The following is a 55,665-nucleotide window of genomic DNA, read 5'->3' as shown; positions in this document are numbered from 1 at the left end:
TCGTGGAGCTTGCCGTTGCGGCGGATGCGCAGCTTCAACCAGACGGACAGCGCGTTGACGACCGAGACGCCGACGCCGTGCAGACCGCCCGAGACCTTGTAGGAATTCTGGTCGAACTTGCCGCCAGCATGGAGTTGGGTCATGATCACTTCGGCAGCCGATACGCCCTCGCCGGTGTGAATATCGGTCGGGATACCGCGGCCGTTATCCGTCACGGTGACGGAGCCGTCCGCGTTGAGCGTGACGGTCACCAGGTCGGCATGGCCGGCCAGCGCCTCGTCGATCGCGTTGTCCACGACTTCGTAGACCATGTGATGCAGGCCGGAGCCGTCGTCCGTATCGCCGATATACATGCCGGGCCGCTTGCGCACTGCATCGAGGCCCTTCAGAACCTTGATCGAGTCGGCACCATATTCGGCACTCGCGCCATTGTCGCTGACGGGTGTATCGGTCATCAAGTATCTTCCAATTCGTTTGAGATGCCGGTTAAGCGAATCACCGGCCATTCCACCCTCAGAATATAGGGAAATCGGGGCGGTTTCTAAAGGTTGAGCCTCGCCAATACGGCATGAAAGCCGTGGATGCGTAGCGAATTCAGCCTCGCATCTCGGCTTTTTTGAGGAGCGTGTCCATTTCCTCTATCACGTCGGGCGGTAAAGAGCGAATCCGCTGCGCCAGCCGGTTGGCAAAGCCGGTGTATGATGGCGGCAGACCCGCGGTATCAAGCACGACTTTCGGATGCGACGCTTCGGCAAGGCGGAAAAGTTCTTCCGCCTCGTCCCAGATGACGTTGAAATAACCGGCGATCCGCTGCAGCAGTTCGAAGGTCGGTCGGCCTCGCTTTCCATGCTCAAGGGCCGAAAGATAGGCAGGCGTGACGCCGATCGCCTCGGCAAGCTCGCGCTGGGTGATGCCCTTGCGGCGGCGCAGCTCCCTCAGTGCATGGCCGAAGGGAGTCATTCCCGATCTCCGCGATTGTCCCCTCTGCCGCGGGAAAGCCGCACATACATGGCGCCCTCCCCGCCATGATGACGCGCCGCCCATTCGTAAGACGAGATCAGGAACCGGAACTCCGCTTTCGAAAACCACAGAGGCACCGCGCGTCGGAGCGCGCCTTCGCTGCCCATCGAGCTGCCCTTGCCGGTGATCACCAGCACATGGCGAAGACCGCGTTCATGTGCCCGCAGCAAAAAGTCGAGCAGCAGGTCGTGGGCCTCGCCCTGGAATAGCCCGTGCAGGTCGAGACGGGCGTCGATCGGCAGCCGGCCCTTGGCGAGCTTTTTCTTGACGGGCTTTTCGAGCGGCTGGTGAGAACCTGCGGGACGCCTGGCCGGGACGGGTGCCGGAAGCTCGACCGCATAACTCTGCTGCCGCGGCGCGGGTTTTGGCTTTTTCGCTTCGACGGCCGCTTCCTCCGCGGCGATCTTTGCGGCCTCCGCTTCCTCGAACTGCAGTATCTCCTTCATGCGGCCGGGCAAGGCGCGGGCCGACTTCGCGACCCTTCCCCACAATATCCGCTCTTCCGGATCGAGTTTGCGACCGCCCTTCATCCGCCGTACCTGACGGACGCTGCCTTGGGCAGGAGAATGTAGAAGTCCGCGTCGTTGCGCACCGTTCCAGCAAGCTCGCCCGCCTCGAAGCCGGAGCCAGTAAAAATGTCGCCGCGCGCCGGGCCGACGATCGCGGATCCGGTATCGAGCGCCAGCATCAGCCGCGCGAAGGGCTTGCCACCATCCATATGGGTCAGCGTCTCGGACCGGATAAAGAAGGGGAAACCGAAGGTGTGGATCTGGCGATCGACCGCCAGCGAGCGTCCCGGGATCAGAGGCACCTTGGCAGCCGCCACCGGCCCGAGCGACGGATCGGAGACATCCGCTTCCCGGAAGAAGATGTAGGAACGATTGTGCCAAAGCACCTCGTCAACCTTAGCCGGATTCTCAGCCAGCCAGGTTCGGATGCTCTGCATGGAAATCTTCGCCGGGTCGATCTCGCCGCGGTCGATCAGCAGCTTGCCGATCGGCGAGAACGGATGACCGGCCTTTGCGGCATAGGTGATCCGCCGGATGTTTCCATCCGGGTATCGCAATCTTGCAGCGCCTTGAACATGGATGAAGAAAACATCGACCTTGGATTTCGCATAGGCGATCTCCAGGCCGCGGCCTTCGAGAAAACCTCGGTCGATCTCGCCGCGGTCCGGATAGGGCTCGATGCCACCGGGCGTTTGCCTTCCGAACATGTAGCCGGAGTCCAATCCCGCCGGACGGTTGCTGTCGTCGAGATCGATCAGATCGTCGGGGCGATAGTAGAAGGGGTGGATCCAGACGTCGTCCCGCGTTTCCGAGACCTCTATCTCAGGCTCGTAGAAAGCGGTGACGAAACCGCGCCGGCCGTCGTTGCGGGAGATCAGGAAGGGCGTGCAATGGGTCTCGAAGAAGGCCCGGGCAGAAACGGGATCGCCCGGGATGTCCCGGGCGGCTTCGATGAAGGTGGCGAGTTCCTCGGCCGTCAGGCCAAGGGAACCGGTGCGGTATGGCTTGACCTTGCGGATATGCTCCAGCGACGCACGCATGCCGGCAAAAAGCGCGGTCGGATCGTCATCGCCCCACCCCGCAAGATCGGGGAAGGATACCGGCCGTAGAGTATAATCCGCAGAGCTCAATGTCATTGTTCGGATTCGGTGGCGACCAATCTCCAGTTCGGATCGCGAGAGTGGATGTCACGGGCAAAGGTCCAGATGTCGGTGACTTCGGCCACGGTTTCCTGATCGCCGTCGATCAGCGCGCCGGCCTTGTCATAGGTGGCGGAAATCAGCTGGCTGACGATGCGAACCGTGATCTGTTCCTCGGCGTCCTTGACGGCGGCATGGGTGATATCCGCCTTGTCGATACCGACGAATGTGGACTTCACCACCTCGCCGCGGGATTCCCGGTCGGTGATCGCCGTGTCGAAACCGTCAAAAACCTCTTTGGAGAGGAGGCCCTTCAGCGTCTTCCGGTCGCCGTCGGCAAAAGCCATGACGATCATCTCGTAAGCCATGCGGGCACCGTTCAGGAACTCGCGGGGGCGGAAGGAAGGATCTGACTTCACCAGTTCGCGCAGCGCGGTGTTGAGCGGCGTGTCGGGCTTGGCGACAGCGTCGACATCCGCATAACGCTGCTCGTCATCCGTGGCGTCGCGACGTGGCAGAGTCACGACCTTGCCGTCATCGCCACCCGGGTTTTTCACGACGTCGCGGGGGCTGTAAGGATCGAACGGCGGCTTCTCGCTTCCCGTCCGGCGTCCGAGCACACTGCGCAGTTGCAGGAAGATCAGAACCGCTGCGACAAGGAAAAAGAGTGTTATAAAGTCGTTGGAGCCCATCTTAACCCGCATTTGGCGTTTAAATATTCGGTGCAGTCTCTCATATAGTCTGCATACGCCTATCATTCAAATGATGAAGACGTTAGCGCTTTGCGCGCAACCGGATATCACGACACAGGGAATATCATGCGCTTCTTTCTCGTGCCGCTTCTTCTGATCGGCTGGCCGCTCGCCGAAATCGCCGGCTTCGTGCTGGTCGGTAGAGCACTCGGCCTCTGGGCGACACTCGGTCTGGTCATCGGTACCGCAGTGCTCGGAGCCATTCTGCTTCGCAGCCAGGGGACCCAGATCCTGAGGAAGATTTCGACCGAGAGCCGCGACGGCCGCGCGCCCGGCCGCGCCCTGATCGACGGCGCGATGATCGTGGTCGCCGGAATCCTCCTGTTGCTGCCCGGCTTCCTCACCGACATCATCGGGTTGGCGCTGTTCATTCCCTTCGTGCGCAGCCTGATCTGGTCTGTGGTCGGCCGCCGCATCGTCGTCGTCCGGTCGCCGCGCAGCGAAAGCTATCGCTACGAAAGCCCGAAGCCTTCGCCGGAGGCCAAGAAAACCGGGCCGGTGGTCGATCTCGACGAGCAGGATTACCATCGCGATCCCGACCCCTCTTCGCCCTGGGCCGGCCCCAAAAGCAAGGAACCTTGAGAGGTCCTGCGGGTTGGCCAGGGTTGTAAGCCCCCAGACGAAATGTTAGAGGGCCTCAACGCTCCAAAGCCTCGAGGAAATCCCAATGGCAGACGATAACAACCAGGCCGCAACGCCGTCCCTCAACATCCTGGCGCAGTACACCAAGGATCTCTCCTTCGAGAACCCGGGCGCTCCGCGTTCGCTGCAGGCGCGCGACAAGGCGCCGGCGATCAACATCAATGTCAACGTCAACGCCAATCCGCTTTCGGACGCCGATTTCGACGTTATCCTGACGCTGAACGCCGAAGCCAAGGAAGGCGACAAGATCGTCTTCGCGGCCGAACTGGTGTATGGCGGCGTCTTCCGCATCACCGGTTTTCCGCAGGAACACATGCTGCCGCTGCTCTTCATCGAGTGCCCGCGTCTCCTGTTCCCGTTCGCCCGCCAGATCATTGCGGACGTGACGCGCAATGGTGGCTTCCCGCCGCTGATGATCGACCCGATCGATTTCGCGCAGATGTTTACGCAGCGCATGGCCGAGGAACAGGCCCGTTCCAAGGTCCAGGCGCTCGACAGCTGAGATCGAGTTTTGGATTTGACGAAAAGAGCCCGGGCTTCGACCCGGGCTTTTTTATTCGGCCGGCTTGTAGTTCAGCCAGACCGCCTTGTCCTTCAGGGACGTGACCATGGCCGCATGCGCTTCGATCTCGGCTTCCGTCAGGCGGCTACCAAGAGGCCGCGGACGGCCAGTTACCGCCGCCACGACTTCATCGACCTCGATCACCGTCGCAGACCGTTCGTTACCCATCAGGCCGAGCGCGGTCTGGCGGCCGCCGGTCATCTCGATGTAGACTTCGGCGAGCAGTTCGGAGTCGAGCAGCGCGCCGTGCTTGGTGCGGTGGGCGTTGTCGATGCCGTAACGGCGGCAGAGCGCATCGAGCGAATTCGGACCCATCGGATGTTTGCGGCGGGCCATGGCCAGGGTGTCGATGACCTGGTCGGACATCACCGGCGGCAGGCCGAGGCGGCCGAATTCCGCATTCATGAAGCCCATGTCGAAGGTGGCGTTATGGGCGATCCACTTGGCACCGTCGAAAAATTCGATGATCTGCTGGACGACATCGCCGAAGCTCGGCTTGTCCTTCAGGAACTCGTCGGTAATGCCGTGAACCGCCAGTGCGTCCGGATGAACCTTGCGGTCGCCCGGATTGATGTAGAGATGAAGCGTCCTGCCGGTCGGGAAATTGTTGATCAGCTCGATGCCGCCGATTTCGATCACCCGATCGACCTTCGATTCGAGGCCCGTTGTTTCCGTATCGAAGATGATCTCACGCATGTGGCTTTTTCTCGCTCGTCTTTCCGGCCTTCAGAGATGCGATGATCTCGCGAACCCGTTCTCTCGCCGCGTCCAGTCCAAGGCCCGTATCGACAAGGAAATCGGCTCTTTTGCGTTTTTCCGCATCGGGCAGCTGGCGCGAGAGAATCATCGCCAATTTTTCCTCCGTCATGCCGGGACGCGCAAGCACCCTGTCGCGCTGTATCTGTGGATCGCAGGTGACAACGACAATAACATCGACGCGATCTTCGCCCTTCACTTCGAAGAGAAGCGGGATATCGAGGAGCACGAGGTCAGTGCCGGCCTCTCTGTGGCGGGTCAGGAAATCGACTTCACGCTTGCGGACCAGCGGATGGACGATCGCTTCAAGGACCGGGAATTTTTCAGGCGACGCCGAAAGCTGGCGGGACAGTTCCTGACGGTCGATGACGCCATCCTTGACCGTACCGGGAAATGCCTCGCCGACGGGTGCCACCGCATCGGTGCGGTAGAGATCATGGACGACGGCATCGGAGTCATTCACCGCGACGCCCTCCTCCGCGAACATTTTCGCGGTTGTGGATTTTCCCATTCCGATGGAGCCGGTGAGGCCGATGACGATCATCCGTGGCTTTCCATATCGGCGATGACGAGGTCCCGAAGAGTTTTATCGACAACCGGGCGGCGGCCGAACCATTTTTCGAAACCGGGCACAGCCTGGTGCAACAGCATGCCGAGCCCATCGACGGTCGCGAAACCTTGTTCTTCGGCCTGGACGAGCAGTGGCGTTTTCAAAGGGACGTAGACGATATCGGTGACGACCGCCCCGAACGCCAACGGCGAGAAGTCAATCTCCAGCGCTTCGCCGCCGTCCATGCCGAGCGATGTCGTGTTTACAAAAAGGCCTGCGCCGGACATGACCTCGTGCAGCGCTTCGACAGGATGGGCATGGACTTTCGGGCCGAACCGATCAGCCAGTTCCTGGGCTCGTGAAACCGTCCGATTGACCGCATGGATCTCACCGACGCCGCGATCCCGTATCGCCTGGATGACAGCGCGGCTTGCGCCACCGGCGCCCAAAATCACGGCGCGGCCGATCTTGTCCCAGCCCGAATGGCGGTCGTCGAGATTGGCAGTGAACCCGTGGCCGTCGGTATTGGTGGCGTGCAACAGGCCGTCTTCCATCCAGAGCGTGTTCGACGCGCCGAGCTCTTCCGCCAGATCATCCGGCCGGTCGGCCAGCTTGAAGGCAAGCTCCTTATGGGGAATGGTGACATTGCCGCCGCGAAAGCCGGAGCTTCCGTCTTTCAGCGATTGGATGAAGGCGGGGAAGTCCGCTTCGGTCACGGCCTCGGGCCTGTAGGTCCCGGCAATTTCGAACTTCTTCAGCCAATAACCGTGGATCAACGGGGAGCGGGAATGTTTCACCGGCCAGCCGGTTACGAAAGCATTAACCAAAAATGTTTCACGTGAATCAGCCATCGATCGCTCCCAGTTCGCGGAGCTTTTCGAGAAGCGGCAGCATGGGCAAGCCGAGTATGGTGAAATAGTCGCCTTCGATCCTTGAAAACAACTGGATACCCTCCCCTTCGAGCTGATAGGCCCCGACGCTGCCGTAGACCTTTTCCCCGACCCGCGACAGGTAGCGGTCAACGAAGGTTTCGTTCAGTTTCCGGACGCTCAGGTCCGCGTGGGCGACATGTTCCCAAACGATCTCGTTACCACGCACAAAAGCGATCGCGCTGTTCAGACGATGGGTTCTGTCGGAAAGGGAAAGCAGGTTATCTTTCGCTTCGGCAAGGGTTTTCGGCTTGTGATAAACTCGGCTTCCGAGCGACATGGTCTGGTCCGAGCCGATCACCAGCGCGCCAGGAAAATGACGGCTCACATCCACCGCCTTTGCCTTGGCAAGCGTCAGCGCCACCTGATCGGGGCTTGCGCCCTCCAGTCCGGCCTCGATTTTCCGCTCGTCGATATCCGCCGCCCTGCTTTCAAAAGCGAGGCCTGCGTTTTCGAGCAGCATCCTGCGGAAGGGGCTGGAGGAGGCGAGTACGAGCGGCACTGTCACGGAAATCTCCCAAAGGCTGCGAGCGGATTCGCTTAACGCAGCTTCGGGCGTAGCGCAACGATTGCGGCTGCCGTCTCCTCTATCGACCGGCGGGTTACGTCGATGACAGGCCAGTTCTGGCGTGCGCAGAGCGCGCGGGCGTATTTCAGCTCCTCGTTGATCGTCGCGCGGTCCGTATAATCGCGCCGGTCGAACCCTTGAGTGACGCCGAGATCGCGGTGTTCGCGCACCTGGCTGATCCGGTCGGTGGTGGCGACGAGGCCGACGATCAGCGGGTGGGTTGCGCGATAGAGGCTGTCGGGCAGATCGACGCCCGGCACGATCGGGATGTTGGCGGTCTTGATGCCGCGGTTGGCGAGATAGATGCTGGTCGGGGTTTTCGAGGTGCGGCTGATGCCGATCAGCACGACATCCGCCTCGTCGTAGTCCTCCGGCATCTGGCCGTCGTCGTGATCCATGGTGAAATTGAGCGCCTCGATGCGCTTGAAATAATCCGCGTTGAGCGCGTGCTGGGCGCCGACGCGGCGACGGGACGGCGCACCAAGATAGGCCTGGAAGGTCGCCATGACCGGTTCTAGGACGTTGACGCAAGGCAAGCCCATTTCCCGGCAGCGCTGGTCGATGAGCTCGGCCAGTTCCTGATCGACAATCGTATAAAGAACGATGCCTGGTTCACGGTCGAGCGCCTCGAGCACCGCCAGCAGCTGTTTGCGGTTGCGGATCAGCGGATAGACATGTTCCACCGCCAGCGACGACTGGAACTGAGCCGAGGCGGCGCGGCCCGCGGAAATGAGGGTTTCGCCCGTGGAGTCAGATATGAGGTGCAGATGGAAGAAGTTTTTTCTGTTCTCCACGCTAAACTTAACCCTTTGTTGATAACTCGGGAAAGACCATCAGGTTCTCCCGGACCCCGACCCGGCCTCGGGAAAACTGCCTAGTTTTCCACATTCGCAGATCTCGCGGATGCGGATCAGGTGGTCTTGTGTGTTGCGGGGACAAGCTCCCCACGCCTCATTTTCCTCCCCAGCTTATCCACAGATAGCGCCTAATCCATCAGAGCGCCATGCCTCTGAATTGACTGGTGAAATTCATACTGTCCCCGTGAACCTGCCCGAGATGTGATTTTTTATCCCTGGAGGGGGGGCAAAGCGGCGGATCGTCGCGTCGGCTGTGATTTGACTTTAATCCTTGCTACTCACCGACTCTAAGAAATAGAAAACCTTTTAAGATTCATTTCTTTGTTTTTAGGGAGAACCCATTGACCGGCTCATACCGGAAGATCGTCGAGGTGCTGGAAGGCAAGACCGTCACTCCACCGCCTGTCTGGCTGATGAGGCAGGCAGGACGTTACCTGCCCGAATACCGGGAAACGCGGGCGACAGCGGGAAGTTTTCTCGATCTCTGTTATACGCCGGATCTGGCTGTCGAGGTGACTTTGCAGCCGATCCGGCGTTACGGCTTCGATGCGGCGATCCTGTTTTCCGATATCCTGGTCATTCCGGATGCTCTTCATCGAAACGTGCGGTTCGTGCAGGGCGAGGGTCCCCAGATGGATCCGATCGATGTTGCCGGCATTCAGGCTCTGAGGGGCGAAGGCGTTCTTGCACATCTTGCTCCCGTCATGGAAACGGTTCGTCGCCTGAGACGGGAACTCCCTGACGAAACTGCGCTGCTCGGTTTCTGTGGCGCCCCCTGGACGGTTGCCACCTATATGATCGCCGGCCATGGGACGCCCGATCAGGCCCCTGCCCGGTTGTTTGCCTATCGGCATCCCGAGGCTTTCGAAAAGCTCCTTTCAGCTCTTGCTGAAATTTCCGCGGAATATCTGGTCGCCCAGATCGATGCCGGGGCGGATGCCGTGCAGATTTTCGATTCCTGGGCGGGCGTGCTTGGCGAGAAGGAATTCGAAGCCTATGCGGTGAAACCCGTCGCGCGGATGATCGAGATCGTTCGCCGCCAGCGGCCGCAGGCGAAGATCATCGCGTTCGCCAAGGGCGCCGGTCTGAACCTGAAATCCTATCGCCAGAAGACCGGGGCGGATGCGATCGGCCTCGACTGGTCGGTGCCGCTTTCGTTTGCTGTCGAGCTGCAGAAGGATGGCCCGGTCCAGGGCAATCTCGACCCGATGCGGGTCGTCGCCGGCGGTAAGTCGCTCGAAGACGGCATCGACGCCATTCTCGAGAAGCTTGGCCAAGGGCCGCTGATCTTCAACCTTGGCCATGGCATTACGCCCGAGGCCAATCCCGACCATGTGACGACACTGATCGAGCGGGTGCGCGGAGCGAAGGTGTGAGCGGGGAGGAGCTGCAGACAGGCAAGACAGCCGGGCGGCGGTCGGCATTTCGGGCCCTGGTCGCGCTTGCCGTCTTCGTCGCCATCCTGCTTGCGGTCTATCTGGCTCAGCCGGGTGATTTTCTTCTCTACGTCAAGGCTTTCCATGTCATCGCGGTGATGTCTTGGATGGCCGGATTGCTCTACATGCCGCGGCTGTTCATCTATCACAGCGACGCGGAACCGGGTTCGGCGCAGTCCGAAACCTTCAAGATGATGGAGCAGCGGCTCCTGAAGATCATCATGAACCCGGCGATGATGATCACCTGGGTGCTCGGTCTTTACCTCGCCTGGGACGTCTATGAATTTCGCGGCGGCTGGCTGCATGCGAAAATCGGGCTTGTGGTGCTGCTCACAATGGTGCATGTGCTGTTTGGTCGCGCGGTGCGCAGCTTTGCGGTCGATGGTCCGCGAAAAGCGCCGCGTTACTGGCGTATGATGAATGAACTTCCGACCGTTCTGATGATCGGGATCGTCATTCTGGTGATCGTAAAACCCTTCTGAACCACGGCTTGCTGTTTCTTTGGCAAGATTTCCCGTCTTGCCCCTTGCGGCGTTCCACGTGAATCGCTATTTTCCTCGCCATCTCATCTCGTGGCATGCGTGTAATTTCCCGTCGTCCCCGGATCATCTTCCGCGGTAGCGAATTTCACCGACACGCCTAATTCCCCCGAAATTCTCAATATGGTCCCCTCTTCATGGCTGAAATGAAGCTTCAAGAACTCAAAAGCAAATCCCCTACCGATTTGCTGACCTTCGCCGAATCACTCGAGGTCGAGAACGCCAGCACGATGCGCAAGCAGGAGCTGATGTTCGCGATTCTCAAGGTTCTGGCGAGCCAGGACGTCGAAATCATCGGCGAAGGCGTGGTCGAGGTCTTGCAGGACGGGTTTGGTTTCCTGCGTTCCGCGAACGCAAACTACCTGCCCGGTCCCGATGATATCTATATCTCTCCCTCCCAAATCCGCCGCTTCTCGCTGAAGACCGGCGACACGGTCGAGGGCCCGATCCGTGGTCCCAAGGAAGGCGAGCGTTATTTCGCCCTCCTCAAGGTCAACACGATCAATTTCGACGACCCGGAAAAGATCCGTCACAAGGTTCACTTCGACAACCTGACACCGCTTTACCCGAACGAGCGGTTCAAGATGGAACTGGAAGTTCCGACCTCCAAGGATCTATCCGCCCGAGTGATCGACCTGGTGGCACCGCTCGGCAAGGGCCAGCGCGGCCTGATCGTCGCGCCGCCGCGCACCGGTAAGACCGTTCTCTTGCAGAACATCGCCCACTCGATCACTGCCAACCATCCGGAATGTTATCTGATCGTCCTGCTGATCGACGAACGGCCGGAGGAAGTCACGGACATGCAGCGTTCGGTCAAGGGCGAGGTTGTCTCCTCAACCTTCGACGAACCAGCCGTGCGCCACGTGCAGGTTGCCGAAATGGTGATCGAGAAGGCAAAGCGCCTGGTCGAACACGGCCGTGACGTCGTCATCCTGCTCGATTCCATCACCCGCCTCGGCCGCGCCTACAACACCGTCGTGCCCTCCTCCGGCAAGGTGCTGACGGGCGGCGTGGACGCCAACGCCCTGCAGCGCCCGAAGCGTTTCTTCGGTGCCGCCCGTAACATCGAGGAAGGCGGCTCGCTGACGATCATTGCGACCGCGCTGATCGACACCGGTAGCCGGATGGACGAAGTCATCTTCGAAGAGTTCAAGGGCACCGGCAACTCGGAAATCGTGCTCGACCGCAAGGTCGCCGACAAGCGCATCTTCCCGTCGATGGACATCCTCAAGTCCGGTACGCGTAAGGAAGACCTGCTCGTGCCGCGTCAGGATCTCCAGAAGATCTTCGTGCTTCGCCGTATCCTCGCCCCGATGGGCACTACGGATGCGATCGAGTTCCTGATCGACAAGCTGAAGCAGACGAAGACCAACGGCGATTTCTTCGACTCGATGAACACCTGATCCTTAGCCGGATTCACGAATACGACGAGCGCTCGGTTTTAACCGGGCGCTTTTCAGTTTGGAGCCGTCTCTGATAGATTGATTCCATGATCCAGGCAGTCAACGATACGATCTATGCCCATTCCAGCGGCACCCTCCCCGCCGGCGTTGCAGTCGTCCGGATAAGCGGGACGCTGGCATTCGACGCCGCCCAGGTCTTGACGGGCGAGCTGCCGGCCGCCAGGAGGGCTGCGCTCAGGACGATTCGGAGCCGCAACGGTTCGATAATCGATCAAGCTCTGGTCCTGGCCTTTCCGGGTCCGAATTCCTTTACCGGCGAGGACTGTGTTGAAATTCACCTGCATGGCAGCCGCGCCGTTGTTTCCGCGGTTTATCGGGAACTGGAAGCGATAGGGCTTCGTCTGGCCGAAGCGGGCGAGTTTTCCCGCCGGGCGTTCGAAAACGGAAAGCTCGATCTGGTGGAGGTCGAGGGCCTCGCGGATCTAATCGCCGCCGAGACCGAGATGCAGCGGCGGCTGGCAGTCGAACAGGGTTTTGGCGGGCAGTCGGCGCTCTATATGGAATGGGCCGAGAGATTGACCCGTGCGCGGGCCTTGATCGAAGCGGAGCTCGACTTCGCGGATGAGGACGACGTTCCCGGATCGGTTTCGGACAGGGTTTGGACCGAGGTGGCGGATCTTTATCTTAAGATCCAGAATCATATCGCCTCAGCGAAAGCTGGAGAAATCATCCGCGACGGATACAAGGTGGTGATCGCAGGTCCACCGAATGCCGGCAAATCCAGTCTCCTCAACGCGCTGGCAAAGCGCGATGTTGCGATCGTGACGGAGATTGCCGGCACTACGAGGGATATTCTGCATGTCGACGTGGACATGGATGGTTATCTCGTGCGCTTCTTCGATACCGCGGGGCTTCGTGAGAGCGAGGATCGCGTTGAGCAGGAAGGCGTGCGGAGGGCACGCATAGCGATCGAACAAGCCGATCTCGTTCTGCAGCTCGAAGAGATCGATTCGGACTCGAAACAGATCCTCGACAGGGTGACCGCGGAAGTCCTGCGCGTAGGAACGAAGGCAGATATACGCGGCCCTTCGGCCGCCTACGATCTGAATATTTCCAGCGAAACGGGGGATGGGCTGGATGAGCTTCGTTCCCTGATCCTGGAAAAACTCCGCGAGACCTGGTCCGGATCGCTGGTTCCCAACCGGCAGCGACACCTTCAGTACCTGAAAGAGGCTTCCATTTTCATCGAAGAAGCGTTAAACGGCCGAGAGCTCGATCTTCGGGCCGAGAGCCTCCGGGCCGCAGCATCGTCGCTGGGCCGCATCACCGGCCGGGTCGATGTGGAGCAACTCCTTGATGTGATTTTTTCGCAGTTCTGCATCGGCAAGTGATTCACGTGAAACAGGGCGGGCCGCGCTGTTTCATAAGGTAGGCAAATGGAAACGACATTCGACGTCATCGTCATCGGCGGGGGGCATGCTGGCTGCGAGGCAGCGAGTGCGGCTGCGCGCATGGGAGCCAGCACTGCGCTGATAACCCATAACCGGCAGACCATCGGCGTGATGTCATGCAACCCTGCGATCGGCGGTCTCGGCAAGGGCCATCTCGTGCGGGAGGTCGATGCCTTCGACGGTTTGATGGGCCGCGTCGCGGATGCCTCCGGTATCCAGTTCCGCCTCCTCAACCGCAAAAAGGGACCTGCTGTGCGCGGACCGCGGACCCAGGCCGATCGCAAGCTTTACCGCCTGGCGATGCAGCGTGAAATTTTCGACCACCCTAACCTCACTGTAATCGAGGGAGACGCCTTCGATATCGGAATCGAGGACGGGCTAGTCAGCTCGGTTGAACTGAAAGATGGGCGTCGATTCGGATGCGGAACAATTGTTCTGACAACCGGAACTTTTCTTCGCGGCCTGATTCATATCGGCGACCAGAAGATTCCTGCCGGCCGCGTCGGTGAAGCCCCTTCCCTGGGACTGTCTGAGACCCTGGCGCGATTTGGCTTACGGCTGGGTCGGCTGAAGACCGGTACTCCGGCGCGGCTGGATGGAAATACGATCGACTGGAGCCGCGTCGGCTTGCAGGAGGCCGACGAACATCCGGTTCCTTTTTCCTTCATGACCGACAAGATCACCACAAGGCAGATTGCCTGCGGTGTCACGCGCACAACAGATGCGACCCACAAGATCATCTCAGACAATATCCATCGCTCCGCGATGTATTCCGGCCAGATCGAAGGAGTAGGTCCACGGTATTGCCCGTCGATCGAGGACAAGATCGTCCGTTTCGGCGAGCGCGACGGGCATCAGATTTTTCTGGAGCCGGAAGGCCTGGACGATCCGACAGTCTATCCGAATGGTATTTCGACGTCCCTACCCGCCGAGGTCCAGGAAGCGTTCATTCGAACAATTCCGGGTCTGGAGGCAGTGACGATCATGCAGCCCGGTTACGCGATCGAATATGATCACGTGGATCCCCGGGAACTGACCGCGGGCCTGGAAGTGAAGAAGATTCCGGGGTTGTTCCTTGCCGGACAGATCAATGGCACAACGGGTTATGAAGAAGCAGCGGCGCAGGGTCTGGTTGCCGGGTTGAATGCGGCGCAAACGGCGTCCGGCAGTGAGCCCTATCATTTCAGCCGTGCCGACTCCTATATCGGAGTCATGATCGACGATCTCACGTCTCGCGGGGTGACTGAACCCTATCGGATGTTTACGTCCCGTGCCGAATACCGGCTGTCGCTTAGGGCCGACAACGCGGATGTTCGGCTGACGGAGAAGGCGATTGAACTGGGCTGTGTCGGACCTGCGCGGGCGGCGAAATTGCGCGCCTATACACAGGCGCTGGATGCGGGCCGGGATTTGCTTCGGTCCCGCAATCTGACCCCTAATGAGGCTAACGATCATGGCCTGAAGCTGAACAAGGATGGGCAGCGCCGAACTGCTTATGAGCTGCTGGCTTATCCTGATCAATCCTTGGATGGCCTCACCGCTATATGGCCTGAATTTGCGCAGTTGTCCCCCAAGGTTGCGGAAGCCCTGGAAATTGAAGCGTCCTATGCGGTTTACATGAACCGGCAGGCAGCCGATATTCACGCTACCCATCGTGATGAGGCCCGAATTATCCCGCAAGGCTTTGATTTTACTGGTCTTCCTGGTCTTTCCAATGAACTTAAACTGAAGCTGACAGCGGCCAATCCGGGGAATCTTGCACAGGCTGGCAAGGTTGATGGGATGACGCCAGCCGCCCTTGCTCTCATCCTGGCGCTCCTTCGTAAAGAAGAAGCTGCACCAGATCGCCTCAAGCGAGTCCTGTAAATGCTTCTGAACGGCAAGAGTGTTTCACGTGAAACGCAAGAGAAGCTTGAACATTTTTCTGCGCTTTTCCAGAAGTGGGCCAAGGCCATCAACCTTGTGGCGCCATCGACGCTAGATGAGCTGTGGCGGCGCCATATAGCTGACAGCGCTCAAGTCTTTCAACTCTCCCCGCAGCCATGCAAGTGGCTTGATCTGGGCTCCGGAGGTGGCTTCCCCGGGATCATAACCGCGATCTTTCTGGCCGAGGCGCAGGAGGGCTGGGTTCATCTGGTGGAGAGCAATCAGAAAAAGGCAGCGTTTCTTCGAGTGGCGCTTAGTGAGACGGGCGCAAGGGGCTCTGTTCATCCGTTGCGAATCGAATCGGCTTCGAAGGCCCTTCCAGATTGCGAGCGCATCTCAGCCAGGGCTCTTGCAGAGCTTGATCCGCTTCTTTCCTACACATCGGGGTGGATGATCGGCAAAGAAACAAGAGCTTTTTTTCATAAAGGCCGGGATTACGCGGCGGAAGTCGAGAAAGCCCGTGGTCGTTGGGTATTCGATCTGATAAAACACCAGAGTGCCGTCGAGCCGGATTCAGTTATCCTTGAGATAAGCAATTTGAGGCACAAAGAACCCTAGATTTTCAGGTGCCGCATGTTTGAAAGAAATCGGGTTATCACTATTGCCAACCAAAAAGGTGGCGTGGGTAAGACAACGACGGCGATCAACCTGGCCACGGCGCTCGCCGCTATCGGCGAGAGTGTCCTGATCGTGGACCTCGATCCGCAGGGCAATGCCAGCACCGGGCTGGGCATTGAACGCCGTGATCGCAAGATCTCTTCTTATGACCTGTTGATGGGTTATAACTCCATTGCCGAAACAGCGCTGGCAACGGCTGTTCCGAACCTTCACATCGTCCCTTCGACGATGGATCTACTAGGCTTCGAGATGGAGATCTCCCAGGCTCCCGATCGGGCGTTCAAGCTTCGAAGCGCCCTGAATGGCGATGACGCTCTGGCCTATTCCTACATTCTGCTGGACTGCCCCCCATCGTTCAACCTGTTGACGATGAATGCCATGGCGGCGGCTCATTCTATTCTGGTGCCCCTACAGTGCGAGTTTTTCGCTCTGGAGGGTCTGAGTCAGCTGCTGGAAACCGTCGACCAGGTGCGTCGTAGCGTCAATCCCTCGCTCGACATCCAGGGAATTGTTCTGACCATGTTCGACGCGCGAAACAACCTCGCCCAGCAGGTGGTCAACGATGTTCGGACGCATCTGGGCGAAAAGGTCTACCATACGTTGATTCCGCGCAATGTTCGCGTTTCGGAAGCGCCCTCCTACGGGAAGCCGGCAATCCTTTACGATTTGAAGTGCGCCGGCAGCCAGGCCTATTTGCAGCTGGCTTCTGAAGTCATCCAGCGGGAACGCAGGCGCAAGGCTGCCTGACGCTTTGCAGACAAGTGAGTAATGAGAATGAACGACGACCTCTCGAAACGGCGCCTGGGGCGCGGCCTTGCAGCTCTTATCGGTGAGATGGACCAGCCGGCACCTGTCAACAGTGGTGCCCGCAGCGTCAACCCGGATCGCATGGTGCCGATCGAGCACGTGTCGCGCAATCCGAAGAACCCGCGCCGGAGCTTCGATGAAGGTGAGCTGCAGGATCTCGCAAGCTCCATTCGTCAGCATGGTATCGTTCAGCCGGTCGTTGTTCGTCCGCGCGGCACCGATCAATTTGAAATCATTGCCGGCGAGCGCCGCTGGCGTGCGGCTCAGCTGGCTGGCCTGGTCGAAATTCCCGTCATCGTTCGCGATGTGGATGATCGGACGGCGCTTGAGATCGCTATCGTCGAAAACGTCCAGCGCTCAGATCTCAATCCCTTGGAAGAGGCGCTGGGTTATGATCAGTTGATTGCCGAGCATGGTTACACCCAGAACGATCTTGGCGAAATCATCGGCAAAAGCCGAAGCCATGTGGCTAATAGCCTCCGCCTGCTGAAACTGCCGGAGCCGGTTCGGGACATGCTGGCAGGAGGTAGCCTTTCCGCGGGTCACGCCCGTGCGCTTATCACGACATCGGATCCGGTTTCGCTGGCACGTACGATTATCGCTAAAGGCATGTCGGTTCGAGATGCTGAGAAGCTGGCTCAAAACGACATCAAGGCCCAATCGGAGCCCGCAAACGTTTCGAAAGCGGAACAAAAGGACTCTGATACTCTTGCGCTGGAACGCACCCTTTCTGATTCACTGGGCCTGGACGTGAAGATCAACCACAAGAACGGTGGTGGGCAGATCAGGATCGGTTACCGCACGCTTGAGCAGCTCGAGGAGATATGCCGCCTTCTTGAGCGGCGATAACCTAGTCTATTCAACGACTTGACTGAATAGCTGTAGCCATCAGCGTGTGGAACGCAATATTGGGTTCGAGGCTCTGCCTCTGTCGCGACATCAGGATCGCGGCCTGCAATCTTTCCGTTTCACGGGCGAGCGCCGGCGAGCTCCAGATTCTCAGCGCTTTTTCGATGATCGGCTTACGCTTGAAGTGAATATGCCTGCCGAGCGTCATCATGACCTGGGCGGTCTGGAGTTTCTTCTCCTCCATCTCCGCCTTCATCAGATCCAGCAGCTGGAATTGTTTCAGGCAGGATTGCAGGACGAGAAAAACCGGTGTCTTCGACGAGACGATCTTCTGGATGGCGCGATGCAGAGCGGGCAAATCGCCGCTGAGGATTGCGTCGACGGCCTCATCGGCCGAAACTGCGCTCGCGTCGCCGATGATTTCATCGATCTGCGCCTCTTCGACCATACCCGTGCCACGGCAGTAAAGCGCGAGTTTACGGATCTCGTTCCGGGAGGCCACGCGGTCTCCCCCAAGCAACTCCAGGAGCCTCTGGCGGGCGCCAGGGCTGATCCTGAGGCCTTCGCTCCCCAGTTCCGAATCGATGAGGCTGTTCAAAGCCTTGATATCGTCCGCGTAGCAGGGAATGACGGCGATGGATCGGGAGGGTTCGGCGATCTTCCGCAGCCCGCTCCCTTTCTTGAGGTCGCCGGCCTCGACGATCAGGATATTGGCTGGGGCCGGGCCGTCAGCCAGAACCTGCATTGCGTCCAGGAGCGGCTTTTCGTTGGCAGCGCCCCGCAGCCAAACGAGCTTCGAGCCGCCGAAAAGACCCATTGAATTCACTTCATCGAGAAGCCGCCCCGGGTCGCCCTGCAGGTCCGAAACGTCGAGTTTGAGCATCGCAAACGGATCATCCTGGGAAATGCCCGTCTTGCCTGCGATCAGTGCCGCCCGTTCGGAAACGAGGCCGCGATCCGGGCCGTAGATCACGAAAATCTTGTAGAGTTCCGCACTCTTCTCAGCAAACCGATCGAATTCGTGGGATTTTACTTCTGCCATACCGTCTGCGGCTGAGGTTCGCGCGAAAGCGCAATCGCGATCTCGGCGCGGATGAACTCGGCAAGTTCTCTTGCGGCGCGGTTTTCGGCGTCGCGAACAGCGCGGAGGCCTGCATAGCCCTGGCCGGAAATGTCGATGAGCGCAACGACCTGACGTTTGCCGGACTTCAGCACCTGCCCGTCGCTGATGCGGCTAATCGTGTAGGTGCCGTCCACCTGAACGCGGCCGGGGACCGGTACGCCGGTCGGAGAGACGTTGTCGTCGTCTTCGTCGTCCTCGTCGTCAATAATGGTCGAGGCCGTGCTCTTGGTTACCAGCTTCACGTCGTAAGCAGGACGGGTGGACTCGCCGGCACCCCCGGAGGTGAGGAAGACCAGATGGTTGCGGACAACTTGGTCGAGGCGAGTGTGGGGTTGCTCGAAGCCGACCGACGCTAGGCGCTCGCCCGTGCCGGAAGCCTCGGAATAAAGCGGGCGAACCTGGCAGCCGGCGAGCACCGTCAGCATTACCAGGCTGGATACGAACCCGAAACGACGAAGAGAGCGGTCAAACGACAATGTTTACGATCCTCTGTGGGACGACGATTACTTTCTTCGGCGCCCGGCCTTCAAGTGCCGCTTTGACCGCATCCAGCGCCAGAACCGCAGCTTCGACCGCACTTTGATCCGCGTCGCGCGCGATTGTCAATTCGCCGCGCTTCTTGCCGTTGATTTGGACCGGCAGTGTGACCTCGTTCTCGACGACCAGGGTTTCGTCATATTGCGGCCAGGCGGCCAGGGAGAGCAGTTCCTTGTTGCCGAGGACCGCCCAGCACTCTTCGGCCAGATGCGGCGTCATGGGGGCGACAAGCTGGATCAGGATCTCCGACGCGTTGCGGACGGCTCCCCGATAGGCCGTATCGCCCTCGCCGCCTGCGACCCGGGCGAGTGGCGCTGCAAGTGTGTTTACGAGCTCATAGATGCGCGCGACGGCCTTGTTGAAGGAGAGCTTGTCGTAATCGCCCTGAACCGCCTTCAGCGTCTTGTGGGCGAGCTGCGAGATCGCCAGCGCCTCGCCGTCCTTAGCCGGCACCGGATCGACACCAGCCAAGTTTTCGGAGGCCTCCGAAATCAGCCGCCACAGGCGCTGGGTGAAGCGGTGAGCGCCTTCGACGCCGGCTTCCGACCAGATGACGTCGCGGTCCGGTGGAGAGTCGGAAAGTACGAAGAAGCGTGCGGTATCGGCGCCATAGGAGGCGATGATATCGTCCGGATCGACAACATTCTTCTTCGACTTCGACATCTTCTCGATGGAGCCGATGGTGACTTCTTCGCCACCCTCGAGCATGGTGGCGCGGCGTTTGCCGTCCACTTCCTCGATGCGAATCTCGGCCGGGGCCACCCATTCACCGTTGGGGCCGGTGCCACGACGATAGGTTTCGTGCACGACCATGCCTTGCGTGAAGAGGCCCTTGAAGGGCTCCTTGACCTCGACATGGCCGGTCTCGCGCATGGCGCGAGTGAAGAAACGGGAATAGAGCAGGTGCAGGATCGCGTGCTCGATGCCGCCGATATACTGGTCAACCGGCAGCCATCGGTTGGCGACGGCCGGATTGGTCGGATCCTTCTCCCAAGGCGCGGTAAAGCGGGTGAAATACCAGCTCGAATCGACGAACGTGTCCATCGTGTCCGTCTCGCGGCGGGCTTGCTTGCCACATTGCGGGCAGGCGACATGGCGCCAGGTCGGATGGCGGTCGAGCGGGTTGCCCGGCAGGTCGAAAGTCACGTCGTCCGGCAGCTTGACCGGCAGGTCCGCTTTCGGCACCGGCACGACGCCGCAATCATCGCAATGGATGACCGGGATCGGGCAGCCCCAGTAGCGCTGGCGCGAGATGCCCCAGTCGCGCAGGCGGAAATTCACCTTGCGCTCGCCCTGCGGCATGTTGCCGACGATCGTTTCCGACAGGCGGTTGGCCACGATCCCGAAGGCTTCCTCGGTCGTCTTGCCGTCAAGGAAACGGGAATTGATCATCACGCCGTCGTCGACGTAGGCGGTGTCGCCGACCTCGAAGGTCGCAGCGTCGCCGTCCTTCGGCATGACGACCGGTACGACGGGCAGACCGTATTTGCGGGCGAAATCCAGGTCGCGCTGATCGCCGGACGGGCAGCCGAAGATGGCGCCGGTACCGTAATCCATCAGCACGAAGTTCGCGGCATAGACCGGCAGTTCCCAGGATGGGTCGAGCGGATGCCTGACCCGGACGCCGGTGTCGATGCCCTTCTTTTCGGCCGTTTCCAGCGCTGCGAGCGAGGTTCCGTGATGGCGGCATTCCTCGGCGAAGGCTTCGATAGCCGGATTCTGCGCGGCTGCGGCCTTGGCCAGCGGATGGTCGGCGGCGATGGCCAGGAACGACGCACCGAACAGCGTGTCGGGACGGGTCGTGTAGACCACGACTTCGCTTTCGCCGGCGGGTGCCGTCGAACCCACGATTTCCCAACGAACCGTCAGGCCCTCGGATCGACCGATCCAGTTCTTCTGCATCAGCCGGACCTTTTCAGGCCATTGGTCGAGCGTATCGAGCGAGTCCAGGAGGTCCTGGCTGAAATCGGTGATCTTGAAGAACCACTGCACCAGGTCGCGCTGCTCCACCAGCGCACCCGAGCGCCAGCCGCGGCCGTCGATGACCTGCTCGTTGGCCAGAACCGTCTGGTCGACAGGGTCCCAATTGACCTTGGACTGCTTGCGGTAGACCAGACCCTTTTCCATCATGTCGAGGAAGAGGTGCTGCTGCTGCTGGTAATATTCGACATCGCAGGTGGCGAATTCGCGTGACCAGTCGAGCGACAGGCCCATGGCCTTCAGCTGCGCCTTCATGGATTCGATGTTCTGGTAGGTCCAGGTCTTCGGATGCACCTTATTGTCGCGGGCGGCGTTTTCAGCCGGCATGCCGAAAGCGTCCCAGCCCATGGGGTGCAGGACATTGAAGCCGCGGGCGCGCTTGTAGCGAGCTACCACGTCGCCCATGGCATAGTTGCGCACATGGCCCATATGGATGCGGCCCGACGGGTAGGGAAACATCTCCAGAACGTAGTATTTTTCGCGCGGATCGCTGTTGTCGGTCTCGAAAACCTTGGCATCGTTCCAGGTCTGTTGCCAACGGGGCTCGGCATCGCGCGGATTATAACGTTCAGTCGCCATTTCAATGATATTCCGGGAAAACAGGATCAAGAGTCGGGCGAGACCTTCACCATGAAACCCTGCAAGCGTCAAGTTTTACAGGGGCGGGAAAGGCCAAGTTCAGGGCGAAACACCCTTGGCAGAGCCTTATATGAGGGTTAAGCGCTGGGCTTGCAAGAAAAGCGGAAGGCATGGGTCATGAGCGTCGAAGAACGGCTGCAGGATGTGAAGGCACGGATCGGGAAGGTAGAGCGCCTCTCGAAGCGACCTGCTGGGTCGGTGACGCTCGTGGCGGTTTCGAAGACGTTCGACGTGCAGGACATTCGACCGGTGATATCAGCCGGACAACGGATATTCGGCGAAAACCGCGTGCAGGAAAGCCAGGGCAAGTGGCCGGAACTGAAGGCCGAGACGCCTGAGATCGAACTGCATCTGATCGGGCCGCTGCAATCCAACAAGGCCGCCGATGCCGTGGCGTTGTTCGATGTCATTGAGACGGTGGACCGGGAAAAGATCGCCCGCGCGCTTGCCGACGAGATCAGGAAACAGGGCAAGGCGCCAAAGCTCTATGTGCAGGTCAATACCGGGCTTGAGCCGCAGAAGGCGGGGATCGAGCCGAAGCAGACCGTTGCCTTCGTGGAGCTTTGCCGCAACGAGCTCGGGCTTTCGATCGAGGGGCTGATGTGCATTCCGCCGGCCGAGGAAAATCCGGGGCTGCATTTTGCGCTGCTTGCCAAGCTCGCCAGGGAATGTGGCGTCGAAAAGCTCTCCATGGGCATGTCCGGCGATTTCGAGACGGCGGTCGAATTCGGGGCGACCAGCGTTCGGGTCGGCTCGGCCATCTTCGGCTCGCGCTGAAAACAGGCTTTCGCCAAGTACCTAGCGCTTTCGTCGGGCTTTCCCGCACCTCTCCCGCACCCTAGATTGACCATTCCGGGCTGTGCTCATGTGACGGGAGGTGCAGATGCAAAGCCGCTATTTCGACGTTTATGAAGGCTGGCAAAAGGACCCGGAAGGGTTCTGGAGAGGCGCGTCCGCCGCCATCGACTGGTTCAAGGAACCGGAGAAAATCTTCGACAGGGACGAAGGGGTCTATGGCCGCTGGTTCACCGGCGGGGAGACCAACACCTGCCACAACTGCCTCGACCGGCATGTGGCCGCAGGGCGTGGCGAACAGCGCGCCTTCATCCACGACAGCGCCATGACGGGAAGGCAGAAGAGCTTCACCTATGCCGAGGTGCTCGAGGAGGTAACGGCGATCGCCGCCGTGATGCGGGATCTCGGCATCGAGAAAGGCGATCGGGTCGTCATCTACATGCCGATGGTGCCGGAAGCGATCTTCTCGATGCTTGCCTGTGCCCGGCTCGGGGCGGTGCATTCGGTGGTGTTCGGCGGGTTTGCGGCGCTGGAGCTGGCGGCGCGGCTGAACGATTCGGAAGCGAAACTGGTGATCAGCGCGAGCTGCGGCCTCGAGCCTGGCCGCACCGTCGCCTACAAGCCGCTGCTCGACCAGGCGATCGAGCTTGCCCGCGTAAAACCCGAACATTGCCTCATACTCCAGCGCGAACAGCTCCAGGTGGAGCTGCGGTCGGAGCGGGGAGAGCTGGATTTCTCGGAGGCGGTGGAGAAGGCGCGGGGCAGGGGCGTACCATGCGTGCCGGTCAAGGCCACCGATCCGCTCTACATCCTCTACACGTCCGGAACGACCGGCCAGCCCAAGGGCGTCGTGCGCGACAATGGCGGGCACATGGTGGCGCTGCATTGGAGCATGGAGAACATCTTTGGCGTCAAGCCGGGGGAGGTGTTCTGGACGGCATCCGATATCGGTTGGGTGGTCGGCCATTCCTATATCGTCTACGGGCCGCTGCTCGCCGGCAATACGAGCGTGATCTTCGAGGGCAAGCCGGTGGGCACGCCGGATGCCGGCACGTTCTGGCGGGTCGTCAGCGATCACGACGTGAAAGTGCTGTTCACGGCGCCGACGGCTTTTCGGGCGATCCGCCGCGACGATCCGGAGGGCGAGCTGGTTGGGAAATACGACCTGACCGGGATGCGGGCCTTGTTCCTCGCCGGCGAGCGGGCCGATTCGGAAACACTGAAATGGGCCGAGCAGAAGCTCAAGATCCCGGTGATCGATCACTGGTGGCAGACGGAGACGGGCTGGCCTGTCGCCGCCAACACGGTCGGGCTCGGTCTGATGCCGGTCAAGCACGGTTCGCCGACGCGGCCGATGCCCGGTTATGCGCTCGACGTGCTGGACGATGCCGGCCATCCGGTGCCGCGCGGGACGCTCGGCAATATTGTCATCAAACTGCCGCTGCCGCCCGGCTGCCTCGTCAGCTTCTGGAATGCTGACCAGCGGTTCCGCGAGGCTTGCCTCGATGAGTTCCCGGGCTACTACAAGACGGCCGATGCCGGGGTGATGGACGAGGAGGGTTATATCTTCGTAATGGCGCGCACCGACGACATCATCAACTGCGCCGGCCATCGTCTTTCGACAGGGGCAATGGAGGAAGCCTGCGCCAAACATCCGGACGTCGCCGAATGCGCTGTGATCGGCGTGCACGATGCGACGAAGGGGCAGATCCCCTGCGGCTTCATGGTGCTGAAGAACCATGTTTCACGGGAAATCACTGATATTGCGAGAGAAGTGGCCGAGCTGGTGCGCAACGAGATCGGCCCGGTGGCGGCGTTCAAGACGGTGATGGTGGTTCACAAGCTGCCCAAGACCCGATCGGGCAAAATCCTGCGCGGCACGATGCAGAAGATTGCCGACGACATGCCGTGGAAAATGCCGGCAACGATCGAGGATGCGACGGTGCTGGACGAGATCACCGCGATCCTGAAGGCGAACGGTTATGCCCGCGAGGGCAGTGGCCTGAAACAGAGCGCCTGAACGAAAAAAGCCCCGGATCGTCTCCCGGGGCTTTCTCATGCAATCGAAATGGTTCGATCAGAAGCGCTCGTCTTCCTCGTCGTCGCGGCGGGTGGACTTGAGCGACGAGAGCTTGGCGAAAACGGCGTCCGCGTCGATCTCCTTTTCCTTCTCTTCCTCGCGCTCGTTGCGATAGCTGAAGCCGAGGTTTTCGGTTTCAGCCGCAGGCTGCAGGGAAGCGCCGAGTTCGGCAGCGGTCGGCAGCGGACGGCCCTTGGAAGCGCGCTCGACTTCGAGGTCGAGGTCGATCTGGCTGCAGAGGCCGAGCGTCACCGGATCCATCGGCGTCAGGTTGGTCGAGTTCCAGTGGGTGCGCTCGCGGATCTGCTCGATCGTCGACTTGGTGGTGCCGACGAGGCGGGAAATCTGTGCGTCTTTCAATTCCGGATGGTTGCGAACCAGCCAGAGAATGGCGTTCGGGCGGTCCTGGCGCTTGGAGACCGGCGTGTAGCGCGGGCCGCGGCGTTTCGATTCCGGCACGCGAACCTTCGGCTCCGAAAGCTTCAGCTTGTGATTGACGTCTTTTTCGCCGCGTTCGATTTCATCGCGCGAAAGCTGGCCGGTGGCGATCGGGTCCAGGCCCTTGATGCCCTGCGCCGCTTCGCCATCCGCAATCGCCTTCACCTCGAGCGGGTGGAGCTTGCAGAAATTGGCGATCTGTTCGAAGGAAAGCGCGGTATTGTCGACCAGCCATACAGCGGTCGCCTTCGGCATGAGCAATTGTTGAGCCATGGGTATAGGTCCTCTGTCCGTCCGCGCCGGTGTCGCGGGCCGTGGGTATCAACCACAATTTCCGGGAATTTACCGCCCTATAATCGAATTGGGACAGAATTGCAAATCTTTGAAGCGAGATCGTCGCACCGAGATGAACCGTTTGTCTAATTGCCGCCCTTGCCTCACCTGTTATGAATGCGGCACATATCGCTGACGGCTCGATGCGTCGTCATGCGTGCCAATTCAGGGAGGTGTTCATGTCGGAAAAAGTCTACCCGGTCCTCAAGTCTGCCAAAGCGAAGGCGCTCATCGACAAGGATAAATACGAGAAGTGGTACGAGGAGAGCGTTGAGGACCCGGACAAGTTCTGGGGCAAGCATGGAAGGCGCATCGACTGGTTCAAGCCCTATACCAAGGTCAAGAACACCTCCTTCAAGGGCAAGGTCTCGATCAAGTGGTTTGAGGACGGCCTGACCAACGTTTCCTACAATTGCATCGACCGCCACCTGAAGACCCATGGAGAGCGCACGGCGCTGATCTGGGAAGGCGACAACCCCTATATCGACAAGAAGATCACCTATAACCAGCTTTACGATCAGGTCTGCCGGCTGGCCAACGTCTTGAAGAAACACGGCGTCAAGAAGGGTGATCGCGTCACCATCTACATGCCGATGATCCCTGAAGCGGCCTATGCGATGCTCGCCTGCGCCCGTATCGGCGCGGTGCATTCGGTCGTGTTCGGCGGGTTCTCGCCGGAAGCGCTGGCCGGCCGCATCATCGACTGCCAGTCCACTTTCGTGATCACCTGCGACGAGGGCGTGCGCGGCGGCAAGCCGGTGCCGCTCAAGGACAATACCGATACCGCGATCCATATCGCGGCCCGCCAGCACGTGATCGTCAACAAGGTCGTGGTGGTGCGCCGCACCGGCGGCAAGACCGGCTGGGCGCCCGGCCGCGACCTCTGGTACCACCAGGAAATCGCCACCGTGAAGGAGCACTGCGAGCCGGCGAAGATGAAGGCGGAAGATCCGCTGTTCATCCTTTACACATCAGGTTCGACCGGCAAGCCGAAAGGCGTGCTGCACACGACCGGCGGCTATCTCGTCTTCGCGGCGATGACTCACGAATATACGTTCGACTACCATGACGGCGACATCTACTGGTGCACGGCGGATGTGGGCTGGGTGACCGGCCATTCCTACATCGTCTACGGGCCGCTGGCGAACTGCGCCACCTCGCTGATGTTCGAAGGCGTGCCGAACTTCCCCGATCAGGGCCGGTTCTGGGAAATCATCGACAAGCACAAGGTCAACATTTTCTACACGGCGCCGACGGCAATCCGCTCGCTGATGGGCGCCGGCGACGAGTTCGTGAAACGCTCCTCGCGGACAAGCCTGCGTCTGCTCGGCACAGTCGGCGAGCCGATCAATCCGGAAGCCTGGGAATGGTATTACAACGTGGTCGGCGACAAACGCTGCCCGGTGGTTGATACCTGGTGGCAGACGGAAACCGGCGGCCACATGATCACGCCGCTTCCGGGCGCCACCGACCTGAAGCCGGGTTCGGCGACCGTACCGTTCTTCGGCGTGAAACCGGAACTGGTCGACAACGAGGGCAAGGTGCTGGAAGGGGCGGCCGACGGCAATCTCTGCATCGCAGACAGCTGGCCGGGCATGATGCGCACGGTCTATGGCGACCACGAGCGGTTCATCCAGACCTATTTCTCCACCTACAAGGGTAAATATTTCACCGGTGACGGCTGCCGGCGCGACGAAGACGGTTATTACTGGATCACCGGCCGCGTCGACGACGTGCTGAACGTTTCCGGCCACCGTCTCGGCACGGCAGAGGTGGAATCGGCACTCGTCTCCCACAGTCTCGTGTCCGAAGCCGCCGTCGTCGGTTATCCGCACAACATCAAGGGCCAGGGCATCTATTGCTACGTCACCCTGATGTCGGGTCACGAAGGCAATGACGCGCTACGCCAGGAACTGGTGAAGCATGTGCGCCAGGAGATCGGCCCGATCGCGCAACCCGACAAGATCCAGTTCGCACCCGGCCTGCCGAAAACCCGCTCCGGCAAGATCATGCGCCGCATCCTGCGCAAGATCGCAGAGGATGATTTCGGCGCGCTCGGGGATATCTCGACGCTTGCCGATCCCGGCGTGGTCGACGACCTGATCGCCAACCGCCAGAACAAGGCGGGCTGATCGAACCCAAAGGCCGCTCGGGAAACCTGGCGGCCTTTTCAGTTGAGGTCGCAGGTCTCGCGCGGCTTGCGTCCGCCGTCATAGGTCTGCACGAGGCCGGCGAGCAGCAGATCGCCGCCGGCGCTGCGGCCATCGGAGAGCACCACGTCTGCGACAATGCGGCCGAAATATTTGTCGCCGGAAATATGGGTGAGCTGAATTTTGCGTGATTGGGCGGTCAGCGCTTCGAGCGCCCGTTGGGCGTCGATGCCCGCCTCACGAAGCCGCTCGCATTTCGATTTCAGCTCCGGCGCATCGATGCCCCGAATACGCACATAAACTTCCACCTTCTGCTGCGGCCAGGGCTGCGCTTCGACCAGCAGCGTATCGCCGTCGATGACCCGCAGGATTTCGGCTGCCACCGGCCCGGAAATCTCGTCACGCGCTTCCGCTTCGGTGGCAAACACCGCGACGATGCCAGTGAGAATCAGAAGCGACTTGATCATAAAAAGGAATAAATTCCGACACGGGAGTGAAGTCAATAGGAATATTTGGGCGGTATCATATTTGACAAACCAAACAAAAAGGCCTGCAAAGGTTCAACGGGTTAGAATGTTCGCCGTGTCGATTTTGAGAAAGGAATATTTTCATAATGATGCTGCCGCTTCGAACGCGTTGAAAGTGTTTTGTGGCTAACGGTCCGACTTGCCCCCATTGCGGCAGCTGAAGGCGTTCACTCGAAGCCTTCGAAGAAAAGCCCCAACGGCATTGAACGTCATGGCCAGAAGAAGTGCGCAACTTGCCGCCAGCAGTTCCCCGTTCGCATGGGCACGATCTTTGAAGAAAGCCATATCCAGCTTCACAAGTGGTTGCAGGCTATCCACCTGATCTGCTCCAGCAAGAACGGCATTAGCTCCAACCAGCTCCCGCATTCTGGAGATCACTCTCAAGTCGGCTTGGTTCCTGTCGCACCGCATCCGCGAAGCAATGCGTTCTGGCGAACTGGAGCCCATGGGCGGAACAACCGCATCGCGCTTGGTGTGAACGACAGTAACCGGGCAATGAACGCACCTGTTGGCGCTAAGGGCCGTCGCCTCACCTATGAAGGACCTAACAAAAAAGAACTCTAAGAAACCAATGGGTTGATTCAAAGGTTAACCCATAAGCCAGTGATTCTATTGACTGAATCACTGCAGGCATGTACATAAACGGTGCAGCCCTTGCTTAGTGATAAAGGCCCCCGGGACTTTCAGGAGATAGCTAAGATCGCCGATATGGCGGGCTGCACTTCCTCAATAGTACAATGTCTTGCCGTATTTCCACAGTTCGTATTCGTACGAGATTCTGTCTTCGATGAGATCGTAAGAGCGGGTGTCGCCTAGCTCCCACTTCCTCTGGATGGCCCAAGCGCAATAGTCAGCTAGTTGCAGGCACGGGTCGCAATGAGACGGCCGGAAGTCAACAGCCCAAGGCACTCCCTTGATGGTCTGTGACATGACATCGCTCAGTGCATTGGTAAAAGTTGCCCGCTCTTTCTTCGTTCCAATAGACGCGGCGGTAATCATCACCCGCATGTCTTTATCGACGTGCCGAGATATGCCGTGCTTGAACTGATAGAACCAAGGGTACTTGTAAAATCGAGACTTTTCCTTGCAGACGTGGGGCTGGGCTTTGGCCTTCTCGCAGATGGTTGCCTGAACCTGGAAGTCGTGCTTTAGAATTTCTTCAAAAACACGGTTTCTGATCGCCTGAGAATCCACGGTGGCATGGAAGAAGTCACCAACTTCGGCTTTTTCCCACAGCAATTGGTGGCGAAGTTCATGGAGAGCATGACCAACATCAAGGCTGGTGGTTGTGACCGTGCAAATGATAAAATATTTGCTCACGTTTTGTTTTCGGTTGAACGTAAAACAGCCAGCTTCATCGGCAAAGATATAATTGTTGGACATCGCGCGCTTATTCGAGGGTTGAATGATGGGCACTAGATCACAGTCGGACAAATTCCGCGAGGCCGCTCGGGAGCTGGAAACAGACGCCGACGAAGACCGCTTCAACAAGACCCTAGGAAAATTAGCCAAATCGCCGCCTCCGTCGAAAGGCGATAAGCCGACTAAGGATAAGAAGCCCGCCAACTAAGCGGGTTTTTTATGCCCAATATACGACAAATAGTGAGAGGCAAAAATGAACAGAGAAGACCGCACGCCTTGAATGCCTGAAGCTTTTCTTCAATATCGCGGCGACATCGGGTCGAGGAAGCGCTTAGTCTAGTTAAGCAGGCCGAAGACGAAATATTCAGAGCTTGTTCTGATAAGTTGCAAGAAGACAATCAACGTAAAGATTGATTATATCCTTCTTGTTCGTGTAGGTTTCGGTTTTGTCGCGGAACATTACCTTTTCCATCAGGTCAAAAGCTACCCGGCAGTTTGAGCCAGCGTCGTTTGCAATCTTCACGGTTTGGTCGGCCATGCGAATCTCCTTGGGTTTCAACCTAAGATTCACATGATAGCCGATTCTCGCGTGGGTGCGTCAAATATAATATAGCCAGTATTTACTTAGAAATCGATCGCCCGGCCGTTGATCTCCCAGTCACCGAAGCGGGCGGGGTCGGCACCGCCGCGGCCGCCGAATTCTTGCGGTGTTTCGGCCTTGGCGGCCGCCTGCCGGCGTTCCTCGGCTTCCTTGAGCGCGCGCTCGGCGGCTGGGGAAAGTGGCTTCTTGGGCGCACCTTCTTCCGGTATGATTTCTGAATTGTCATTGTCTGCGCTTTGCATCGTGGCCTTCGCCGGGTGGATTATTGAAAATTCTGGTCGAATTGACCACATCATAAGCCGTTCGCGCCCAGTGGAAAACCCTTTAACCGCCCTGGGACGATATCGGCAACGGGAGAGATGACGATGAATGTAATGCGCACCGCCATGCTTCTGGCCTTCATGACGGCCCTGTTCATGGGGATCGGCTTCCTGATCGGCGGCACGGGCGGCATGATGATCGCGCTGGTGATCGCTGCCGGGATGAACCTGTTTTCCTACTGGAATTCCGACAAGATGGTTCTGTCGGCCTATCATGCGCAGGAGGTCGATGCGCGCAGCGCGCCGGAATTCTACAACATGATCCGCGATCTTTCGGCCAATGCCGGCCTGCCGATGCCAAAAGTCTATGTCTATGACAATCCGCAGCCGAACGCCTTTGCGACCGGCCGCAACCCGCAGAATGCCGCCGTTGCGGCCTCCACCGGGCTGATGCAGCGGCTGACGCATGAGGAAGTGGCGGGCGTGATGGCGCATGAGCTCGCGCATATCCAGAACCGCGATACACTGACGATGACGATCACCGCGACGCTTGCCGGCGCGATCTCGATGCTCGGCAATTTTGCCTTCTTTTTCGGCGGCAACCGCGAAAACAACAATCCGCTCGGTTTCGTTGGCGTGCTGGTGGCGATGATCGTCGCTCCGTTCGCGGCGATGCTGGTGCAGATGGCGATCAGCCGGACGCGCGAATATTCGGCCGACCGGCGCGGCGCCGAGATCTGCGGCAATCCTTTGTGGCTCGCCTCGGCACTCGGCAAGATCGCCGGTGCGGCGCATCAGATCCCGAACTACGAGGCCGAGCGCAACCCGGCGACGGCGCATATGTTCATTATCAACCCGCTGTCGGGCGAGCGCATGGACAACCTGTTCTCTACCCACCCGGACACCGGCAACCGGATCGCCGCGCTGCAGCAGATGGCCGGCCAGTTCCCCGGTGGTTCTCGGGCCAGTGCCTCGACGGCCGGGTTCCAGGCTGATAGACCGCAGCGCACCGCGCGCTCCGTTCCGAATACCGGTTGGGGCCGCGGCTCGGATGAACCGCGCAAAGGTCCCTGGTCTTGAACGAAGCCAAGAAGAACAAGAAGCCTTACAAGCCAGCAGGCAAACCTGCGGAACAGCGCAGGAAACCGGCTCACTCGGAGCGGGAAAGCGGCCCCTTCAAGGCGGGTCTCGAAGTTCGGGTCACGGCCGCAAAGCTTCTGGCGGCCGTTGTCGACCGAAAGATCTCGCTCGACGGCATGCTCGACCTCGTCCATGGCAATCCGGCCTATAGGGCGCTCAGCGATGCCGATCGGGCGTTGACGCGCGCCATCCTCAACACCGCGCTTCGTCATCTGCCGCGCATCGAGGCGGCGATCGCTTCGCTGATCGACACGCCGCTGCCGGAAGGCGCTCGGGCGCTTCACCACGTGCTGGTGATTGCTGCTGCGCAGATCCTGCATCTCGACGTGCCGCCGCATGCGGCCGTCGACCTTGCGGTCGAACAGGCCAATCGCGATCCGCGCAACCGCCGTTTTGCCAAGCTGGTGAATGCTGTCCTGCGCCGGCTGGACCGGGAAAAGGACGAGATCCTTGCCACGACTGCCAGCATGTCTCCGGTGCCGGCCTGGTTCCGCAAGCGCCTGGTCGCCCTCTATGGTGAGGTGGAGGCGGATCGTATCGCCGAAGCCCAGCTCGTTCCGGCGGCCATCGACCTGACGGTCAAATCCGATCCCGCAGCCTGGGCCGAAAAGCTCGGCGGCACGGTTCTGCCGACCGGCAGCATCCGCCTTGCGGCCTTCGATGGCGCGGTTTCCGCGCTCGAAGGGTTCGACGAAGGCGTCTGGTGGGTGCAGGATGTCGCCGCCAGCATTCCCGCAAAGCTGTTCGGCGACCTGAAGGGCAAGAAGGTCGCCGACCTCTGCGCCGCTCCCGGCGGCAAGACGGCGCAGCTGATCGCGGCCGGTGCCGAGGTGATCGCCGTCGAGCAATCCGGCAACCGGCTGGCACGGCTGAAAGAAAACCTCGGGCGGCTCGGTTACGAGGCGGAACTGGTCGGCGGCGACCTTTTCGATTTCAAGCCGGCAGAACTGCTGGACGGCGTGCTGCTCGACGCGCCCTGCTCCTCGACCGGCACGACGCGCCGGCATCCGGATGTGTTCTGGACCAAGGGGCCGGAGGATGTGACGAAGCTCGCCGCTCTGCAGGAAAAGATGCTGCGCCACGCCGTCACGCTGGTGAAACCGGGCGGCATTATCGTTTTCTCCAATTGCTCGCTCGATTCGCTGGAGGGGGAGGAACTGGTCGTGCGCGTGCTCAAGGACCATCCCGAATTGAAACGCGTGGCCGTCAACCCTAAGGATTGGCCGGGGCTGGAAGGGGCGATCTCGCCACTTGGCGAATTCCGCACCACGCCGGCCATGCTGCCCGCCAGCGAAAATTTTGTTGGCGGCATGGATGGCTTCTTCGCGAGCGTCCTTCAGGTGCGGTAAGGTTTTCTTCACCATACGGACTGATACTTTCGAACAATCTAATAGTTGATTCCCGCCGGCGGGGCGGAGGCTGATTCCTGCGGAGTATTCCAGATTGAAGATGCGGCTCGCGGATCGCCGAAGGCTGATGTCCTTCGGCTTGCGGGAAATCTGGCGACGCCTTTGCCGGCGTTCCGCCGGATTCCGCTTGGCCGTGACCTCGTTTTCCATGCAGGTGCCGGACCGGTTGATCGTCGCGCCGACTGATCTGAGGGCGCTCGATCCGTTCGTGGCGGAGGAAATCCTGGAAGGCCGGTTCCCGCTCGCGGGGCGGATTCTCGAAACCTACGGTCAATCGCCGTTCTCCGTCGAGCTGCCGTCGCGAGCGGCAGCAGAGCGGCTGCATTCTTTCGCCTGGCTCCGCCATATCCGCACCAACAAGACGGAAGCCGCCTGTGCCAGCGCCCGCCAAGTGGTCGCAGACTGGATCGCGCTTTATGGTCGACGGCCGCAGGGCATTGCCTGGGAAGCGCATGTCGCAGCGGAGCGGGTGATCGCCTGGCTTTCACATTCCACCGTCGTGATGCAGGGCGCAGAAGCCGGCTTCTACCGCCGTTTCATGAAAAGCCTCGCCTATCAGGTCCGGTATCTCAGGAAGATAGCCGGCTGCACGCCCGAGGGCGATACGCGGCTGAGGCTCAGGATCGCGCTCGCCATGGCCTCGATCTCGATGCCGACACGGGCCGCCTATATCCGGCGTGAGGGCAGGCGGCTGGATCGGGAGCTGGAACGTCAGATCCTTGCCGATGGCGGGCATGTGTCGCGCAATCCGCGTGCGGTGCTCGACCTGCTGATCGATCTTCTGCCGCTTCGCCAGACCTATATCAATCTCGGCCACGACCTGCCGCAAAAACTCATCCCGACGATCGATCGCATGTATCCGGCGCTTCGCTTCTTCCGGCACCAGGACGGCGACCTGGCGCTGTTCAACGGTGCGAGCTCGACGCCCGCGAGCGAACTGATGTCGGTGCTGCGTTACGACGAGACGGCCGGCAAGCCGTTCAAGGCGCTGCCGCACATGAACTATCATCGCCTCTCGGCCGACGGCACGACGCTGATTGTCGATACCGGCCGGCCGCTCTCTCCAGGGCTTTCCCGCGGAGCGCATGCGGGCTGTCTTTCCTTCGAGATGTCGGCCGGCCGGCACCGCTTCATCGTCAATTGCGGTTCGCCGAAATATGCAGGGCGGAACTACCGGCACATGGCACGCTCGACGCCGGCCCATTCGACCGTGACGCTCAACGAGACGTCGTCCAGCCGCATCATCCGGTCCCGCTTCGCAGGCTCCATGCTGCTCGGCGGCGTGTCGGAGGTGGAGGTCGAGCGCTGGGACGACTTGCATGGTAATGACTGGCTGCGGGCGAGCCACGACGGCTACGTCCACCAGTTCGGTTATTTCCACGAACGCGAGATCGGCCTCAATGTGAAGGGCAACAAGATCAAGGGCCACGACAGGCTCTTCCTGCCGGAGGGCGAAGCGCCGGACAACGGACCCTTCCTGGCGGTGGCGCGTTTCCATATCCATCCTGTCATCACGTTGTCGCGCCGGGACGAGGAAAGCGTCAGCATGCGTGCGCCGGATGGAGAGACCTGGATCTTTGCGGCACCGGGGCTGCAGGTGATGATCGACGAGGACATCTTCTTTGCCGACGTCTCCGGCGTGCGGCCGAGCCAGCAGCTCGTCATCGAGTTTTCTCCGCCGGAGACTTCGGAAATACGCTGGATGCTGAGGCGCGGCGAATAGGCCGTTTCTTCTTCCGCCAAGCTGTGCTAACGGGCGGCCATCTTACCTTCGCGCCGGGTCCCGCGGCGCCTTTCCAGGAGAGACCGATGGCCGTCGTTTCCAAGAAAATCCCCGCTCCCGACCGCATCAGGATCCGCACCGCGCTGCTCTCGGTCTCCGACAAGACCGGTATCATCGAGCTTGCCAAGGCCCTCACCGAGCGGGGCGTGAAGCTGCTGTCGACGGGCGGTACGCACAAGGCCATCGCCGCCGCGGGCCTTGCCGTGACCGACGTATCGGAAGTGACCGGTTTTCCGGAAATCATGGACGGGCGGGTGAAGACGCTGCACCCGACCGTGCATGGCGGCCTGCTGGCGATCCGCGACGATGCGGAACATGTCGCGGCGATGAAGGAACACGATATCGAGGGCATCGATCTTGCCGTCATCAACCTCTACCCGTTCGAGGAAGTGCGCGCCGCTGGCGGCGACTATCCGACGACGGTCGAAAATATCGATATCGGCGGACCGGCGATGATCCGCGCATCCGCCAAGAACCATGCCTATGTGACCACCGTCACCGATCCTTCCGACTACCCGGCGCTGATCGAGGCGCTGCGCTCGAATGACGGGCAGACCGTCTATGCCTTCCGCCAGAAGCTCGCCGCCAAGGCCTATGCCCGCACGGCGGCTTATGACACGGCGATCTCGAACTGGTTCGCGGAAGCGCTCGACATCGAGATCCCGCGTTACCGGACGATCGGCGGCGTGCTGAAAGAAGAGATGCGCTATGGCGAGAACCCGCACCAGAGCGCCGGCTTCTACGTGACCGGCGAAAACCGCCCGGGCGTGGCGACCGCAAAACTGCTTCAGGGCAAGCAGCTTTCCTACAACAATATCAACGATACCGACGGCGCCTTCGAGCTGATCGCCGAATTCTCGCCGGAAAAGGCGCCGGCCTGCGCGATCATCAAGCACGCCAACCCCTGCGGCGTGGCGACCGGTCCGAGCCTCAAGGAAGCCTATCTCAGGGCACTCGCCTGCGATTCCACCTCGGCCTTCGGCGGCATCATCGCGGTAAACCAGCTTCTGGATGCAGAGACTGCCGAAGAAATCGTCAAGCTGTTCACGGAAGTGATCATTGCGCCTGAAGTTTCCGACGAGGCTCAGGCGATCATCGCTGCCAAGAAGAACCTGCGCCTGCTGGTGACCGGCGGCCTGCCGGACCCGCGCTCGCGCGGCCTGACGGCGAAGACCGTTTCAGGGGGCCTGCTGGTCCAGACCCGCGACAACGGCATGGTCGAGGATATCGACCTGCGCGTCGTCACGAAACGCGCGCCGACACCGACCGAACTCGAAGACATGAAATTCGCCTTCAAGGTCGCCAAGCACGTGAAGTCGAACGCGGTCGTCTACGCCAAGAACGGCCAGACGGCCGGCATCGGCGCCGGCCAGATGAGCCGCATCGATTCCGCCCGCATCGCCGGCATCAAGGCGGAAGAGGCGGCCAGGGCCATGGGCTGGGCCGAGCCGATGACCAAGGGTTCCGCGGTCGCCTCGGAAGCGTTCTTCCCGTTCGCGGACGGCCTGCTTTCGGCCATTGCCGCCGGTGCCACGGCGGTCATCCAGCCGGGTGGCTCGATGCGCGACGACGAGGTGATCGCCGCTGCCGACGAGCATGGTGTGGCGATGGTGTTCACGGGAATGCGGCATTTCCGGCATTGATGTTGCTGGATGGTATGCTCTGAGCGTGCGGCGTGGGTCCTCGGGTCAATGACGACGGAAAGGGTGTTTCAGGCTGCCCAAAGAGAGATTTGAGCAAGCTGCGACGCTCCACTTTTCTCTGTTTGACCCACGCACTCCGTCATCCTCGGGCTCGGCCCGAGGATCCATGTCCCGACCAAATAGCTATCCGTCTCTACTTCCTGTTTGCCGGATACGGCGTCGCAAATAGCAGCAGCAACCCCGCCACGAGGAAGATCAGCAGCGTGGCCATGCCGAGCCGGGCTGAGCCGCTGGCATAGGTCATGAGCGAGAAGAGCAGCGTGGCGAGGAAGCTCGTCGCCCGGCCGGAGAGCGCGTAGATGCCGAAATAGCGGCCGGTCTCCGAAAGGCTGACGCTGCGGGCGAGATAGGATCTGGACGAGGCCTGCACGGGGCCGAAGGCGATGCCGATCAGCAATCCGAACAGGATGTAGGCTTTTTCCGCCGCGGTGCCGAACAGGCCGCCGCTATCCTCTGCCGAAAGAGGCAGAAAGCCGAAGAAGACGAAGCCAGGGCCGGTGGAGATGATGCCGAGGGTGGCCACCAGCAACAGGACGAGGCTGATGATCACGACGATCTTCGAGCCGAGCAGGCGGTCGAGCCACCCGGCGACGATGCAGCCGAAGATCGCCACGACATTCAGGATGATGCCGTAGATGCCGATCTCGATCGTCGCCCAGCCGAACATGCCCGCCGCAAACGTGCCGCCGAGGATCAGCAGGCCGTTGACGCCGTCCTGGTAGAGCATGCGGGCGACCAGGAATTTCGCGATGCCGGTGCGCTGCCTCAGGTCCCGCAGCGTGCCGCCAAGTTCCCTTATACCGGAGCGGACCGCCGCGGCGAGCGGCAGGCCCTTTTTGGCGTCCGGCGTGAAGAAGAACATCGGCAGGATGAACAGGAAATACCAGAGGGCGGAGATCGGACCGGTGATCCGCGCGTCCTCGCCGAGATGCGGGTCGAGGCCAAAAAGCGGAGGGATGCCGATCAGCGTTTTGCCGCTTTCGGGATTGGCGGCAAGCAGCGCCACGACGGCGATCAGCACGATCATGCCGCCGAGATAACCGAGACCCCAGGCGACGTTGGAAATGCGGCCGACATCCTCCTTGGAAACCAGGCGCGGCATCATCGAATCATTGAAGACGGTTGAGAACTCCGCGGCGATCGATGCGAAGATCATGAAGATCATCGGCCAGATGATCGGAGAACCGGGCGCTGCAAACCAGAGGGCCGAGACGCAGGCGATCTTGATCATCGCAAAAAAGGCGATCCACGGTTTGCGGGGGCCGGCCTGGTCGGCGATCGAGCCGAGGATGGGGGAGAAGACGGCGATGACCAGCGACGAGACCGTCGCCATGTTGCTCCATGCCGCCTGCGCCGAGACGGGGTCCTCGGTCAGCCGGGAGACGAAATAGGGGCCGAAGATGAAGGTGGTGACGACGGTGAAGAACGGCTGGGCCGCCCAGTCGAAGAACATCCAGCCCCAGATGCCGCGCCGGCTCGCTTTTGCCGGCGCTTCGTCCACATCAGTAACGGCCATTTTTCCCCCGGATCAGCCAGTTCGGTTCGTTGTCCTACATCGCCCGACCATGCGCAAGATCGCTCAGGAGACCGGCCGCGACGGTGATCTTCGGAAGCGTCAACTCGCCGCTTTCGCTCAAGGTCACCAGTTCGGCACCAATGCGGTTCACCCGCACCCGGTCGCCGCCGACCCAGGCTTCCAAAGGCTTCTTCTCCTTCGGATGGGCAGTCATCGCGGCGATGACGATATCGCGGCGCGCCGAGGCAAGCTGCTGCAGGCTTCGGGAGAGCGCTAGGCTTTCATAGTGTTCCGAGGTGCTGATGCGTTCGCCAGCGCCGATCAGTCGATTGATCCGGAAGGTTTCGGTAACGGTGAAATAGCTCTCGGTGGCGCGCGCCATGGTTTCGCCGGTGCGGTCGGCGATCAGCATGATCTCCGGCACCAGGACCAGCGTCGACAGCAACAGGATTTCACGGGCAAGCGATGCCGGTATGCCCTGCGCTTCGAGTTCCGAGGCGCGGGCTGCGGTTTCCACGAAATCTCCGCCCGCGAGTGACGAGCGCAGCCCTTTGATCGCGGCCTTGAGCCGGCTCATAGCGCCGTCCATGTCGCCGCTGCCGACCTGCGTTTGCAGGATGAGGCGGGTTGCTTCCGCAAAGGTCTCGGTGGTGCGGGCGTAGAGATCGTTCTGCAGCTGGCCGGGAATTTTTCCGTCCAGCGCATCGATCTCGGTCCAGAGCTTGGGAAGTTCGAAGCCGTCGCGGGCAAGGAAGGCAGCCTTGACGACATTTGCCGCCGTAGCGCCGGTCATATCGCTCATCTGCTGCACAAAACCCGGGCCGCCGCGGTTGATCGCCTCGTTGGCGAGCGTGGTGGCGACAATTTCGCGATGCAGGCGGTGGGACTGGATATCTCCCGCGTAAACCTTCTGCATCCTGGCCGGGAAATAGGCTTTCAGGACAGCCGAGAAATAGGGGTCGTCCGGCAGGCTGCTGTCGAGCAGGGCATCGAAGAGAACGATCTTCGAATAGGAGAGCAACACGCCGATTTCTGGCCGGGTCAGCGGCCTGCCGGAGGAATAACGCTCCGCAAGCTCCGCATCATCGGGCAGAGTTTCGACCTTGCGATTGAGCTGGCCTTGCGATTCCAGCACGGACATCAGCCGTGAAAGCTCTTCGCGGTTGCCGGTACCCTTGCGTTCGGTCAGCGAGATCGACAGCGGCTGCAGATAGTTGTTGCGCAGCACGAGATGGCCGACTTCTTCGGTCATCGAGGCGAGAAGCTGGTTCCGCTTGTCGCGGGCAAGCCGCCCATCCTGCATGGCCGAATTGAGGGCGATCTTGATGTTGACCTCGACGTCGGAGCAGTTGACGCCGGCGGAATTGTCGATCGCATCGGAATTGCAGCGACCGCCGTTCAGCGAGTAGGCGATGCGGCCCTTCTGGGTCATGCCGAGATTGGCGCCCTCGCCGATGACGCTGGCGCGCACTTCCACCGCGGTGATGCGGATCGGATCATTGGCGCGGTCGCCGACTTCCGCGTCGGTTTCGGAGGTTGCCTTGATATAGGTGCCGATGCCGCCGAACCAGAGAAGGTCGACAGGGCTCTTCAGGATCGCGGTCATGATCTCGAAAGGCGTTGCGGTCGTCTTCTCGATGCCGATCGCGGCCGCGGCCTGCCTGGTGAGCTTTACGGACTTTTCCGAGCGGGAAATGATCATCGCGCCTTCGGAAAGGGTCGATTTGTCGTAATCCTGCCAGCTCGACCGGGGCAGGGCGAACATGCGTTCGCGTTCGGTGAAGGACTTTTCGAGATCCGGATCCGGATCGATGACGATATCGCGATGGTCGAAGGCCGCGATGAGGCGGATCTTGCGCGACAGCAGCATGCCGTTGCCGAAGACGTCGCCGGACATGTCGCCGACGCCGGCGACTGTGAACGGCGTCGTCTGGATGTCGATGTCTTTCTCGCGGAAATGCCGTTTCACGGCTTCCCAGGCGCCGCGAGCGGTGATGCCCATCTTCTTGTGGTCGTAACCGACCGAACCGCCGGAGGCGAAGGCATCGTCCAGCCAGAAGCCGGCTTCCTGCGCCAGGCCGTTGGCGGTGTCGGAGAAGGTCGCCGTACCCTTGTCGGCGGCAACCACGAAATACGGGTCGTCGCCATCGAGGCGGATCGTATCCGGCGGCCCGACGATGTCGGCGCCGACGATATTGTCGGTGATCGACAGGAGGGTGCGGATGAAGGTCTTGTAGGCCTCCTTGCCGGCATTGAAGAATGCGTCGCGGGAGCTCGCCGGCGGCAGCATTTTCGGGAAGAAGCCGCCCTTGGCGCCGACCGGCACGATCACGGCGTTCTTGACCTGCTGCGCCTTCACGAGGCCGAGGATTTCCGTCCGATAGTCCTCGCCGCGGTCCGACCAGCGCAGGCCGCCGCGCGCAACCTTGCCGAAGCGCAGGTGCACGCCTTCGACCTCGGTGCCGTAGACGAAGATTTCGCGGAAGGGTCGGGGTTCCGGCAGACCGTCCAGCAGCTTCGGATCGAGCTTGAAGGCGAACATCCGGTGCGGGGCGCCATTGGCATCGCGCTGGAAGTAGTTGGTCCGGAGCGTGGCATCGACCGCATTGACGAAACGGCGAAGCGTGCGGTCCTCGTCGAGATTGGGCACGTTGCCGAGCGCTTCTTCGATTTCGGCGTGATGGTCGGTGAGTTTCTTGACGCGGGCCTTCTCAGTGATCTTCGGGTCGAAGCCGTCGCGGAAGAGGCGGAAGATGGCGGCGGATATGGCCGGGTATTTCACCAGGGTGTCGGCGATATAGGCCTGCGAGTAAACGATGCCGGTCTGGCGCAGATAACGGGAATATGCGCGCAGCACCGTGACTTCGCGGGCGGACAGGCCGGCCAGCAGAACCAGCCGGTTGAAGGTGTCATTGTCGATCAGGCCTTCGAAGGCGGAGAGGAAGGCCTCTTCCAGAGCTAGGCCTTCGCGGGACAGGTCGACCTCGCGCCCGTCGCCGAGCTGCAGTTCCATGTCGTGGAGGACGATCAGCTTGCGGTCGTTTTCCGGCCCGACCTCGATCTCGAACGTCTGCTCGCTGACGGCGTGGAAGCCAAGGTTTTCGAGAAGCGGCACGCGGCGGGAGAGCGACAGGTGCCGGTCCTTGTGGAAGATCTTCAGCGACACGGTGTTGGCGGCGTCGCCGGGGCGGCGATAGAAGGCGATGCGGATCGTTTCGCCGGCGGCGCAGGCGGCGATGTCCGGCAGGTCAGCGAAGGTTTCCTCGGGCGAAAAGGCTTCCTGGAAGGCCTGGGTGACGGTGAGCCGCGGCCCCTCCTCCGCAAGCGCTGCGAAGCGGTCCTCCCAGGGGGTGGCGATGAGCCGGATCGCTTCCTCGAGCTTGCCCTGCGCGATCCTCGGCGTCTTGCCGCCGCGCCGGCCGATAATCATGTGGACGCGGGCGACGCCGCCTTCCGGGAAAGCCGGATAATAGGCGGAGACGTGGCCGTCATAGACCTTGGTCAGGTAGTCGCCGACCTTCTCGCGGACTAGGGAATTGTAGTCCTCGCGAGGCACATAGACGATCACCGAGACGAAACGGTCGAAATGGTCGATGCGCGGCAGGACCCGGACGCGGGGACGTTCGCTCAGTTCCATGATCTGCTCGCAGAAGCGGGCTAGCAGATCGGCATCGATCTGGAAGAGGTCGTCACGCGGATAGGATTCGAGCGTGTTTTCCAGCATGCGGCCGGAATGGCTGTCGGGGTCGAAGCCGAACTGCTCCTCCACCCGGCCGGTCTTGGCGCGCAGGAGAGGGATGTCGCGCACGGAGTGGGTATAGGCGGTTGCCGTGAAAAGGCCGACGACGCGCAGCTCGCCGACCACTTCGCCCTTTTCGTCGAAGCGCTTGACGCCGACATAATCCATATAGGCGCGGCGGTGCACTACGGATTTCACGTTCGCCTTGGTGACGATCAGGAAATCGGGCCCGTCCAGGAACTCAAGGATTTCCGGCGTGGTCGTCACCGCGTCCTTGCCCTGGCGCAGCACCAGCACATCCGGATCGGAGAGAATGCCGAGACCGCGGCCCTTGCCGCGTTCGACCTTGGCCTCTGTGCCCTTGCCGGAATAGACGTATTCGCGCATGCCGAGGAAGGTGAAGTTGTCGTCGCGCAGCCAGTCCAGGAAGGCGAGCGCCTCGTCGCGATCGGCTTTGCGGCGGCTTGTCGAATTGTTGAGTTGCTTGGCGGCGCCGTCGAGGACTTCCAGCATGGAGCCCCAGTCGGTGATCGACAGATGAACCTGGTCTAGGATGTAGCGGATGCGCTCGGTGAGCGAAGCCGCCTGTTCCTCGTTGAGCGGCGAAAGATGGATCTGGATGAGGCTCACATGATGAGCCGGGTTGCTGGGCTGCTCATTGGAGCGGAGCGCCGGTTCCTTGCCTGGCTCAACGACCAGGATCGGATGAACCGCCATGGTCAGGTCGCGGTGGGTGGCGGTCACCTCGCCCATGACTGAGTCGAACAGGAAGGGCATGTTGCGGTCGACGACGGTCAGCACCGAGACCGGAATACCGTCCGGCTCGACACCGGCGATCGGTTCGACCGTGATGTCGGCCCGGATCCGCGTCCAGGCCATCAGCCGCTCGGCTGCATGATTGGCGGAAAGCGCCAGCATTTCCGGCGTATAGCTTTCGATGTCGTCAGTGCTGGCCCGGGCAAACAGGATGAGCGGGTCGAGATGCGGCCCCTTGCTCGCAGCGACGATCTTGCGCGCGCTTTCGATCTGTTTTTCCCGTTTCGGATTCTGCCTGACGGCCATGTCCCTCTCCCCTTTTTCCGTCCCTGGACGGAATAAATTAGATGTGTGTCATCGTGCAGCAACGTGGCTGATCCATGTCCGTCGGCACTACACGTTTCATTGTTCCGTGAAGGCTTGTTGACATGCGGCGACGAAGAAACGATCAACAGGGCCATCGTAGCCGGAAAGCAATCTCATGCAGGATACCAGCAGTGCCGTCCTCGTCATCTCCAGCCATGTCGTGCGCGGCTCGGTCGGCAATCGCGCCGCCGTCTTCGCGCTCGAGACGCTGGGATTTCCCGTCTGGGCAATGCCGACCGTCGTCCTCCCCTGGCATCCCGGTCATGGGCCTTCTACGCGGCTGACCTTTCCCGAATCAGATTTCGACAAGGCTATAGACGATCTTATTCGCGCGCCATGGCTGGGAGAAGTGAAGGCGGTGCTGACCGGTTATTTCGGCAATGCCGCCCAGCCGCGTTCGGTGGCGCGGCTGATAAGGGCGCTGAAGGAGAAAAACCCGGGCCTTCTCTATGTCTGCGATCCTGTCATGGGCGATCTCGGCGGGCTCTATATTCCACAGCCGACGGCAGAAGCGATCCGTGACGAACTCATCCCGCTTGCGACGATCGCCACCCCGAACCGCTACGAGCTCGCCTGGCTTTCCGGCGCCCCGCTCGAAACCAACAACGACATCATGGATGCCGCGGTGGCGCTCGGACCGCCGCGCATCCTGGTGACCTCGGCCGTGCCGATGATGGCGGGCGGCACCGGCAATCTCTACCTGACCGGCAAACATGCGCTGCTTGCCGAACACCGGCTGATCGACAATCCGCCGAACGGGTTGGGGGACCTGTTGGGCGCCCTGTTCCTGGGGCGAATCCTTGCCGGCATGGACGAGGAGAAGGCGCTGCAGCTGGCTACCGCGAGCGTTTTCGAGGTCCTGGCGCGCACGGCCAAGCGCGGCGGCGACGAGCTGACACTGGAGACCGACGCGTCCAGCCTCTCCACTCCCATGGCGATGGTCCAGATGCGCCGGCTCATGCATCCGTTGCAGCGCACCAAGCGGTAATCGGCATCGGAAGTTCGCAGATGCACAATGGCCGTTGATCTTCGCTCGGCGGCGCTATAATCGTTGTTCCATGACGGACTTTCCAGCCAAACTTCTGGCGGGCTACCGCAACTTCATGAGCGGGCGCTATAGCGATGAACGCGAGCGCTACCGCGTGTTGGCGGAGACCGGGCAGAACCCCCACACCCTTCTCATCGCCTGTTGCGATTCCCGTGCCGCACCGGAAACCATTTTCGACTGCGGTCCGGGCGAACTCTTCGTCGTCCGCAACGTCGCCAACATGGTCCCGCCTTTTGAACCGGACGGCCAGTTCCATGCCACTTCGGCGGCGTTGGAATATGCGGTCGAGGTTTTGGAGATCGACAATATCGTGGTGATGGGTCACGGCCGGTGTGGCGGGATTCGGGCGGCGCTGGATCCGACCATGTCGCCGCTTTCTCCCGGCGATTTCATCGGCCGCTGGATGGCGCTGGTCAAACCGGCCGCCGAACAGATCCAGAGCAACGAGTTCATGACCCAGGCCGAGCGGCAGACAGCGCTGGAACGGGTGTCGATCCGCAATTCAATCGCCAACCTGGAGACGTTCCCGTTCGTCAAAAAACGTGGAGAGAAAGGCGAACTCAGCGTTCACGGCGCCTGGTTCGATATCTCGAGCGGCGAATTGTGGATTATGGACAGCAAGGGCGACTTCGTCCGTCCCGACCTTACCGAACTGCCCGTCCAGGCCGAACAAGCGTCGGCCTGAATTTTTCAGGTGAAGCGAAACTTCACGGCCGGCAGGCTTATTGGCCGTCGATCTGCGCGCCCATATAGGCGATCGCCTTCTGGTAGACGCTCGCGGCGTTCCAGCCCTGGATAGCGCCGAAGTTCGGCTCGCCCGGCTGGTAACCGGCACCTGGCCTCCAGCCGTGGCCTTTCAGGAAGTTGGCGGTTGAGGCGAGCGCGTCGGCACGCGAACGGACCATGTCGATATGGCCGTCGCCGTCGCCGTCGGCGCCGTAGCGGACGACGTTGAGCGGCAGGAACTGGGTCTGGCCGATCTCGCCATGAGCAGCACCGCGGGCGGTGATGCTCAGATCGCCTCGGCCGACGAGCTGAAGGGCCGCATAAAGCTGCTCGGTGAAATAGGCGGAGCGGCGGCAATCGTAAGCGAGCGTCGCGACGGCGGAAAGTGTGTGCTGATCACCCATGAAGCTGCCGAAACCGGTTTCCATGCCCCAGATGGCGATGATCGGGCCGGCCGGCACGCCGTAGCGGCGTTCGATCTGCGCAAACAGCGAAGCGTTCCCGGATTTCATGCCCTTGCCGCGGGAGATGATGGCAGCTCCGCCGCGCTTCTTCATGAAGTCCTCGAAGGAGAGCTTGAAGCTTTTCTGGCCGCGATCGGCGCTGATGGTCGGACGGTTGTAGGAGACGTTCGAGAAGGCCTTCTCGACGACGGAGGGGTTGATGCCGCTCGAAGGGGCAACCCGCTTGAACTCTTCGACCCAGCGGGCGAAGCCGGATGAATCGTTGCCGCATTGGAGCGCGGCAACAGCCGGGCTAGCGGTCATGAAACCGGTTGCAATCAATCCTGCCAGCAAAATCTTCTTCATGCGGTCAAACCCGTCCCGAGAGCCGGACCGCTTAAGTCAGAAGCGTCCGGATAATGTGTTTTGTTTCGGCCTTATGGCGGCGGTTGCAGACAATCGCAACTCACCCGTTCATGAATAGTTCGTGATATGAGTGATTCGAAAGAAAAACCCCGCCATTTCTGACGGGGTTTCTATCGGAACATGCTTAATAAATTTATTATTTATCAGGCAGCAGCCTTGCGTGGCTTGATCAGGCCGCGATTGACGAGCAATTCGGCGATCTGGATGGCGTTGAGCGCGGCACCCTTGCGCAGGTTGTCGGAAACGACCCAGATATTGAGGCCGTTTTCCACCGTCGCATCCTCGCGGATACGGGAAATGTAGGTGGCATCCTCGCCGGCGCATTCGTAAGGTGTCATGTAGCCGCCGTTTTCATGCTTGTCGATGACGAGGCAGCCCGGAGCTTCGCGCAGGATATCCCGGGCCTGGTCTGCGCTGATCTCGTTTTCGAACTCGATATTGACCGATTCCGAATGGCCGATGAAGACCGGAACGCGCACGGCGGTGCAGGTGACCTTGATCTTCGGGTCGAGCATCTTCTTGGTTTCGGCGAGAACCTTCCACTCTTCCTTCGTATAGCCGTCTTCCATGAAGCTATCGATATGCGGGATGACGTTGAAGGCGATCCGCTTGGTGAACTTCTTGGATTCGACCGGATCGGCGACGAAGACGGCGCGGGTCTGGGTGAAGAGCTCGTCCATGCCTTCCTTGCCGGCGCCGGAGACCGACTGGTAGGTCGAGACGACGACGCGCTTGATCTTGGCGAAGTCGTGCAGCGGCTTCAGGGCGACTACGAGCTGAGCGGTCGAGCAATTCGGATTGGCGATGATGTTGCGCTTGGTAAAGCCGGAGATTGCGTCAGGGTTCACTTCCGGAACGATCAGCGGAACGTCCTGATCGTAACGCCAGGCGGACGAGTTGTCGATGACGACGCAGCCCTGGGCGCCGATCTTCGGCGACCACTTCTTGGAAACCTCGCCTCCTGCCGACATCAGGCAGATATCGGTGTCGGAAAAATCGTAGTTTTCCAGGTTGGAAACCTTCAGCGTCCGGTCGCCGAACGAAACTTCGGTTCCCTGGCTACGGGCGGATGCCAGCGCCACGACTTCGTCGACCGGGAAGCCGCGCTCGGAAAGGATCGTCAGCATTTCCCTGCCGACATTGCCGGTTGCACCGGCGACTGCGATCTTGAAACCCATTTTGTGCTCTCTTTCTGTCTCTCCTCGATCTGGTGAGGGGGAAGCCGCGATCAACTCGCGGAATTCCTTGTCCCCGGCCATCCGGGGAGAGAGCGGCGGCCAGAGACGTCAGACGGTTTTCGTCGTCGTTTTGGCCTTGGTTTTGGAGAAAGCGGCAAAACACGCCCGCTGCGCAGCCTGGATGGCCGGCAGTGCGGAAGCAGCGATATGGAATTCGCAGGCGCGCATGTGGGTGTCTTCCCGTTCGCGAAGCTGTTTAAAAGATTTTCAGAGCGAGTCAAGCGATGGCTGACGCAGGTGATGCACCGCATTGCCATTATGCCGCGCCGCAGCATCCGCTGTGCACGGCAGGCGCGATATTAGACGAAAGTCATAATCCCAAAGCATCGCTCTCCTTAGCCCTTGAATTCTGGCAATCTGCGACAATGCGTCGCCATATCCAGGCCCTGGAGGAAACGGGCTTGGAGTCGGCACGCGATTTTCATCTTGAGGGAGGACGACAATGGCAGATGTCGCAATTACGGACGGCGCAAAAGCCGGACCGATGACGCGGGAAGAGAAGAAGGTTATCTTCGCTTCTTCGCTCGGCACCGTATTCGAATGGTACGATTTCTATCTCTATGGTTCACTGGCCACCTTTATCGGGGCAGCCTTCTTCAGCCAGTATCCGGAAACGACCCGGAACATCTTTGCCCTCTTGGCCTTTGCGGCGGGCTTCCTTGTCCGTCCTTTCGGCGCGCTTGTGTTCGGCCGTCTTGGCGACCTCGTTGGCCGTAAATACACCTTCCTTGTCACCATTCTGATCATGGGTCTTTCGACCTTCCTGGTCGGCGTACTGCCCGGCGCAGCGTCCATCGGCATCGCCGCTCCGATCCTGCTGGTCGCGCTGCGCATGCTTCAGGGCCTGGCGCTCGGCGGCGAATACGGCGGTGCCGCGACCTACGTGGCGGAACATGCGCCGCATGGCCGGCGCGGCTTCTTCACCTCGTGGATTCAGACCACGGCCACACTCGGCCTCTTCCTGTCGCTGGTCGTCATTCTCGGCGTTCAGATGGCCATGGGTCGTGAAGCATTCGCTGCCTGGGGATGGCGCGTTCCGTTCCTTCTCTCGGTCATCCTGCTCGGCGTTTCGGTCTGGATTCGTCTGAAGATGAACGAGTCGCCCGCCTTCAAGAAAATGAAGGAAGAAGGCAAGGGGTCCAAGGCTCCGCTCACAGAGGCGTTCGGCACATGGCGGAACGCGAAGATCGCGCTTCTCGCTCTGTTCGGTGCAGTGGTCGGTCAGGCCGTCGTCTGGTATTCCGGCCAGTTCTACGCCCTGTTCTTCCTGCAGAACATTCTCAAGGTCGATGCGCAGTCCGCGAACCTGATGGTTGCTGCTTCGCTTCTTCTCGGCACCGGCTTCTTCGTCTTCTTCGGCTGGCTTTCCGACAAGATCGGCCGCAAGCCGATCATCATGGCTGGGCTGCTCCTGGCGATGGTGACCTACTTCCCGCTGTTCAAGGCAATGACCTGGGCAGGTAACCCTGCCCTGGCTCAAGCTCAGGAAACCGTGCGTGCGACGGTTGCGGCAGCTCCTGGCGACTGCAAATTCCAGTTCAACCCGACTGGTACGGCAAAGTTCACCACGTCCTGCGACATCGCGACTTCGTTCCTGACCCGCAATTCGGTCCCTTACGAGGTTGTTGCAGGTCCAGCCGGTACGCCGGCCACGGTGAAGATCGGCAATTCGACGATCACCAGCTATGACGCCATCGCATCCGGCGCTGACGCCAAGGCCAAGGATGCTTCCTTCCAGAAGCAGGTGAATGTCGCACTGCAGGCGAGCGGGTATCCCCTGGCGCGCGCGGCTTCGAAGGTTCCGGAAGCAAAGCTGGATGCCTTCATCACAGCCAATCCGGAATTGAAGCTCAATGCCGCCGCCATTCGCGCCGGCACCAAGGCTTCGGTCACGGGTCCTGACCTGGTCACGCAGAAGCTGCTGACCGCACAGGAAGCCACTGGCGTGACCGAGATGGCAGTCTATACCATCCCGAACTCCGGCGCCTTCTCGATGGTCGCAGACCCGCAGGCGGTCAACTGGGTGACGATCATCGCCATCCTGACGGTTCTGGTGATCTACGTGACCATGGTCTACGGCCCGATCGCGGCACTGCTGGTCGAACTCTTCCCGACCCGTATCCGCTACACCGGCATGTCGCTGCCTTACCATATCGGCAACGGCTGGTTCGGCGGTCTTCTGCCGGCAACGGCCTTCGCGATGAGTGCCGCCAAGGGCGATATCTACTATGGTCTCTGGTATCCGATCGTATTTGCCGGCATCACGCTGGTAATCGGCTTGCTGTTCCTGCCGGAAACCAAGGACCGGGACATCCACGCCGAATAAGGGTTTCGGTCCCGGGGTTCTTCCCCCGGCAAACCCGCCAAAATGAAAAGCCCGGCGCAGTTCTCTGCGCCGGGCTTTTTCATGTCAGGTCATTGGTGTTTTCGCCTGCCTCCCGCTTCGGCGGAATGCCGCGGAGCGGAAATGGCACTGTCGCCCGATTGGGGCGCAGGAGGAGAGGAATGGGCCGGCGCGGAACCGGCCAACCGTCAGGCTCCTGCCGGAAGAGCAGCCCGTAGCGGGAAAATACGATTGCCATGATCACCGAGAACCAGGCGCCGAAGGAGAGGCCGGCAATCACATCGCTCGGATAATGGGCTCCGACGATGACGCGCGAAAAGCCGAGCCAGAAGCTCATGATCAGAAAGAACAGGCGGTAGCGCGGAGCGAGCAGCGCCAGCGCCATCAGGAATGCCCCGACCGTGGTTGCGTGGCCGGAAGGAAAGCTTTCGAACCGGGAGCCGGAAAAAGGGTTGAGACCGTAAAAGCCCCATTGCTCGTAAAGCCCCGGCCGGGCGCGTCCGATGATGCGCTTCACCAGGTTGACGAGAAGGCCTGAACCGGCAACGGCCACAAAGATATAAGCCGCGATATGGCTGACCAGCATCGCCTGGAAGCGGGCTTTCAGGCCGGGCGCGAGCCGGATAACGGCGAGGGCTTCGAAGAAGAGGAGCGCTGCCGCAAAAAGGATCCAGCCGGACGTGCCGAAATCGGTAATCGCTTTGCCGATCGGCAGCAGCACGTTGGGCGTATGGGCGGCATAGGAGCCAACCGGGGCATCGAGCAGGAAAAAGGCGATCAGGATCAGGTTGATCGTGACCAGCGCATAAGGCAACCATCGCGGCGAAGGCGGTCCGGATGGATGGCGATACCGCCGATGTTTCAGTTTTTCGATTGTTCGTTTCATCGGCCTCTTCCGTGGCGCGGGACCGATCCCGCGCCGCTTCTTCCCATAGATTCCGCAATATGGGTAGCGGGATGCCGAGCGCAATGTCGAGGTGCCTTTCCGCCGCGACGGAAAGGCACCTCGATCGGTGTATCAGGCGGAGAGGCTTGCGAATTCCTTGAGGATTGCATCGCCCATCTCGGCGGTGCCGACCTTGCGGGCGCCTTCGGCCATGATGTCGCCGGTGCGGATACCCTGATCGAGCACGTTGGCAATCGCCTTTTCGAGATTGTCGGCTTCCGTGACCATGTTGAACGAGTAACGCAGGCACATCGCAAACGAGGCGATCATGGCGATCGGGTTGGCAACGCCGGTGCCGGCGATGTCTGGCGCCGAACCGTGGACCGGCTCGTAAAGCGCCTTGCGCTTGCCGGTCTTGGCGTCGGGTGCGCCGAGCGATGCGGACGGCAGCATGCCGAGCGAGCCGGTCAGCATGGCCGCGACGTCGGAGAGCATGTCGCCGAACAGGTTGTCGGTGACGATCACGTCGAACTGTTTCGGAGCGCGGACCAGCTGCATGCCGCCGGCATCGGCCAGCATGTGGTCGAGCTTGACGTCGGAATATTTCGCCTTGTGCGTCTCGGTGACCACCTGGTTCCAGAGCACGCCCGACTTCATGACGTTGCGCTTTTCCATGGAGCAGACGGCGTTCTTACGGGTACGGGCAAGCTCGAAGGCGACGCCTGCGATACGCTCGATCTCATAGGTATCGTAGACCTGGGTATCGATGCCGCGCTTCTGGCCGTTGCCGAGGTCGACGATTTCCTTCGGCTCGCCGAAATAGACGCCGCCGGTCAATTCGCGGACGATCAAGATGTCGAGGCCTTCGACCAGTTCCGGCTTCAGAGAGGAAGCGGAGCTAAGCGCCGGATAGCAGATGGCGGGGCGCAGGTTGGCGAACAGCTCCATGTCCTTGCGCAGCCGCAGGAGGCCGGCTTCCGGGCGCACCTCATAGGGAACCTGTTCCCATTTCGGGCCGCCGACGGCGCCGAAAAGCACGGCATCCGCATTCATGGCCTTGCTCATATCCTCTTCGGAAATGGCGGCGCCATGGGCATCATAAGCGCAGCCGCCGACCAGTCCTTCGTCGAGGACGAAATCGGCCTTCATGGCGCTGTTCATATAGGCGATGATCTTGCGGACTTCGCCCATGGCCTCGGGGCCGATGCCGTCGCCGGGAAGGAGGAAGAGGTTCTTTGCCATATCGTTTGGTGTCCTTGCGGTTTCGCAGCCTCGCGTCCTCCCGCGCGGGTTCTCCGCGCCTGGCATAACCTCGTCCGAGCCTGCCAAAGGACGAGGCTGGAAAGGTTTTAGGGACTGCCGGCGCCGATGCGGGCGGTCACCTCGATCTCGATCTTCATTTCGGGCGTGGTGAGGCCGCACACGACCATGGTGGCCGCAGGCCGGATCTCGGAGAAGGTCTCGCCGAGAACCTGCACGATGGCATCGTAATCGGCCATGTCGGTGAGGTAGTAGCGCACCCGGACGATATCCTGGAGGCCGCTGCCGGCCTCTTTCAGCGCTTTTTCGATCGTGCCGAGCGTGTTGCGCGTCTGGGCGGCAGCGTCTTCGGGCATTTCCATCCTGGCATAGTCGTAGCCGGTGGTACCGGAGACATAGACCATGTCGCGGTCCACCACGGCGCGCGAATAGCCGATCCGTGCTTCGAAGGGCGATCCGGAGGAAATCCGCTTGACCATCAGGATGCTCCGGAAATCAGAGCCAGGGGCGAGCTGCTCGGTTGTTGTTTTCGAAAGTGCTGATCGCGGCATCGCTCTTCAGGGTCGAGGCAATGTCGTCGAGGCCTTCGAGCATGATGTGGCGGCGGCCGGGATCGATGTCGAAATGGATCGAGCCGCCATCCGGGCCGGTGATTTCCTGGGCTTCCAGGTCAATCGAGAGTATGGCGTTCGAGCCGCGCTCGGCATCGTCCATCAGCTTTTCAAGATCTTCCGGGGAGACGACGATCGGCAGGATGCCGTTCTTGAAACAGTTATTGTAGAAAATGTCGGCGAAGCTCGTCGAGATGACGCAGCGGATGCCGAAATCGAGAAGCGCCCACGGCGCGTGTTCGCGCGAGGAGCCGCAGCCGAAATTGTCACCGGCGACTAGGATCTTGGCGTTGCGATAGGCCGGCTTGTTCAGCACGAAATCGGGATTTTCAGAACCGTCGTCCTTGTAGCGGGCTTCCGAGAAGAGACCCTTGCCAAGACCGGTACGCTTGATGGTCTTGAGGTAATCCTTCGGAATGATCATGTCCGTGTCGATATTGATGACCGGAAGCGGCGCCGCAACGCCGGTGAGCTTGGTGAACTTTTCCATGATCTGCCTCCAGGTGGACTTATCTGCGGAAGCTGCCATAAAGCAAATCGACGCAGATTTGAAGGCCTGTTTGGCGTGAACCGGTACGCCAACACGCCGGAAACCGGCGTATTCGTCTCAGTCAGCGCTTAGAACGATCAAAGGTCGATGATCGTGCCGCGGCCGTCGTTCCAGACGCGCATCTCGCGCTTGCTTGTCTTGGCCCGAACCGGAACCGGCTTCAGCCGCGCCGAAAGCGCACGCCCGATGGACAGAACTGCGAGAATGCCGGCAAAGGCGACGGTCAGCGAAGCCGTCAGAAGTGCTGCCATGGCGAGCACGGCGATGGCCGATATGATGACGAAGAAGACGCGAATATTTTGCATGGTATATACCTTTCTCACCAAAGAATGTGGAGCCTTCCGCCCTGTCTTGCAAGGGGCTTTGGGCATGCAGTATTGCCGCAGACCAAAAAGATTGGCACAAAGCGCCGATGATCGCCTTGACCGATATCAAATCCGCCTCCTTTCGTATTCGCCGCTCGATCCTGAGCGTGCCGGCCGGCAATGCGAGGGCATTGGAAAAGGTGCATGGCCTCGATTGCGATGCGGCGATCTTCGATCTGGAAGATTCCGTCGCGCCGGAAAAGAAGGCGGAGGCCCGCGACAACCTGCGCCGGTTGTTTAAGGAAAATCCGCTCCGGGGCAGGGAAACGGTCATCCGCATCAACCCGCTCGAAACCGAATTCGGCAAGGCGGATATGGACCTGGTGACCGAGGTCTCTCCCGACGTGGTGCTGATCTCGAAGGTCGAGCACATGTCGCAGGTCCAGGCGGTGGCGGATATCCTGTCCGAGGCCGGGGCTCCGGACGATCTTGCCATCTGGGCAATGATCGAAACGCCGAAGGGCGTCCTGAATGCGCCGGCAATTGCCCCTGTCGACGAGCGGCTCCAGTGTTTCGTGGTCGGCCTCAACGACCTGCGCAAGGAGACGGGCGTGCTGCCGCAGCCCGGTCGGGCCTATCTGGTGCCCTGGCTGATGCAGATCGTGCTTGCCGGCCGCGCCCATGGGATCGATGTGATCGACAGCGTCTTCAACGAGTTCAAGGATGCAGAAGCCTTTGAGGCGGAATGCGCCCAGGGACGCGCCATGGGCTTTTCCGGCAAGATGCTGATCCATCCGGCCCAGATCGAACCTGCCAACCGGCATTTCGGGCCGGATCCTCAGGCCGTGAAAGAGGCGGAAGCGGTGATTGCCGCCTTTGCGGAACCGGACGCGCAACATCTCAACGTCATCAACCTCAACGGCAAGATGGTCGAGCGGCTGCACCTGGTGGAGGCTGAAAAGCTTGCCGCCAAGGCACGCATCATCGCCGAACGAAAGAAAACGCCATGAAACTTTATCGCTTCCTCAGCGGTCCCGACGATTCTTCCTTCTGCCACAAGGTGACGGCGGCGCTGAACAAAGGCTGGGAACTTTCCGGTTCGCCGACCTACGCTTTCAACGCCACGACCGGCGAAATGCAGTGCGGCCAGGCGGTGACCAAAACCGTTCACGGCAAGGAATACGATCCCGAGATGAAGCTCGGCGAGCAATAAGCTCCAGTCAGAGAGGATCAGCGCTGAGCAGCTTCGTCGGCGCTGGCCTCGATACGCTCCATGTCGTCGTCGCTGAGGCCGAAATGGTGGCCGATCTCGTGGATCAGCACATGGGTGATGATATCGCCCAGGGTTTCCTCGTTTTCCGCCCAGTAATCGAGGATCGGCCGGCGATAAAGCCGGATGCGGTTCGGCAATTCGCCCGTTTCCATGTTGAACCGCTCGGAAATGCCGCGGCCTTCGAAAAGGCCGAGCAGGTCGAAGGGTGTCTCGAGCGCCATGTCCTCGAAAACGTCGTCGTCCGGGAAATCCTCGATCTCGATCGTCAGGTTGACGGTGAGAGCCCGGAATTCCTCCGGTAAATGACCATAGGCTTCGATCGCCAACGACTCGAACGTGCTGATCGTCGGTGCGTGGCGATCCTGCCAATCGTCGGTCTGGTCGATGCGGGCCATAGGCTCTCCTTCTGATCAGGCCCATATAGTACCTCCCGCGATATTTTTCGAGTGAAGAATCATTGGCCTAGGATCCGAGGAAAAGATTCCCAGGATTTGGCTGTTGACTCTTTCGGCCAGCTCTGGAATCCATAAGAACATAAAGAGAACGTGTACGAATGGAGCTGACGCCATGGCCGAGCACGCCACGGCGCAGGAGACGCTTTTTGCCCTGCGCGAACAGATCGCCAGATTGGAAGGAAAATCTCTCCCGGCGCTTGCCGCGGCGGAACAGGCGGACTTGGCCGCTGATCCGGAAGGCCAGAAAGCCAGGAATAATCAACCGCGTTTGCCATTCGGCATACCGCCGATGGATACCGCGTTGGAAGGTGGCCTGCCGCTCGACGGCATCACGGAAATCCGCTCGCTGCTGATGGGAGATGCCGGAGCAGCAAGCGGCTTTGCTCTCTCGCTGGCCTCTCACCTGAAAGCGAGACAACTAGGCGACGCGCCGGTTCTGTGGATCGGCGATGTCGTGTCCACGCAGGAGGCCGGAATTCCCTATTCCGTCGGCCTCAAACAGTTCGGATTGAGCCAGCGGGATGTTCTTTACGCCTCTCCGCGCAAGCTGGACGATGCCCTGTGGCTTGCGGAGACTGCGGTGGCCAGCGGGGCTGTTGTCGCCATCATTCTCGAAATCCGGGGCAACCCCAGGCATTTCGGTCTCACCGAAAGCCGCAGGCTGGGTCTGAGGGCAAAGGCGGCGGGACGGCCGCTCTTTCTGCTGCGGCATGCGGGAGAGGAGGAGGCAAGCAGCGCCTCGTTCCGCTTCCTTGTCGAACCGGCGCCGGCGGCTCGCCGGCATCTTCCGGAGGGATCCGAGCTTGGCGGCAGCATCGGTCATCCCGTTTTCAGGCTGACCCTGGAGAAGAGCCGCATCCCGGCTCCGCTATCCCTACTTCTGGAGTGGAATCCCCATGACCGTCAATTTTCCCTCGGCCGAGAGGCAGGAGAGGCTTTCTCTTTCCGCAACCCGCCAGCGCATCCTGGCGCTCGTCTTCCCGCACCTGCCGACCGACAGGATCGCGCGCCGGCTCTGGGGGCTGTCGTGGCGTTCGAAAGGGCGTCCTGAACATCATCCACCGATCCTCTGTGCCGGCCGGCGCGAAAACGCCATGCGGCTCACAGCGCTCGACGAGGTTTCCGAACGTCTCGGGCTGAAGCGTGGGCAGGGGTTGGCGGAAGCGCGCGCCATGTTTCCGAAGATCGACGTGGTGGACGAGGATGGCGCGGCGGACCAGGGCCTTCTTGAGGCGATCGCCGATTGGTGCGATCGTTATACACCGCTGGTGGCGCTGGACGGCCGCGAAGGTCTGTTTCTCGACATAACCGGCTGCACCCACCTCTTCGGTGGCGAGGAGGCTCTGCTCAAGGACATCCTTGGCCGACTTTTGCAGATGGGATTCGATGTCAAAGGGGCGATCTCCTCGTCGCCAGGCCTGTCCTGGGCCGCCTGTCGCTTCGGTCGCGGCGGCGTGATTGCCGACCAAGTGACGGAGGCGGTGCTGGCGCCGCTGCCGGTCAACGCTTTGCGTATCGATGAGGCCACCATCGCAGCGCTCTACAAGCTC

At 60.7% G+C, this 55,665-nt stretch carries 53 protein-coding genes and 1 pseudogene (2 of these 54 only partly in view); 26 read left to right on the top strand and 28 right to left on the bottom strand.

From position 1 onward, the window contains the following. The 5 genes from gyrB to ACSQ3G_RS20130 form a co-directional block, all read right to left on the bottom strand. Positions 1-455 carry the 5' portion of a DNA topoisomerase (ATP-hydrolyzing) subunit B gene (gyrB, locus tag ACSQ3G_RS20150; RefSeq protein WP_105404813.1) on the bottom strand. Its footprint begins 1,981 nt before the window's first position, so 455 of the gene's 2,436 nt are visible here — the first part of the coding sequence; it begins with the start codon at positions 453-455; the stop codon falls past the left edge of the window. A gap of 139 nt (positions 456-594) precedes the next feature. Then, complete coding sequence (locus ACSQ3G_RS20145) at positions 595-960, bottom strand: helix-turn-helix domain-containing protein (RefSeq protein WP_038547381.1); 366 nt, start codon at positions 958-960, stop codon at positions 595-597. Next, entirely contained in the window at positions 957-1,550 is a 594-nt protein-coding gene (locus ACSQ3G_RS20140; RefSeq protein ID WP_436111295.1) for a Smr/MutS family protein, read from the bottom strand. The genes ACSQ3G_RS20145 and ACSQ3G_RS20140 overlap by 4 nt, the downstream gene beginning before the upstream one ends. Then, positions 1,547-2,665, bottom strand: a complete 1,119-nt coding sequence (mltA, locus tag ACSQ3G_RS20135) for a murein transglycosylase A (RefSeq protein ID WP_436111294.1) — start codon at positions 2,663-2,665, stop codon at positions 1,547-1,549. The genes ACSQ3G_RS20140 and mltA overlap by 4 nt, the downstream gene beginning before the upstream one ends. Next, complete coding sequence (locus ACSQ3G_RS20130) at positions 2,662-3,360, bottom strand: Tim44/TimA family putative adaptor protein (protein WP_436111293.1); 699 nt, start codon at positions 3,358-3,360, stop codon at positions 2,662-2,664. Before ACSQ3G_RS20130 ends, mltA begins: the two co-directional genes overlap by 4 nt. Positions 3,361-3,486: 126 nt before the next feature. On the opposite strand from ACSQ3G_RS20130, the gene ACSQ3G_RS20125 reads away from it, so the two are divergent. Together ACSQ3G_RS20125 and secB are read left to right on the top strand one after the other, a co-directional pair. Next, positions 3,487-4,002, top strand: coding sequence for an FxsA family protein (locus tag ACSQ3G_RS20125; protein WP_436111292.1), 516 nt, complete (start codon positions 3,487-3,489; stop codon positions 4,000-4,002). Positions 4,003-4,087: 85 nt separating this feature from the next. Next, positions 4,088-4,564, top strand: a complete 477-nt coding sequence (secB, locus tag ACSQ3G_RS20120; RefSeq protein WP_046611880.1) for a protein-export chaperone SecB — start codon at positions 4,088-4,090, stop codon at positions 4,562-4,564. Between the two features lie 51 nt (positions 4,565-4,615). Here secB and dnaQ read toward each other — a convergent pair whose 3' ends face one another. From dnaQ to ACSQ3G_RS20095, 5 genes are read right to left on the bottom strand one after another with little or no spacing between them, the layout of a single operon-like run. Further along, positions 4,616-5,320, bottom strand: a complete 705-nt coding sequence (gene dnaQ / locus ACSQ3G_RS20115; protein WP_436111291.1) for a DNA polymerase III subunit epsilon — start codon at positions 5,318-5,320, stop codon at positions 4,616-4,618. Beyond that, positions 5,313-5,924: a dephospho-CoA kinase gene (gene coaE / locus ACSQ3G_RS20110; protein WP_436111290.1), complete on the bottom strand. Its 612-nt coding sequence runs from the start codon at positions 5,922-5,924 to the stop codon at positions 5,313-5,315. Before coaE ends, dnaQ begins: the two co-directional genes overlap by 8 nt. Next, positions 5,921-6,781, bottom strand: a complete 861-nt coding sequence (locus ACSQ3G_RS20105; protein WP_436111289.1) for a shikimate dehydrogenase — start codon at positions 6,779-6,781, stop codon at positions 5,921-5,923. The genes coaE and ACSQ3G_RS20105 overlap by 4 nt, the downstream gene beginning before the upstream one ends. Continuing rightward, positions 6,774-7,367: a Maf-like protein gene (locus ACSQ3G_RS20100; protein ID WP_436111288.1), complete on the bottom strand. Its 594-nt coding sequence runs from the start codon at positions 7,365-7,367 to the stop codon at positions 6,774-6,776. The genes ACSQ3G_RS20105 and ACSQ3G_RS20100 overlap by 8 nt, the downstream gene beginning before the upstream one ends. Before the next feature lie 32 nt (positions 7,368-7,399). Then, positions 7,400-8,221 carry a pyruvate, water dikinase regulatory protein gene (locus ACSQ3G_RS20095; RefSeq protein ID WP_436111287.1) on the bottom strand — a complete coding sequence of 274 codons (822 nt, stop codon included), beginning with the start codon at positions 8,219-8,221 and terminating at the stop codon, positions 7,400-7,402. Positions 8,222-8,625: 404 nt separating this feature from the next. On the opposite strand from ACSQ3G_RS20095, the gene hemE reads away from it, so the two are divergent. From hemE to ACSQ3G_RS20055, 8 genes are all read left to right on the top strand, one after another. Then, positions 8,626-9,660 (top strand): uroporphyrinogen decarboxylase, encoded by a 1,035-nt coding sequence (gene hemE / locus ACSQ3G_RS20090; protein WP_436111286.1) that lies wholly within the window; start codon positions 8,626-8,628, stop codon positions 9,658-9,660. After that, positions 9,657-10,202: a protoporphyrinogen oxidase HemJ gene (gene hemJ / locus ACSQ3G_RS20085; protein WP_436111285.1), complete on the top strand. Its 546-nt coding sequence runs from the start codon at positions 9,657-9,659 to the stop codon at positions 10,200-10,202. The genes hemE and hemJ overlap by 4 nt, the downstream gene beginning before the upstream one ends. Before the next feature lie 194 nt (positions 10,203-10,396). Next, positions 10,397-11,662 (top strand): transcription termination factor Rho, encoded by a 1,266-nt coding sequence (gene rho, locus ACSQ3G_RS20080; protein WP_105404823.1) that lies wholly within the window; start codon positions 10,397-10,399, stop codon positions 11,660-11,662. An 89-nt stretch (positions 11,663-11,751) separates the two neighbouring features. Further along, positions 11,752-13,053, top strand: a complete 1,302-nt coding sequence (gene mnmE / locus ACSQ3G_RS20075) for a tRNA uridine-5-carboxymethylaminomethyl(34) synthesis GTPase MnmE (protein ID WP_436111748.1) — start codon at positions 11,752-11,754, stop codon at positions 13,051-13,053. 45 nt (positions 13,054-13,098) lie between these two features. Continuing rightward, a complete protein-coding gene (gene mnmG / locus ACSQ3G_RS20070; RefSeq protein ID WP_436111284.1) occupies positions 13,099-14,979 on the top strand; it encodes a tRNA uridine-5-carboxymethylaminomethyl(34) synthesis enzyme MnmG in 1,881 nt (626 codons plus the stop codon). Further along, the gene (gene rsmG / locus ACSQ3G_RS20065; protein ID WP_436111283.1) at positions 14,980-15,597 is read left to right on the top strand and encodes a 16S rRNA (guanine(527)-N(7))-methyltransferase RsmG; all 618 of its coding nucleotides are present in this window, start codon (positions 14,980-14,982) and stop codon (positions 15,595-15,597) included. A gap of 15 nt (positions 15,598-15,612) precedes the next feature. After that, on the top strand, positions 15,613-16,404 hold the full coding sequence (locus ACSQ3G_RS20060) for a ParA family protein (RefSeq protein ID WP_046636706.1): 792 nt from the start codon (positions 15,613-15,615) through the stop codon (positions 16,402-16,404). A 27-nt stretch (positions 16,405-16,431) separates the two neighbouring features. Next, positions 16,432-17,313 (top strand): ParB/RepB/Spo0J family partition protein, encoded by an 882-nt coding sequence (locus tag ACSQ3G_RS20055; protein WP_436111282.1) that lies wholly within the window; start codon positions 16,432-16,434, stop codon positions 17,311-17,313. Between the two features lie 10 nt (positions 17,314-17,323). Here the strand turns inward: ACSQ3G_RS20055 and holA are convergent, their stop codons facing one another. From holA to leuS, 3 genes are read right to left on the bottom strand one after another with little or no spacing between them, the layout of a single operon-like run. Beyond that, positions 17,324-18,355: a DNA polymerase III subunit delta gene (holA, locus tag ACSQ3G_RS20050; RefSeq protein WP_436111281.1), complete on the bottom strand. Its 1,032-nt coding sequence runs from the start codon at positions 18,353-18,355 to the stop codon at positions 17,324-17,326. Next, positions 18,343-18,912: a hypothetical protein gene (locus tag ACSQ3G_RS20045; RefSeq protein ID WP_436111280.1), complete on the bottom strand. Its 570-nt coding sequence runs from the start codon at positions 18,910-18,912 to the stop codon at positions 18,343-18,345. Before ACSQ3G_RS20045 ends, holA begins: the two co-directional genes overlap by 13 nt. Continuing rightward, positions 18,902-21,532 (bottom strand): leucine--tRNA ligase, encoded by a 2,631-nt coding sequence (leuS, locus tag ACSQ3G_RS20040; protein WP_436111279.1) that lies wholly within the window; start codon positions 21,530-21,532, stop codon positions 18,902-18,904. Before leuS ends, ACSQ3G_RS20045 begins: the two co-directional genes overlap by 11 nt. Positions 21,533-21,709: 177 nt before the next feature. Between leuS and ACSQ3G_RS20035 the strand changes: the two genes are divergently transcribed. Then, positions 21,710-22,369 (top strand): YggS family pyridoxal phosphate-dependent enzyme, encoded by a 660-nt coding sequence (locus ACSQ3G_RS20035; protein WP_436111278.1) that lies wholly within the window; start codon positions 21,710-21,712, stop codon positions 22,367-22,369. Positions 22,370-22,475: 106 nt separating this feature from the next. Then, complete coding sequence (locus ACSQ3G_RS20030) at positions 22,476-24,407, top strand: propionyl-CoA synthetase (RefSeq protein ID WP_436111277.1); 1,932 nt, start codon at positions 22,476-22,478, stop codon at positions 24,405-24,407. A 57-nt stretch (positions 24,408-24,464) separates the two neighbouring features. Here ACSQ3G_RS20030 and ACSQ3G_RS20025 read toward each other — a convergent pair whose 3' ends face one another. Next, positions 24,465-25,178, bottom strand: a complete 714-nt coding sequence (locus tag ACSQ3G_RS20025) for a DUF1013 domain-containing protein (RefSeq protein WP_436111276.1) — start codon at positions 25,176-25,178, stop codon at positions 24,465-24,467. Positions 25,179-25,417: 239 nt separating this feature from the next. Between ACSQ3G_RS20025 and acs the strand changes: the two genes are divergently transcribed. Continuing rightward, positions 25,418-27,370, top strand: coding sequence for an acetate--CoA ligase (acs, locus tag ACSQ3G_RS20020; RefSeq protein ID WP_436111275.1), 1,953 nt, complete (start codon positions 25,418-25,420; stop codon positions 27,368-27,370). Positions 27,371-27,408: 38 nt separating this feature from the next. On the opposite strand, the gene ACSQ3G_RS20015 is transcribed toward acs, so the two are convergent. Then, the gene (locus tag ACSQ3G_RS20015) at positions 27,409-27,855 is read right to left on the bottom strand and encodes a thermonuclease family protein (protein WP_436111274.1); all 447 of its coding nucleotides are present in this window, start codon (positions 27,853-27,855) and stop codon (positions 27,409-27,411) included. 115 nt (positions 27,856-27,970) lie between these two features. Here ACSQ3G_RS20015 and ACSQ3G_RS20010 point away from each other — a divergent pair. Next, positions 27,971-28,369 (top strand): annotated as a pseudogene (locus ACSQ3G_RS20010) (transposase); the annotation flags it as partial. A 272-nt stretch (positions 28,370-28,641) separates the two neighbouring features. On the opposite strand, the gene ACSQ3G_RS20005 reads toward ACSQ3G_RS20010, so the two are convergent. The 3 genes from ACSQ3G_RS20005 to ACSQ3G_RS19995 all read right to left on the bottom strand — a co-directional run bounded on the left by ACSQ3G_RS20005 (position 28,642) and on the right by ACSQ3G_RS19995 (position 30,120). Then, positions 28,642-29,298 carry a DUF3800 domain-containing protein gene (locus ACSQ3G_RS20005; protein ID WP_436111273.1) on the bottom strand — a complete coding sequence of 219 codons (657 nt, stop codon included), beginning with the start codon at positions 29,296-29,298 and terminating at the stop codon, positions 28,642-28,644. 343 nt (positions 29,299-29,641) lie between these two features. Then, the gene (locus ACSQ3G_RS20000; protein WP_436111272.1) at positions 29,642-29,815 is read right to left on the bottom strand and encodes a hypothetical protein; all 174 of its coding nucleotides are present in this window, start codon (positions 29,813-29,815) and stop codon (positions 29,642-29,644) included. Positions 29,816-29,901: 86 nt separating this feature from the next. Beyond that, positions 29,902-30,120 carry a DUF1674 domain-containing protein gene (locus ACSQ3G_RS19995; RefSeq protein ID WP_046668133.1) on the bottom strand — a complete coding sequence of 73 codons (219 nt, stop codon included), beginning with the start codon at positions 30,118-30,120 and terminating at the stop codon, positions 29,902-29,904. Positions 30,121-30,243: 123 nt separating this feature from the next. On the opposite strand from ACSQ3G_RS19995, the gene htpX reads away from it, so the two are divergent. The 4 genes from htpX (at position 30,244) to purH (ending at position 36,113) form a co-directional block, all read left to right on the top strand. Beyond that, positions 30,244-31,218: a zinc metalloprotease HtpX gene (gene htpX, locus ACSQ3G_RS19990; protein ID WP_105440132.1), complete on the top strand. Its 975-nt coding sequence runs from the start codon at positions 30,244-30,246 to the stop codon at positions 31,216-31,218. Beyond that, a complete protein-coding gene (locus ACSQ3G_RS19985; RefSeq protein ID WP_436111747.1) occupies positions 31,209-32,627 on the top strand; it encodes an RsmB/NOP family class I SAM-dependent RNA methyltransferase in 1,419 nt (472 codons plus the stop codon). The genes htpX and ACSQ3G_RS19985 overlap by 10 nt, the downstream gene beginning before the upstream one ends. Before the next feature lie 100 nt (positions 32,628-32,727). After that, positions 32,728-34,410 (top strand): heparinase II/III family protein, encoded by a 1,683-nt coding sequence (locus ACSQ3G_RS19980; protein ID WP_436111746.1) that lies wholly within the window; start codon positions 32,728-32,730, stop codon positions 34,408-34,410. Positions 34,411-34,496: 86 nt separating this feature from the next. Continuing rightward, positions 34,497-36,113, top strand: a complete 1,617-nt coding sequence (gene purH, locus ACSQ3G_RS19975; protein ID WP_436111271.1) for a bifunctional phosphoribosylaminoimidazolecarboxamide formyltransferase/IMP cyclohydrolase — start codon at positions 34,497-34,499, stop codon at positions 36,111-36,113. A 193-nt stretch (positions 36,114-36,306) separates the two neighbouring features. On the opposite strand, the gene ACSQ3G_RS19970 is transcribed toward purH, so the two are convergent. Both ACSQ3G_RS19970 and ACSQ3G_RS19965 read right to left on the bottom strand, forming a co-directional pair. Then, the gene (locus ACSQ3G_RS19970) at positions 36,307-37,689 is read right to left on the bottom strand and encodes an MFS transporter (RefSeq protein ID WP_436111270.1); all 1,383 of its coding nucleotides are present in this window, start codon (positions 37,687-37,689) and stop codon (positions 36,307-36,309) included. A gap of 34 nt (positions 37,690-37,723) precedes the next feature. After that, positions 37,724-42,490, bottom strand: a complete 4,767-nt coding sequence (locus ACSQ3G_RS19965) for an NAD-glutamate dehydrogenase (RefSeq protein ID WP_436111269.1) — start codon at positions 42,488-42,490, stop codon at positions 37,724-37,726. 175 nt (positions 42,491-42,665) lie between these two features. Here ACSQ3G_RS19965 and pdxY point away from each other — a divergent pair, with 175 nt between their 5' ends. Both pdxY and ACSQ3G_RS19955 read left to right on the top strand, forming a co-directional pair. Further along, the gene (gene pdxY / locus ACSQ3G_RS19960) at positions 42,666-43,538 is read left to right on the top strand and encodes a pyridoxal kinase PdxY (RefSeq protein ID WP_436111268.1); all 873 of its coding nucleotides are present in this window, start codon (positions 42,666-42,668) and stop codon (positions 43,536-43,538) included. Between the two features lie 70 nt (positions 43,539-43,608). Then, the gene (locus ACSQ3G_RS19955) at positions 43,609-44,283 is read left to right on the top strand and encodes a carbonic anhydrase (RefSeq protein ID WP_038547289.1); all 675 of its coding nucleotides are present in this window, start codon (positions 43,609-43,611) and stop codon (positions 44,281-44,283) included. A 37-nt stretch (positions 44,284-44,320) separates the two neighbouring features. Here the strand turns inward: ACSQ3G_RS19955 and ACSQ3G_RS19950 are convergent, their stop codons facing one another. Continuing rightward, positions 44,321-45,133, bottom strand: a complete 813-nt coding sequence (locus tag ACSQ3G_RS19950) for a lytic murein transglycosylase (protein WP_436111267.1) — start codon at positions 45,131-45,133, stop codon at positions 44,321-44,323. Positions 45,134-45,336: 203 nt separating this feature from the next. Further along, positions 45,337-46,371 (bottom strand): aspartate-semialdehyde dehydrogenase, encoded by a 1,035-nt coding sequence (locus ACSQ3G_RS19945; protein WP_105440045.1) that lies wholly within the window; start codon positions 46,369-46,371, stop codon positions 45,337-45,339. Between the two features lie 284 nt (positions 46,372-46,655). Here ACSQ3G_RS19945 and ACSQ3G_RS19940 point away from each other — a divergent pair, with 284 nt between their 5' ends. Together ACSQ3G_RS19940 and ACSQ3G_RS19935 are read left to right on the top strand one after the other, a co-directional pair. Beyond that, positions 46,656-46,919, top strand: a complete 264-nt coding sequence (locus ACSQ3G_RS19940) for a hypothetical protein (RefSeq protein WP_436111266.1) — start codon at positions 46,656-46,658, stop codon at positions 46,917-46,919. Next, entirely contained in the window at positions 46,874-48,757 is a 1,884-nt protein-coding gene (locus tag ACSQ3G_RS19935) for an MFS transporter (protein ID WP_436111265.1), read from the top strand. Before ACSQ3G_RS19940 ends, ACSQ3G_RS19935 begins: the two co-directional genes overlap by 46 nt. A 79-nt stretch (positions 48,758-48,836) precedes the next feature. Here ACSQ3G_RS19935 and lpxE read toward each other — a convergent pair whose 3' ends face one another. From lpxE to ACSQ3G_RS19910, 5 genes are all read right to left on the bottom strand, one after another. Continuing rightward, positions 48,837-49,661, bottom strand: coding sequence for a lipid A 1-phosphatase LpxE (gene lpxE / locus ACSQ3G_RS19930; RefSeq protein WP_436111264.1), 825 nt, complete (start codon positions 49,659-49,661; stop codon positions 48,837-48,839). Positions 49,662-49,793: 132 nt separating this feature from the next. After that, positions 49,794-50,903 (bottom strand): 3-isopropylmalate dehydrogenase, encoded by a 1,110-nt coding sequence (gene leuB / locus ACSQ3G_RS19925; protein WP_436111263.1) that lies wholly within the window; start codon positions 50,901-50,903, stop codon positions 49,794-49,796. A gap of 107 nt (positions 50,904-51,010) precedes the next feature. Next, positions 51,011-51,400, bottom strand: a complete 390-nt coding sequence (locus tag ACSQ3G_RS19920; protein WP_046636724.1) for a RidA family protein — start codon at positions 51,398-51,400, stop codon at positions 51,011-51,013. Positions 51,401-51,416: 16 nt separating this feature from the next. Beyond that, a complete protein-coding gene (leuD, locus tag ACSQ3G_RS19915) occupies positions 51,417-52,022 on the bottom strand; it encodes a 3-isopropylmalate dehydratase small subunit (RefSeq protein WP_046634664.1) in 606 nt (201 codons plus the stop codon). Positions 52,023-52,159: 137 nt separating this feature from the next. Then, entirely contained in the window at positions 52,160-52,387 is a 228-nt protein-coding gene (locus ACSQ3G_RS19910) for a hypothetical protein (protein ID WP_105404424.1), read from the bottom strand. A gap of 107 nt (positions 52,388-52,494) precedes the next feature. On the opposite strand from ACSQ3G_RS19910, the gene ACSQ3G_RS19905 reads away from it, so the two are divergent. Together ACSQ3G_RS19905 and ACSQ3G_RS19900 are read left to right on the top strand one after the other, a co-directional pair. After that, entirely contained in the window at positions 52,495-53,397 is a 903-nt protein-coding gene (locus tag ACSQ3G_RS19905) for an HpcH/HpaI aldolase/citrate lyase family protein (protein WP_436111262.1), read from the top strand. Continuing rightward, on the top strand, positions 53,394-53,600 hold the full coding sequence (locus ACSQ3G_RS19900; RefSeq protein ID WP_007764402.1) for a DUF1737 domain-containing protein: 207 nt from the start codon (positions 53,394-53,396) through the stop codon (positions 53,598-53,600). The genes ACSQ3G_RS19905 and ACSQ3G_RS19900 overlap by 4 nt, the downstream gene beginning before the upstream one ends. Before the next feature lie 17 nt (positions 53,601-53,617). On the opposite strand, the gene ACSQ3G_RS19895 is transcribed toward ACSQ3G_RS19900, so the two are convergent. Next, complete coding sequence (locus tag ACSQ3G_RS19895; protein WP_038547261.1) at positions 53,618-54,055, bottom strand: metallopeptidase family protein; 438 nt, start codon at positions 54,053-54,055, stop codon at positions 53,618-53,620. A 172-nt stretch (positions 54,056-54,227) separates the two neighbouring features. Between ACSQ3G_RS19895 and ACSQ3G_RS19890 the strand changes: the two genes are divergently transcribed. After that, positions 54,228-55,166, top strand: coding sequence for an ImuA family protein (locus ACSQ3G_RS19890; RefSeq protein ID WP_436111261.1), 939 nt, complete (start codon positions 54,228-54,230; stop codon positions 55,164-55,166). Then, positions 55,078-55,665: the beginning of a Y-family DNA polymerase gene (locus ACSQ3G_RS19885; protein ID WP_436111745.1), read on the top strand. 966 nt of this gene lie beyond the right edge of the window; 588 of the gene's 1,554 nt are visible here — the first part of the coding sequence; the start codon lies at positions 55,078-55,080; its stop codon lies beyond the right edge, outside the window. The genes ACSQ3G_RS19890 and ACSQ3G_RS19885 overlap by 89 nt, the downstream gene beginning before the upstream one ends.

Origin of the sequence: Neorhizobium tomejilense (assembly GCF_964254135.1) — a bacterium.
Lineage (GTDB): Bacteria > Pseudomonadota > Alphaproteobacteria > Rhizobiales > Rhizobiaceae > Neorhizobium > Neorhizobium tomejilense.
The sequence above is the reverse complement of the archived record's forward strand: the minus strand, read 5'-3'. Positions and strand labels throughout refer to the sequence as shown.

Bases quoted from the DNA above. Each gene is read 5' to 3' on its own strand.
- ACSQ3G_RS19895 (WP_038547261.1), bottom strand. From the start codon at position 54,055: ATGGCCCGCATCGACCAGACCGACGATTGGCAGGATCGCCACGCACCG.
- ACSQ3G_RS19920 (WP_046636724.1), bottom strand. From the start codon at position 51,400: ATGGTCAAGCGGATTTCCTCCGGATCGCCCTTCGAAGCACGGATCGGC.
- ACSQ3G_RS19945 (WP_105440045.1), bottom strand. From the start codon at position 46,371: ATGGGTTTCAAGATCGCAGTCGCCGGTGCAACCGGCAATGTCGGCAGG.
- ACSQ3G_RS19890 (WP_436111261.1), top strand. From the start codon at position 54,228: ATGGCCGAGCACGCCACGGCGCAGGAGACGCTTTTTGCCCTGCGCGAA.
- ACSQ3G_RS19980 (WP_436111746.1), top strand. From the start codon at position 32,728: ATGCGGCTCGCGGATCGCCGAAGGCTGATGTCCTTCGGCTTGCGGGAA.
- dnaQ (WP_436111291.1), bottom strand. From the start codon at position 5,320: ATGCGTGAGATCATCTTCGATACGGAAACAACGGGCCTCGAATCGAAG.
- htpX (WP_105440132.1), top strand. From the start codon at position 30,244: ATGAATGTAATGCGCACCGCCATGCTTCTGGCCTTCATGACGGCCCTG.
- ACSQ3G_RS19965 (WP_436111269.1), bottom strand. From the start codon at position 42,490: ATGGCCGTCAGGCAGAATCCGAAACGGGAAAAACAGATCGAAAGCGCG.
- purH (WP_436111271.1), top strand. From the start codon at position 34,497: ATGGCCGTCGTTTCCAAGAAAATCCCCGCTCCCGACCGCATCAGGATC.
- rsmG (WP_436111283.1), top strand. From the start codon at position 14,980: ATGCTTCTGAACGGCAAGAGTGTTTCACGTGAAACGCAAGAGAAGCTT.
- ACSQ3G_RS20030 (WP_436111277.1), top strand. From the start codon at position 22,476: ATGCAAAGCCGCTATTTCGACGTTTATGAAGGCTGGCAAAAGGACCCG.
- ACSQ3G_RS20000 (WP_436111272.1), bottom strand. From the start codon at position 29,815: ATGGCCGACCAAACCGTGAAGATTGCAAACGACGCTGGCTCAAACTGC.
- leuD (WP_046634664.1), bottom strand. From the start codon at position 52,022: ATGGAAAAGTTCACCAAGCTCACCGGCGTTGCGGCGCCGCTTCCGGTC.
- ACSQ3G_RS19955 (WP_038547289.1), top strand. From the start codon at position 43,609: ATGACGGACTTTCCAGCCAAACTTCTGGCGGGCTACCGCAACTTCATG.
- ACSQ3G_RS20025 (WP_436111276.1), bottom strand. From the start codon at position 25,178: ATGGCTCAACAATTGCTCATGCCGAAGGCGACCGCTGTATGGCTGGTC.
- ACSQ3G_RS19935 (WP_436111265.1), top strand. From the start codon at position 46,874: ATGGCAGATGTCGCAATTACGGACGGCGCAAAAGCCGGACCGATGACG.
- rho (WP_105404823.1), top strand. From the start codon at position 10,397: ATGGCTGAAATGAAGCTTCAAGAACTCAAAAGCAAATCCCCTACCGAT.
- ACSQ3G_RS20130 (WP_436111293.1), bottom strand. From the start codon at position 3,360: ATGGGCTCCAACGACTTTATAACACTCTTTTTCCTTGTCGCAGCGGTT.
- mltA (WP_436111294.1), bottom strand. From the start codon at position 2,665: ATGACATTGAGCTCTGCGGATTATACTCTACGGCCGGTATCCTTCCCC.
- ACSQ3G_RS19950 (WP_436111267.1), bottom strand. From the start codon at position 45,133: ATGAAGAAGATTTTGCTGGCAGGATTGATTGCAACCGGTTTCATGACC.
- ACSQ3G_RS20125 (WP_436111292.1), top strand. From the start codon at position 3,487: ATGCGCTTCTTTCTCGTGCCGCTTCTTCTGATCGGCTGGCCGCTCGCC.
- ACSQ3G_RS20015 (WP_436111274.1), bottom strand. From the start codon at position 27,855: ATGATCAAGTCGCTTCTGATTCTCACTGGCATCGTCGCGGTGTTTGCC.
- ACSQ3G_RS20140 (WP_436111295.1), bottom strand. From the start codon at position 1,550: ATGAAGGGCGGTCGCAAACTCGATCCGGAAGAGCGGATATTGTGGGGA.
- ACSQ3G_RS19905 (WP_436111262.1), top strand. From the start codon at position 52,495: ATGATCGCCTTGACCGATATCAAATCCGCCTCCTTTCGTATTCGCCGC.
- mnmG (WP_436111284.1), top strand. From the start codon at position 13,099: ATGGAAACGACATTCGACGTCATCGTCATCGGCGGGGGGCATGCTGGC.
- leuS (WP_436111279.1), bottom strand. From the start codon at position 21,532: ATGGCGACTGAACGTTATAATCCGCGCGATGCCGAGCCCCGTTGGCAA.
- ACSQ3G_RS19970 (WP_436111270.1), bottom strand. From the start codon at position 37,689: ATGGCCGTTACTGATGTGGACGAAGCGCCGGCAAAAGCGAGCCGGCGC.
- ACSQ3G_RS20105 (WP_436111289.1), bottom strand. From the start codon at position 6,781: ATGGCTGATTCACGTGAAACATTTTTGGTTAATGCTTTCGTAACCGGC.
- secB (WP_046611880.1), top strand. From the start codon at position 4,088: ATGGCAGACGATAACAACCAGGCCGCAACGCCGTCCCTCAACATCCTG.
- ACSQ3G_RS20035 (WP_436111278.1), top strand. From the start codon at position 21,710: ATGAGCGTCGAAGAACGGCTGCAGGATGTGAAGGCACGGATCGGGAAG.
- ACSQ3G_RS20060 (WP_046636706.1), top strand. From the start codon at position 15,613: ATGTTTGAAAGAAATCGGGTTATCACTATTGCCAACCAAAAAGGTGGC.
- ACSQ3G_RS20005 (WP_436111273.1), bottom strand. From the start codon at position 29,298: ATGTCCAACAATTATATCTTTGCCGATGAAGCTGGCTGTTTTACGTTC.
- ACSQ3G_RS19995 (WP_046668133.1), bottom strand. From the start codon at position 30,120: ATGCAAAGCGCAGACAATGACAATTCAGAAATCATACCGGAAGAAGGT.
- acs (WP_436111275.1), top strand. From the start codon at position 25,418: ATGTCGGAAAAAGTCTACCCGGTCCTCAAGTCTGCCAAAGCGAAGGCG.
- ACSQ3G_RS19900 (WP_007764402.1), top strand. From the start codon at position 53,394: ATGAAACTTTATCGCTTCCTCAGCGGTCCCGACGATTCTTCCTTCTGC.
- leuB (WP_436111263.1), bottom strand. From the start codon at position 50,903: ATGGCAAAGAACCTCTTCCTCCTTCCCGGCGACGGCATCGGCCCCGAG.
- pdxY (WP_436111268.1), top strand. From the start codon at position 42,666: ATGCAGGATACCAGCAGTGCCGTCCTCGTCATCTCCAGCCATGTCGTG.
- lpxE (WP_436111264.1), bottom strand. From the start codon at position 49,661: ATGAAACGAACAATCGAAAAACTGAAACATCGGCGGTATCGCCATCCA.
- coaE (WP_436111290.1), bottom strand. From the start codon at position 5,924: ATGATCGTCATCGGCCTCACCGGCTCCATCGGAATGGGAAAATCCACA.
- ACSQ3G_RS20145 (WP_038547381.1), bottom strand. From the start codon at position 960: ATGACTCCCTTCGGCCATGCACTGAGGGAGCTGCGCCGCCGCAAGGGC.
- ACSQ3G_RS20055 (WP_436111282.1), top strand. From the start codon at position 16,432: ATGAACGACGACCTCTCGAAACGGCGCCTGGGGCGCGGCCTTGCAGCT.
- ACSQ3G_RS19910 (WP_105404424.1), bottom strand. From the start codon at position 52,387: ATGCAAAATATTCGCGTCTTCTTCGTCATCATATCGGCCATCGCCGTG.
- holA (WP_436111281.1), bottom strand. From the start codon at position 18,355: ATGGCAGAAGTAAAATCCCACGAATTCGATCGGTTTGCTGAGAAGAGT.
- ACSQ3G_RS19940 (WP_436111266.1), top strand. From the start codon at position 46,656: ATGGCTGACGCAGGTGATGCACCGCATTGCCATTATGCCGCGCCGCAG.